The 57671-nt window shown below is 55.9% G+C and carries 51 protein-coding genes and 2 tRNA genes (2 of these 53 cut by a window edge); 23 read left to right on the top strand and 30 right to left on the bottom strand.

Features of this window, described 5'->3' with window-relative positions:
* From BN3659_RS00910 to BN3659_RS00890, 5 genes are all read left to right on the top strand, one after another.
* On the top strand, positions 1-1299 hold the final stretch of the coding sequence (locus BN3659_RS00910; RefSeq protein WP_141682441.1) for a hypothetical protein. It extends 1629 nt beyond the left edge of the window; the window shows 1299 of its 2928 coding nt (coding positions 1630-2928); the start codon falls outside the window, past its left edge; it ends in the stop codon at positions 1297-1299.
* Between the two features lie 25 nt (positions 1300-1324).
* Positions 1325-2764: a DUF5723 family protein gene (locus tag BN3659_RS00905; RefSeq protein WP_091533810.1), complete on the top strand. Its 1440-nt coding sequence runs from the start codon at positions 1325-1327 to the stop codon at positions 2762-2764.
* A 749-nt stretch (positions 2765-3513) separates the two neighbouring features.
* Positions 3514-3597 (top strand) — tRNA-Leu (locus tag BN3659_RS00900).
* Between the two features lie 331 nt (positions 3598-3928).
* Positions 3929-6733 carry a UvrD-helicase domain-containing protein gene (locus BN3659_RS00895; protein WP_171847668.1) on the top strand — a complete coding sequence of 935 codons (2805 nt, stop codon included), beginning with the start codon at positions 3929-3931 and terminating at the stop codon, positions 6731-6733.
* Positions 6734-6740: 7 nt separating this feature from the next.
* Entirely contained in the window at positions 6741-7169 is a 429-nt protein-coding gene (locus BN3659_RS00890; RefSeq protein ID WP_141682440.1) for an HRDC domain-containing protein, read from the top strand.
* Between the two features lie 56 nt (positions 7170-7225).
* On the opposite strand, the gene BN3659_RS00885 is transcribed toward BN3659_RS00890, so the two are convergent.
* From BN3659_RS00885 to BN3659_RS00845, 9 genes are all read right to left on the bottom strand, one after another.
* A complete protein-coding gene (locus tag BN3659_RS00885; protein ID WP_253181047.1) occupies positions 7226-7852 on the bottom strand; it encodes a hypothetical protein in 627 nt (208 codons plus the stop codon).
* Positions 7833-8327, bottom strand: coding sequence for a hypothetical protein (locus BN3659_RS00880; RefSeq protein WP_091533803.1), 495 nt, complete (start codon positions 8325-8327; stop codon positions 7833-7835). Before BN3659_RS00880 ends, BN3659_RS00885 begins: the two co-directional genes overlap by 20 nt.
* Before the next feature lie 324 nt (positions 8328-8651).
* Entirely contained in the window at positions 8652-10079 is a 1428-nt protein-coding gene (mobV, locus tag BN3659_RS00875; protein ID WP_091533802.1) for a MobV family relaxase, read from the bottom strand.
* A gap of 226 nt (positions 10080-10305) precedes the next feature.
* Positions 10306-11268 carry a toprim domain-containing protein gene (locus BN3659_RS00870; protein ID WP_091533801.1) on the bottom strand — a complete coding sequence of 321 codons (963 nt, stop codon included), beginning with the start codon at positions 11266-11268 and terminating at the stop codon, positions 10306-10308.
* Between the two features lie 191 nt (positions 11269-11459).
* Positions 11460-12683, bottom strand: coding sequence for a primase-helicase family protein (locus tag BN3659_RS00865; protein WP_091533799.1), 1224 nt, complete (start codon positions 12681-12683; stop codon positions 11460-11462).
* Positions 12673-13002: a helix-turn-helix transcriptional regulator gene (locus BN3659_RS00860; protein ID WP_224757887.1), complete on the bottom strand. Its 330-nt coding sequence runs from the start codon at positions 13000-13002 to the stop codon at positions 12673-12675. Before BN3659_RS00860 ends, BN3659_RS00865 begins: the two co-directional genes overlap by 11 nt.
* Before the next feature lie 117 nt (positions 13003-13119).
* Positions 13120-13842: a hypothetical protein gene (locus tag BN3659_RS00855; protein ID WP_091533798.1), complete on the bottom strand. Its 723-nt coding sequence runs from the start codon at positions 13840-13842 to the stop codon at positions 13120-13122.
* A 4-nt stretch (positions 13843-13846) separates the two neighbouring features.
* Complete coding sequence (locus tag BN3659_RS00850; protein ID WP_091533796.1) at positions 13847-14653, bottom strand: KilA-N domain-containing protein; 807 nt, start codon at positions 14651-14653, stop codon at positions 13847-13849.
* 72 nt (positions 14654-14725) lie between these two features.
* Positions 14726-16012 (bottom strand): site-specific integrase, encoded by a 1287-nt coding sequence (locus tag BN3659_RS00845; protein WP_224757888.1) that lies wholly within the window; start codon positions 16010-16012, stop codon positions 14726-14728.
* Between the two features lie 1491 nt (positions 16013-17503).
* On the opposite strand from BN3659_RS00845, the gene BN3659_RS00840 reads away from it, so the two are divergent.
* Positions 17504-17698, top strand: a complete 195-nt coding sequence (locus BN3659_RS00840; RefSeq protein WP_091533795.1) for a hypothetical protein — start codon at positions 17504-17506, stop codon at positions 17696-17698.
* A 1290-nt stretch (positions 17699-18988) separates the two neighbouring features.
* On the opposite strand, the gene BN3659_RS00830 is transcribed toward BN3659_RS00840, so the two are convergent.
* The 3 genes from BN3659_RS00830 to BN3659_RS00820 all read right to left on the bottom strand — a co-directional run bounded on the left by BN3659_RS00830 (position 18989) and on the right by BN3659_RS00820 (position 20876).
* Positions 18989-19309, bottom strand: a complete 321-nt coding sequence (locus tag BN3659_RS00830; protein WP_091533792.1) for an RNA recognition motif domain-containing protein — start codon at positions 19307-19309, stop codon at positions 18989-18991.
* Positions 19310-19343: 34 nt separating this feature from the next.
* The gene (locus tag BN3659_RS00825) at positions 19344-19781 is read right to left on the bottom strand and encodes a cold-shock protein (protein ID WP_091533790.1); all 438 of its coding nucleotides are present in this window, start codon (positions 19779-19781) and stop codon (positions 19344-19346) included.
* A 618-nt stretch (positions 19782-20399) separates the two neighbouring features.
* Complete coding sequence (locus BN3659_RS00820; protein ID WP_091533789.1) at positions 20400-20876, bottom strand: D-Ala-D-Ala carboxypeptidase family metallohydrolase; 477 nt, start codon at positions 20874-20876, stop codon at positions 20400-20402.
* A 685-nt stretch (positions 20877-21561) separates the two neighbouring features.
* Here BN3659_RS00820 and BN3659_RS00815 point away from each other — a divergent pair.
* The 7 genes from BN3659_RS00815 to BN3659_RS00785 all read left to right on the top strand — a co-directional run bounded on the left by BN3659_RS00815 (position 21562) and on the right by BN3659_RS00785 (position 26991).
* Positions 21562-22113 (top strand): PspC domain-containing protein, encoded by a 552-nt coding sequence (locus BN3659_RS00815; RefSeq protein ID WP_091533788.1) that lies wholly within the window; start codon positions 21562-21564, stop codon positions 22111-22113.
* A complete protein-coding gene (locus tag BN3659_RS00810) occupies positions 22097-22309 on the top strand; it encodes a PspC domain-containing protein (RefSeq protein WP_091533786.1) in 213 nt (70 codons plus the stop codon). The genes BN3659_RS00815 and BN3659_RS00810 overlap by 17 nt, the downstream gene beginning before the upstream one ends.
* A gap of 5 nt (positions 22310-22314) precedes the next feature.
* Positions 22315-22656 (top strand): PadR family transcriptional regulator, encoded by a 342-nt coding sequence (locus tag BN3659_RS00805; protein WP_091533785.1) that lies wholly within the window; start codon positions 22315-22317, stop codon positions 22654-22656.
* 12 nt (positions 22657-22668) lie between these two features.
* Positions 22669-23526, top strand: coding sequence for a head GIN domain-containing protein (locus tag BN3659_RS00800; protein WP_091533784.1), 858 nt, complete (start codon positions 22669-22671; stop codon positions 23524-23526).
* Positions 23527-23539: 13 nt separating this feature from the next.
* Complete coding sequence (locus tag BN3659_RS00795; protein WP_091533782.1) at positions 23540-24766, top strand: PspC domain-containing protein; 1227 nt, start codon at positions 23540-23542, stop codon at positions 24764-24766.
* 203 nt (positions 24767-24969) lie between these two features.
* Complete coding sequence (gene pfkA / locus BN3659_RS00790; RefSeq protein ID WP_091533781.1) at positions 24970-25950, top strand: 6-phosphofructokinase; 981 nt, start codon at positions 24970-24972, stop codon at positions 25948-25950.
* Positions 25951-25989: 39 nt separating this feature from the next.
* On the top strand, positions 25990-26991 hold the full coding sequence (locus BN3659_RS00785; RefSeq protein WP_091533779.1) for an adenosine kinase: 1002 nt from the start codon (positions 25990-25992) through the stop codon (positions 26989-26991).
* A 463-nt stretch (positions 26992-27454) separates the two neighbouring features.
* Here BN3659_RS00785 and BN3659_RS00780 read toward each other — a convergent pair whose 3' ends face one another.
* Entirely contained in the window at positions 27455-28345 is an 891-nt protein-coding gene (locus BN3659_RS00780; RefSeq protein WP_091533778.1) for a glycosyltransferase family 2 protein, read from the bottom strand.
* Positions 28346-28472: 127 nt separating this feature from the next.
* Here BN3659_RS00780 and BN3659_RS00775 point away from each other — a divergent pair, with 127 nt between their 5' ends.
* On the top strand, positions 28473-30527 hold the full coding sequence (locus BN3659_RS00775; protein ID WP_091533777.1) for a protein-disulfide reductase DsbD family protein: 2055 nt from the start codon (positions 28473-28475) through the stop codon (positions 30525-30527).
* A 471-nt stretch (positions 30528-30998) separates the two neighbouring features.
* Here the strand turns inward: BN3659_RS00775 and BN3659_RS13020 are convergent, their stop codons facing one another.
* Positions 30999-31169 (bottom strand): hypothetical protein, encoded by a 171-nt coding sequence (locus BN3659_RS13020; RefSeq protein WP_171847667.1) that lies wholly within the window; start codon positions 31167-31169, stop codon positions 30999-31001.
* Between the two features lie 304 nt (positions 31170-31473).
* Positions 31474-32790 (bottom strand): fimbrillin family protein, encoded by a 1317-nt coding sequence (locus BN3659_RS00770; protein WP_091533775.1) that lies wholly within the window; start codon positions 32788-32790, stop codon positions 31474-31476.
* A 63-nt stretch (positions 32791-32853) separates the two neighbouring features.
* Here BN3659_RS00770 and BN3659_RS13015 point away from each other — a divergent pair, with 63 nt between their 5' ends.
* Positions 32854-32991 carry a hypothetical protein gene (locus tag BN3659_RS13015; RefSeq protein ID WP_171847666.1) on the top strand — a complete coding sequence of 46 codons (138 nt, stop codon included), beginning with the start codon at positions 32854-32856 and terminating at the stop codon, positions 32989-32991.
* Positions 32992-33046: 55 nt separating this feature from the next.
* Here BN3659_RS13015 and BN3659_RS00765 read toward each other — a convergent pair whose 3' ends face one another.
* The 12 genes from BN3659_RS00765 to BN3659_RS00705 all read right to left on the bottom strand — a co-directional run bounded on the left by BN3659_RS00765 (position 33047) and on the right by BN3659_RS00705 (position 45600).
* Complete coding sequence (locus BN3659_RS00765) at positions 33047-35599, bottom strand: BACON domain-containing protein (protein WP_141682439.1); 2553 nt, start codon at positions 35597-35599, stop codon at positions 33047-33049.
* A gap of 765 nt (positions 35600-36364) precedes the next feature.
* Positions 36365-36440 (bottom strand) — tRNA-Met (locus BN3659_RS00755).
* A gap of 139 nt (positions 36441-36579) precedes the next feature.
* Entirely contained in the window at positions 36580-38361 is a 1782-nt protein-coding gene (locus BN3659_RS00750; RefSeq protein WP_091533771.1) for a (Fe-S)-binding protein, read from the bottom strand.
* A 2-nt stretch (positions 38362-38363) separates the two neighbouring features.
* Positions 38364-38699 carry a 4Fe-4S dicluster domain-containing protein gene (locus BN3659_RS00745; RefSeq protein ID WP_091533831.1) on the bottom strand — a complete coding sequence of 112 codons (336 nt, stop codon included), beginning with the start codon at positions 38697-38699 and terminating at the stop codon, positions 38364-38366.
* Between the two features lie 5 nt (positions 38700-38704).
* Complete coding sequence (locus tag BN3659_RS00740) at positions 38705-39712, bottom strand: FAD-binding protein (RefSeq protein WP_171847665.1); 1008 nt, start codon at positions 39710-39712, stop codon at positions 38705-38707.
* On the bottom strand, positions 39709-40794 hold the full coding sequence (locus tag BN3659_RS00735) for a heterodisulfide reductase-related iron-sulfur binding cluster (RefSeq protein ID WP_091533770.1): 1086 nt from the start codon (positions 40792-40794) through the stop codon (positions 39709-39711). Before BN3659_RS00735 ends, BN3659_RS00740 begins: the two co-directional genes overlap by 4 nt.
* Before the next feature lie 6 nt (positions 40795-40800).
* Positions 40801-41496 (bottom strand): 4Fe-4S dicluster domain-containing protein, encoded by a 696-nt coding sequence (locus tag BN3659_RS00730; protein WP_091533768.1) that lies wholly within the window; start codon positions 41494-41496, stop codon positions 40801-40803.
* Between the two features lie 92 nt (positions 41497-41588).
* Entirely contained in the window at positions 41589-42071 is a 483-nt protein-coding gene (locus BN3659_RS00725; RefSeq protein WP_091533767.1) for a dihydrofolate reductase, read from the bottom strand.
* Positions 42072-42073: 2 nt separating this feature from the next.
* Complete coding sequence (thyA, locus tag BN3659_RS00720; RefSeq protein WP_091533766.1) at positions 42074-42973, bottom strand: thymidylate synthase; 900 nt, start codon at positions 42971-42973, stop codon at positions 42074-42076.
* A gap of 4 nt (positions 42974-42977) precedes the next feature.
* Positions 42978-43712: a UDP-2,3-diacylglucosamine diphosphatase gene (locus BN3659_RS00715; RefSeq protein ID WP_091533764.1), complete on the bottom strand. Its 735-nt coding sequence runs from the start codon at positions 43710-43712 to the stop codon at positions 42978-42980.
* Entirely contained in the window at positions 43709-44857 is a 1149-nt protein-coding gene (locus tag BN3659_RS00710; RefSeq protein WP_091533763.1) for a TlpA disulfide reductase family protein, read from the bottom strand. The genes BN3659_RS00715 and BN3659_RS00710 overlap by 4 nt, the downstream gene beginning before the upstream one ends.
* Before the next feature lie 56 nt (positions 44858-44913).
* The gene (locus BN3659_RS00705) at positions 44914-45600 is read right to left on the bottom strand and encodes a DUF4290 domain-containing protein (protein WP_091533761.1); all 687 of its coding nucleotides are present in this window, start codon (positions 45598-45600) and stop codon (positions 44914-44916) included.
* Positions 45601-45794: 194 nt separating this feature from the next.
* Here BN3659_RS00705 and BN3659_RS00700 point away from each other — a divergent pair, with 194 nt between their 5' ends.
* On the top strand, positions 45795-46931 hold the full coding sequence (locus BN3659_RS00700; RefSeq protein WP_091533760.1) for a sigma-54-dependent transcriptional regulator: 1137 nt from the start codon (positions 45795-45797) through the stop codon (positions 46929-46931).
* Here the strand turns inward: BN3659_RS00700 and BN3659_RS00695 are convergent.
* A complete protein-coding gene (locus BN3659_RS00695; protein ID WP_091533758.1) occupies positions 46922-47575 on the bottom strand; it encodes an HAD family hydrolase in 654 nt (217 codons plus the stop codon). The genes BN3659_RS00700 and BN3659_RS00695 overlap by 10 nt on opposite strands.
* A gap of 343 nt (positions 47576-47918) precedes the next feature.
* Between BN3659_RS00695 and BN3659_RS00690 the strand changes: the two genes are divergently transcribed.
* From BN3659_RS00690 to cydB, 3 genes are read left to right on the top strand one after another with little or no spacing between them, the layout of a single operon-like run.
* Entirely contained in the window at positions 47919-48143 is a 225-nt protein-coding gene (locus BN3659_RS00690) for a DUF4492 domain-containing protein (protein ID WP_091533757.1), read from the top strand.
* A complete protein-coding gene (locus BN3659_RS00685; RefSeq protein WP_091533755.1) occupies positions 48140-49702 on the top strand; it encodes a cytochrome ubiquinol oxidase subunit I in 1563 nt (520 codons plus the stop codon). Before BN3659_RS00690 ends, BN3659_RS00685 begins: the two co-directional genes overlap by 4 nt.
* A gap of 7 nt (positions 49703-49709) precedes the next feature.
* Positions 49710-50855 carry a cytochrome d ubiquinol oxidase subunit II gene (gene cydB, locus BN3659_RS00680; protein ID WP_091533754.1) on the top strand — a complete coding sequence of 382 codons (1146 nt, stop codon included), beginning with the start codon at positions 49710-49712 and terminating at the stop codon, positions 50853-50855.
* Positions 50856-51151: 296 nt separating this feature from the next.
* Here cydB and BN3659_RS00675 read toward each other — a convergent pair whose 3' ends face one another.
* Positions 51152-52021 (bottom strand): enoyl-ACP reductase FabI, encoded by an 870-nt coding sequence (locus BN3659_RS00675; RefSeq protein ID WP_091533752.1) that lies wholly within the window; start codon positions 52019-52021, stop codon positions 51152-51154.
* A 225-nt stretch (positions 52022-52246) separates the two neighbouring features.
* On the opposite strand from BN3659_RS00675, the gene BN3659_RS00670 reads away from it, so the two are divergent.
* From BN3659_RS00670 to BN3659_RS00655, 4 genes are all read left to right on the top strand, one after another.
* The gene (locus tag BN3659_RS00670) at positions 52247-53701 is read left to right on the top strand and encodes a hypothetical protein (protein WP_091533750.1); all 1455 of its coding nucleotides are present in this window, start codon (positions 52247-52249) and stop codon (positions 53699-53701) included.
* Between the two features lie 419 nt (positions 53702-54120).
* Positions 54121-56004, top strand: a complete 1884-nt coding sequence (locus BN3659_RS00665) for a DEAD/DEAH box helicase (protein WP_091533749.1) — start codon at positions 54121-54123, stop codon at positions 56002-56004.
* A 213-nt stretch (positions 56005-56217) separates the two neighbouring features.
* The gene (locus BN3659_RS00660) at positions 56218-56553 is read left to right on the top strand and encodes a hypothetical protein (protein WP_171847664.1); all 336 of its coding nucleotides are present in this window, start codon (positions 56218-56220) and stop codon (positions 56551-56553) included.
* A complete protein-coding gene (locus BN3659_RS00655; RefSeq protein WP_091533746.1) occupies positions 56550-56804 on the top strand; it encodes a hypothetical protein in 255 nt (84 codons plus the stop codon). Before BN3659_RS00660 ends, BN3659_RS00655 begins: the two co-directional genes overlap by 4 nt.
* Here BN3659_RS00655 and BN3659_RS00650 read toward each other — a convergent pair.
* Positions 56801-57671, bottom strand: the 3' portion of a protein-coding gene (locus BN3659_RS00650) for a helix-turn-helix domain-containing protein (RefSeq protein WP_091533744.1). The gene runs 41 nt beyond the window's last position; the window shows 871 of its 912 coding nt (coding positions 42-912); the start codon falls outside the window, past its right edge; the stop codon is at positions 56801-56803. The two genes, BN3659_RS00655 and BN3659_RS00650, sit on opposite strands and share 4 nt — an antisense overlap.

The following is a 57671-nucleotide window of genomic DNA, read 5'->3' as shown; positions in this document are numbered from 1 at the left end:
AGCCTCGAAATCGAGGATCTGACGGTAGACGAGCTCTACTTCGACGATATAGACATCATGCTGCCTCCGTTCCTCGAAGTCGACCATCCGGATTACGATGCGGAGACCCACACGGTGCATGTCGACCGCGTGAAATACGAAGGCCGCCGGACGACGATCGCCCGCATTCCGGTGGCGGGCGTGAAGGATGTGCCTGTGAGCGGGAATGCCGACGGCAAGACGGCCGCTCTTGCGGGCGAGGTGCGCATCAAAGCTGCGGTCAATGTACCCGACGGCACCGACATGGACGGTGTCGCCTCCGAAACGATCACGCTTCTGCCGGAGGTGTCGCTGCCGACGCTCGAAATCACCCATGTAACCGGTACGGTCGATCTCGATCTGAAGAAATACCTCGAACCGACCGCGATCGATCTGAGCGACATCCGCGAATCGCTCGGCGAACAGAATATCGAGATCAATCTGGTGGCGCCTCAGATCGCTCTTGCGGTGAGCAACCCCGTGGGGATCGTCATGGTAGGCGACATCGTGATGCAACCCTATGATTTCTCAGACCGGAAGCTCGACCCGATCGTCGTGCGGGATGTACGTGTCGAAGCTGCCGAGGGAGACGATCCGCGGATCACGCGCCTCTATATCACCGATGCCGAGGCGGCTCCCGAGGGCTACACGTTGTGTCGTGTCGAGGATCTGTCGAATCTGGTGAAGATCATTCCTTCGAAGATCGACGTCGAATTCGATCTTCATGTGGACGATGCCGAGGAACAGAGTTTCGCCGTAACGGGCGAAGATTATCCGTTCGACGTCGACTATTCGATCCGGATTCCGCTGGAATTCAGAGATGGAGCTTCCGTCGACTATACCGATACGGAGGATGTGGACGATACGTTCGAGGACATCGGCGATTACGACATCACAGCCGAAGACATCCTCATCGAACTCAACGCGCGCTCGACGCTGCCGCTCACGCTTCGCCTCTCCGCGGAGTTCCTCGATGCGGACGGCGGACGGCTCGACGACATCGAGGCTGCGGTGGACGGTGAGGTCGAGGGATACGATCCCGCCTCGGAGCTCGAATACCGCGAATCGCAGATCCATATCCGCATGAATATCGAGAAGGGCGAGATCCAGCGTCTGCAAAAGGTGGCGAAGATCCGTTATCGTTTCACCGGCGAGGCCGTGGGGGCCGGAGCGGCTCTGAAGCCCGACCAGTATCTCTCGGCCGACATGAAACTGATTCTCAAGAAAGGCATTACGTTCGACCTCGACGAACTGATGTCGAACTCGGATGACGACGAATAACCAAGCAATCCCAACGGACAATCACATGAAACGTTTTCTGATATATACGATCATCGCTGCGGCGGCCGTCTGTGCGGCTTCTACGCGCGTACAGGCCCAGATGAAAAGTTCCTATTTCATGGAAGGTTCCATTCCGAGGCTCGACATGAATGCCGCCTTCGTGCCCCAGAGGGGGTATGTCAATATTCCCGTGGTCGGCAATCTGGGGTTCGGACTGAACTCGAATTACCTTTCGGTGAAGAATTTCCTCTATCCCAACCCGGAAGGTTCGGGGCTCGTAACCTTCATGCACGGATCGGTCGATGCGTCGGACTTCCTGTCCCGCATGCGCAACCGCAACCATCTGAACTTTTCGGTGCGGGACAACATCTTCGGGTTCGGCGCTTTCGCAAAGCGTTATTTTTGGTCGTTCGGCCTCAATCTGCGGTCAGAGACTTCGATGACGATCCCCAAGGAGTTTTTCGAAATGGCCAAGCGGTTCAATGAGGGGACCTACGATCTCGGCGGGTTCAATCTCGAAAGCGACAATTACCTCGAATTTGCCGTAGGCTTCGCCTTCCCGGTCCGCATCCTCGAAAAACGGGTCGATGTCGGATTCCGCGCCAAGGGGCTGCTGGGAGCGGCACATGCCTCGATGAACATAGAGAGCATGCGTGCGAGCATCGACGGCACGGAGTGGAGAGCCGATATGCAGGGTACCTTTACGGGCAATATCACGGCGATGGATTTTTCGCGCCTGCACGGGCAGATGAATCTCGCGGAAGTTTTCGATCCGGAAAACCGGGAGTTTTCGATGAAGCGTATCGGGAGCTGGGGCCTTGCGTTCGATCTGGGTGCCGAGACCCGTTTTCTGGACGACCGGCTGAAAGTGTCGCTGGGCGTCAACGACATCGGATTCGTCTCGTGGAGCAAGAAAAGCGCCGTTACGGGTACTTTCGACAATCTGTCCGTATCCTACCGCGGTTATAATTTCGATGCCAAGAAAGGCGAGGACGATATTTACTTCGACAGCCCGGACAGCGTGATGGTTACGATCGGCACTCCGAAGGCCTCCACCCGCATGCTGACGGCGACGCTCAACGTGGGCGCCGAGTACAACATCCTGCACGAAGCCATCGGTTTCGGTCTTCTCTCCCAGACCCGCTTCTACAGCGACTACACCTCCACCGAGCTGACCGTATCGGCCAATTTCCGGCCTTCTCGCTGGTTTACGGGTACGCTCAGCCACACGCTCGTGCAGAACCGGCTGGGCGTTTTCGGCGTCGCGTTGAACGTGCATCCTTCGTGGATCAACCTCTTCTTGGGGATGGACTACGTGGGATTGCGTTATGCGAAGAGCCGCGATTCGTCGCTGATGCTGCCGCTCGGCATGAAATCCCTGAATTTCTACTTCGGTCTTGCCGTCCCGCTGTCGAAACCCAAGGCGTGCGGTAGATTCCCCGATCGGACCAAACGCTGCCGGTAGCCGTCGGCCGGGCCGCAGGACCGCGATCGCCGGGAGGATGCACCCTCGAAAAAACGATCCGGCAGCCTCCGGTACGGGGACGACCGGATGAAGTATGGGAAAATCGGGTATCCCGACCGATTTCTGCTTGAGATTCGGGGCTGTCCGACAAATCTTGGACAGCCCTTTTTTATTCGTACTGTCATACGGGAGTTTTCCCGAACGGGCGATTTTCGAAGGGTTTATAAAACTTGTTAGACAGCCCCACTTCCGATGATTTCGAGGAGCCACGGAAACTCGTGCAGCGGGGGATAGAACGTGCGGACGGTCTTTGTCGCAGAACCCGGGGCGGCGGTCCGTGCCTGTGCGGATCGGCGCTATACGCGGAGCGGCCGGGCGATGCGTTCGATTTCGTGCCGGGAGGATGCCGCGGTTCTCCGTGCCGTGCGGGTGCCGGCCTGTGCGTTCGTGCGCCGGCGAGAGCTTCGTGCGATCCGACATGCGGCGGTCGGCGGCGGTTCGTCGCGAGCGATTCGGGCGACAGAAGGTGTCGTCTGCCTGTTTCCATCGGGGGGGGGAGAAACACTGTCCGCGGTTGTCCGTTTCCGCATTTCTTTTCGTGCGCGGGTCTCCGGACCGAACTCGGAACACGCTCCTCGCAATTTCGAAAAATTCACCGGGAACTGGAAAATTCGGAAGCGAAGAATTGCATATTGCAGAATTTTCGTTACATTTGCACTCCCGATTCCCGTATTTTCGACATACGGTATGCCCGGATGGCGGAATCGGTAGACGCGTTGGTCTCAAACACCAATGACAGCAATGTCGTGCCGGTTCGACCCCGGCTCCGGGTACTTTTGAAAAATCCCAAATGATTTATAAACAATCATTTGGGATTTTTATTTTACTCGTTATGTCCGCATTTTGTCCGCATTTTCTGTGAAGTCGAATAAATAAATGAATTTTATCAAATTATTTTTCAATACATAGCTTTTAATAGGGTCAGAAGTCACACTTCTTTGTTGAATGCAGGGATTTATGCCTCACGAATAGAATTGAATGCTCAATTTTAATCAATTTACCTGTTTATCTGTATCTTTGTAAAGCAAACAGTCAATAAGGCAAATGGGAATAGCGAACTTTATAAAAAATATAGGCCGGTATAAAACAACGGTCTCTACTGCTATGCCAAATATAGATTCTGCGGATTATCCTGCGGAGTATGCCAGAACTATAGCATTTAACAAGGCATTCAAGGACTTGCTATCCCAAGACAAATTTATAGCCCGAAGCGATTACAAGCATCTTGTTGAACAATACCGAGATTTATCACAATCTTACGCAACACTCGTACAATCGAATATACTGAACGAGTATGTCGCCAAGCACAATCTCGATATCGAAACTATAAACTACTTCCGAACGATATTCGACGAAATTGCAGACCTCGCAGCAGAATCGCCGATGATTCGCAAACACAACGATGCGTATGTTGAGCATCATATCGAATCGGAGAAAACCTATCTCAATAATATCCTCAAAGCGTGCGATCCGGCCATATCGCTCGATAGAGAGCAACGCGAAGTGGTGCTTTCAGAAGAGGATCATACGCTGGTAATCGCAGGAGCAGGAGCTGGTAAAACGACCACGGTCGCGGCCAAAGTGCGATATCTCGTAGAAAAACGAGGTATCGATCCGGCTCAGATTTTGGTTATCTCCTTTACCAATAAGGCTGTTGAAGAACTTCGCGGACGTATCAACGGCAATCTGGGCATACCGTGCCCAATCAGTACATTCCACTCCGTCGGCTATACGATTTTGCAACAAGGTGAGGAAGAGCGTAAAAAGATCGTCGAGGGCGGGTATATGTACACGGTTATCAACAACTATCTGAAATCGTCCGTGTTACGCAATCCTGAGGTAGTGGACAAATTGATTCTCTTCTTCGGCTCCTATTTCACCGCCCCTTACGAAGGAGAAAAGCTCAATGAATATTTCCAGTTCGTCGCCAAAACGGACTGCTCGACCCTGAAAGGCAATCTACACGAATACATTCAACGTATCGTCGATCGCAAGACTTTGAAAACGCAGACGTTGAATAACGAGGTTTTACGGTCAATGGAAGAGGTGCGGATCGCCAACTTCCTATATATGTATCAGATAGAATACGAGTATGAACCGATATACCAATATCCTATTCTCGATGCGAACAAGCCCTATACACCCGACTTCCGCATAAGGCAAGGCAATAAGATTTCATATATCGAACATTTCGGGATAACCGAAGACCACAAAAGCGACCGCTATACACAAGAGGAGTTGGAGAAGTATATCTCCCGGATCAACGACAAAAAGGAGTTGCATCGGAAGCATAAAACCGATTTGATATATACCTACTCGCAATACGCCGATGGACGGGACTATCTGCTTCATTTGCGAGAGCTGCTCGTTGCGCATGGGTACGAGCTGAGCAAACGTCCGACGGAAGAGGTCTACAAAAAATTGGTCGAGACAGAAGAGAGCAAATACATCACGCGCTTGACTTTTCTGCTCTGTACCTTTATCAACAACTTCAAGACACAAGGCTACGGATTCGAGAAGTTCGCAGAGTTCAAGGCTGCGAATAAAAACGTCCGAACCAAATTATTTCTCGACATCTGCAAAGTTTGCTACTATGAATACCAAAAAGTATTGGCGGAGCAGCATTGCATCGATTTTCAGGACATGATTAACGAGTCGGCCGAGTTGATTCGCCAAAAGCGTATCGACAAGGAGCAGCTCGATTACAAATATATCATCGTAGACGAGTATCAGGATATTTCGCGGCAACGTTATAATCTTATCAAAGAATTGTCGCAGTTGTGCAACGCCAAAATCATGGCTGTAGGCGACGACTGGCAGTCCATCTATGCGTTCAGCGGTTCCATCCTCCCGTTGTTTACCCGATTCTGCGAAGCCGTCGGTTATGGGCAGGAGTTGAAAATCACCCGCACCTACCGCAATGCGCAGGAGATAATCGACATTGCCGGAACATTCGTGCAGAAAAATTCGGCGCAAATCAAAAAGGAGCTCATCTCTCCGAAGCGAATCACCAATCCGGTTATCATCTATCCGTATTCCGAAACTTTCGACAAGGGGAAAGAACGGCCGGAAGGTGGCAAGTACCACTATTTGGGAATCGCCGTAAACAAAGCCATCGAAGAGATATTGGAGTATAATGCAGCCGAAAGAAAACCCCGTGTCGCATCTATTCTCCTGATAGGTCGCTACGGATTCGATGCCCGGAATCTCTGCTATTCCAAACAATTCAACTACGACGAAAAAACAGGGAGAGTTTACTCTGTAAAATACGGGAACAAAATCAAATTCCAATTTTTGACTGCCCACAGCTCGAAAGGATTGAGTGCCGATAACGTAATTATCATTAACGCAAAGGATGAAATCTACGGCTTTCCGTCGAAAGTAGACGACGATCCGGTGCTGAACTTGGTCGTATCGAACGATACCTCGTATAACTACGCCGAAGAGCGACGGTTGTTTTATGTGGCACTTACCCGAACCAAAAACCGGGTGTTCATTGTTACTCCCGAAAAACGCCCCTCGGAATTTATCAAGGAGTTGTTGAGCGATCCGAAAAGTTATCCCAATGTTACGCTGCAAGGAGAGTTGAAAACCGATCTATCCATCTCGAACATCGTAAAAGATCGCTGTCCTATCTGTGGCTATCCGATGCAACTGCGGTGGAACAAGAATTATGGACTGCGACTGTGGATTTGCACCAACGATCAGGAAATCTGTGGCTTTATGACTAACGACAAGCGCGGCGGTGAACTCTCCATTCAAAAATGCGATTGGTGCAAAGACGGGTATTTGGTCGTAAAGAAAGGGCGAACGGAATATATTTTAGGGTGTACGAATTATAAACCGGATAAAGTCAGGATGCGGTCGGCTGCTCAGTCAGGAACATTATCGTGCATGGAGAAAGGATGACTTCGGCGTGGAAGATCTGTCGAAAGATAAACCTGCTTATTTCCGTATACCTGAATCTTCCACTGCGAATCCGCAAGCCCCCGAAATGATTCCAGTGAAAACGAACACCACGAGAAAAAGTGCTGCGGTACACACGATCGGTCATTCGGAACGGATGATCGAGAAAGACGGGTTCAAAGTGATTGTAGATACGAATGGCAGTTTGCTTACCGATATGGATTTGCTTGTTAGGTTGAAAGCTTTAAGACAAACTCTTGCGCAAGAAGAGAATCTTCCGGCATATTGTGTTCTTACGAATGATGTTTTATCGCGATTAGCAACCGATAAACCGACAACGCGCGAAGAATTCGTTGAAATAAAAGGCATTGGGGAACAGCGTTATAAACGATTCGGCGAACGATTCATTGCTGAAATCAAGAAACATATCGAATCGTAAATAAAGAAACAGCGTTGCAACGACTCGCAACGCTGTTTCTTCCACAAGATCATATCTTACAAATCGTCCATTGCCGCCGAACGGACTGTATCCGTATTTATCTTATCGTAGTATTTGAGTAAAACGAAACACTGTCCGAAATCACCTTTCTGCAAAGATAATTGGATGTCCCCTTTCGAGGTTTCAAATGTTGTGTACCACGTACACCGGTCCATCATCAATTCATGCAGTTTCTCATTATTCGTTTTTGGGGTAATTCTTCCTTGAAATTGTTCTACAACATCTGCCGGTTCGCCGTATTTTTGAGTTAGCATGGATTTAAGGTGGTCGTAATCGCTTTCGAGAGAACTCCAATCGTCGTGAGAGGGAAATATCACACCGATTGTACTAACTACATTTACAGCTTTCAGCGTGGACACGCCGACCGTACAACTTTTGAAACCAGCGAAATCGCCTTGCAGGATAGCTGTGCCATCTTGCGTTCCAAGATATGAAAATCCAGCGGTTTTCATTTTCGACACATATTCGTTGAGTGTTCCATTGATAGGTACTCCTTTGAAGGATAGATGCTCCGATTTGTCTTGCGCCGATGAAATAAGAATTGTGTTTGCAAAAAGCAATAAAGAGATTAAACGTTTCATGATAAGATTGGTTGTGTCGTTTTTATTTTGTAAATAAACCATCTAATGCGCGCTTTATCGCTTGACGAATATCATCCGCTTCGGTCGAACCCTGTCCCTCTGCGGTGCAGGAGCAGAATATTTCGTGCGTATACGCCGATATGAATTGAATCGTTACCTCTATCGTGTATCCCAGTCCTCGATTTCGTCTGCCGCTTTCGCCATAGTTTACAATCAACGTTTCCTTTGCTAATTCGGGATTCAGTTCGGGTAATATTACATATCCCTTTTGAATTAGCATTCCCGCAATGACATCGCTGGGATTGACGCTTCTTGTGGTTGATGAACTGGATATATAATATTGTCCGCCAAAGGTGCTGCTCGTGCTGGAAATCAATTCTTCTGTCGGTGAAACATAGACATACTTGAATGTTTCTATCGGAGCATTTTTTACGATTACCGGAGTTCTGAGCGGAGCACAAGCATTCATCAATAAAACGAGGCAAATAGCTGAAGCTAATTTTTTAAGGGTATTCATATGTAGCCTGTTGCGGTTCTCCAGCTCCACAAGAACCTTTTATAAAACACGAAGCGTGGAACTGCGATGCCACGTTCTAAGTCGGAGGTCGTAGGAATAACCTTTATTCAGAGATGTGGTAACAGCAGCCCACGCTATACGCGTGAGAACCATTACGCCTTTCTCTCTGAATAGTCTTGAATTTCCTACGTTCCCGACTTCGAGATAAGCATAACGCTTCTTTTCAATATGTTTGGAAAGAGTTTCCTCTATCCCCAACAAAAATAATGAAAAACTTCGGGAATCAGATATTTCCACTCAAGTTTTTAATCAATTCTATAAACTCTACAGTTTCAATTCCTTTCCGCTATGCTCCGATTGAATGTAATGTTGTAGTTTTATTGTTTGCTCTCTGAACCACCTGATGATAGGCATCCCGTCTATTCTGAGCGTGAATTTGCGGCTGTTTGTTTCGTCGGGTACAATCCGTGCGATTACATTCTCGGTTTTGAATCGCCTTCGGTGTGTTTTGGAATAGAGCACACCGCTGTATTTGAGAGGTTTACCCTTGATAAGCGTTTCTGTCTGCTCGTCGTTGAATCCGACCCTGCGGCAAAGTTCGTCCATGCGCAGCATTTCGCGGAAACGAGGGAACCATGCCAGTGCCTTGCGAACGACCGATTGAAGAAAAGATAAATCCTTTTCATACTGTTTCTTTATGTTCGCAGCCTCGGTTAAGTGTCGTGCCTGCATGGACATCAGTTCTCTGCTATGGTCGTTCTGCATGGTTGAAATTTTTGTTTGTAAAGTTTCGATCGCTTCGTCGCGTGCGGCGACCTCTTGCCGCAATGCTCCGATTTCCTGCTCCTGCCGCTTGACTTTCGAAGTTCCGATCATCGACACGATACCGTCGAGAATGGTCGTGCCGACCTCGGCCGCAGAGTTTTTTAACCGCTCGGTTTTCAGCTCCCCTTTTACTGCGTTCAGTTCGGCTGTGGTTCGATGTAGTTCTGCGCGTGCCGTCTGTTCCTGCTTCGTAGCATATTCGACAGCTTTGCGCTTCTCCTCCTCGATGTGGAGCAGTTCGCCGATATTGTCCTGCAAATTCTGCTGTCGGGCTATGGCATTGCGATAGAACTCCTGTGTCGTGACGTGTCGGGCTTTCGAGCCGTCAATACCTCTTTGCAAGCCGTATTTGGCCATTGCTATGGCATAGGTATCTTGGTACTCTTTCAGCTTGACACGCGACATTACGTCATCGGCACACAACCGAGGCCGTGCAGCAGATTTCGTGCGGTATCTCCGCTTGTTAGGTTCGTCGGTCTTCTTCTCGCGGATTTTGCGACGTTCGCCCGTAACGATAGGGACGACCGCCGCGTGGATATGCGACGTCGCTTCGTCCATGTGCAATACAGCCGAAACGACGTTTTCGGCTCCGAACGTTCGCCGCAGCCACTCGAGGTTATCGGCACACCATGCTTTCAAGCGTCCCTCTTGGACGATGTGTTGCATATCCTCCTGCGTGCCGGTCAGCATGACGCGGATTACCCGCACTTGATTCGTCCCGATTTTACGGGTAGGTCCGGCATGTTCGAGCCGATGGTTGATCGCCTCCGTTCGGTCGGCGACGCCCTCCGGAAATCCGACGAGTTCCTCGTTCAGATAGGTCAGCTCCGGCACGGCGTTCGGCGGCATCTTGGTACGTGCGATATGGGCGGTCATCGGTACTTCGTTGTCCGGCGACTTATCCAAATGCAATACGACATATCCCATGATTCAGTAATAATTTTGCGGTTGATGATTTCGGTTGTCGGGTTTTCGACCGCATGAGCGGTCGGCGGACGGAACGGTCGCACGGGGTTTCCAAAGGGTCGCCCTTTGGCCTATTGGGGCTTTTTCAGCGTCGGCGTGCCGATGCGTTGAGAAAAAGCCCTAATAGGCTATGGCTTTTCTGTGAAGGAAAAGCCGCGGACGCGGAGCGGCCGAATGGTGGGCGACGTTAAAACTTACAGCTGCGCGACCGCCGGTACTCTTTCACGGAACGACGGCTTCGCAGGTAGTCATTCAAGTCGTTGTGCGGCCGATAGTGAACGGACTGGTCGGAGAGGTTGCGGCATGCCTCTTTCAATTCGGCGGTCGCCTTTCGCCCCGCCTCGTCGTGGTCGAGGTAGGTATAGACCTGTTCGTGCGACGCGATGAACGGAACGGCTTTGACAAGATTCGTTACCGAGTTCAGCACGGCGATATTGTACGGTGGGGTCGGGCTGCGTTTAAGCGTTAGAAATGAAAGGTAGTCCATAAATCCCTCGAAAACGAGGCAAGAGGGATAATCCCCACGTCGGGTCGTCGGGTCTTTCGACGTGCAACCTTTGAAATAGCGGCTGCGCAGTTCCCAACCTCCGACATCGTTGCGGAATCCGACGGCGAAATAGGATTTGTCCGCCACAAGATAATCAACCTCCGAACAATGTACCCGCGCTGTATCAAGGTCGATACCTCGTTCCGCAAGGTAGTCAAGCAATGCGGAATTTTCCAGCAGCCGCACTTTCTCAACGATAATTGAGGGTGGACGCTGCGGGGCAGGATTCTTTCCGATGAACCGACGCTGCGGAGCGAGAGCAAAGCAATTTTGAATTGCTCTGACGAGCCGCGAGGAGGAAAAGCCCGAAGGGCTTAAAGAAGAAACGGACATCCCGTCGATGTGTCGTTCCAGCCGCTGTATGGCCTCCCCTGCATCGCACAGCTCCATGCGCATCACGAGGTCGATAATCGAACCGCCCTCGCCCAGTCCGAAGTCATACCATAAGTTCTGCTCGTAGTCCACTTTGAAGCTCGGCGTATGTTCTTCACGCAACGGTGAAAGATAAAGGCCGTATCGCGGATTATCTTTGGTCGGGTACAAACCCCGTTCGGCGAGGTAATAACGAATCGAAATCTGTTTTATATGTCGTATGTCAGCCATCTTTTCTGTAAGTTTGTTGAAAAATTGTTACAATGCTCAGTGAAATAAAAAGTTATACGTCTTACATCTTTCTTACACTCGATTTCAGCCGTTAGAGTGTAAGTATTTGTTGGACGTTGTAAGAGTTTTTGTAGGATACGTAAGTCTTTAAGAATAAAAAGCCTATATTTCTATCCTTACATTCTTACATACTACATGATCGAATCGCACCGTAGCAGTTCATAGAGCAGTTCACGTGCGACCGTATAGACCCTTGCCGTCTTGCTTTCCTGCTTCGTTATTTCACCGTTGTAAGTAATCGTGTAACGCTGGTAATAGGTTGGCCGTGCAGGCACAAGTCGCCAATTCTCCGAGAGAATCCGTCGCACGGTCGGATGATCCGAACGGATACCGCGTACCTCCAGCATATTCACCATGTCGCTCACGTCGAAACGATACTCCGCAAGAGCCTCGGCCTCCATAATATCGCGGATAATCGACAACATCTCCGCCTCGGTTTTACTGCGGTTGTAGTGGATGATCCGGCGCAACGCATCGGTCGCCAGCAAGCGCGGAGAGAACCACATGCGGCTCTCTTCGCGGGTAGACAGTTTACGATGAAGCAGAAAGAACAGAAAACCCGGCAATTCATGCCGCATATCGGAGAGCAGATTTTGGTTGTCATGCGTTAAAGGCGGCACACGTCGCACCCAATAACGAGTTTCTCCAGCTTCGATCAAAACGGGATTGCGCTCATTGTTGGAGCACAATACGAACTTGCCGAAAAACTCCACCTCCCGACGGTCGCGCCCTTTTGCCTCGGCCTTATAGCTTCGTGCGGTAGATAGGTTCTTAATCCGCTCGGAATCCTCGCGGCGGTTCAGCAACACTTCGTCCACACAGACCAGCAGCTTACCCGTCCAGTCGTCGTTGAACTGCGAACGGAAATCCTCGTTGGTGTTGAATGTTACGTTACCCTCGAAGAGCAGTTTCAGGAAATTGAGAAAGGTGGTCTTTCCCGTGTTACGTTCGCTCGACACCAGCAGTACGATCGGCAGACGTTGCAACGGACGCAGGTAGAGCAGTTGCAAATAATCCAAGCCCAATTCGATCTGTTCACCGAAGATATGCCCGAGAAAATCCCGGTTATGCGGAAACTCGCCCTCGGCGGGCACGGTCGAAATCGGTTCGTAACGATTCAGAAAACCGTGAATCTCCCGATGATAATCCGTATGGCTTGGAATGGTGCAGAATCCGTCGTACTTCGGCACTTGTGCAAGATAGTCCTTGCCGTAATCCTGCCGCAGCGTCTCAACATTCCACGGAATCAGTGTTTCGACGCTCCGGCCGTTACTCAACGGCATCAGTACACGTTTGAGGATCGTCGTACCTACACGCAAGTAGGGAACCCACTCCGTTTCATCTCTACCTTTCATCGCGGCCTCCTTTCTTTCCAGTGCGTATTGCCTCGACATCCGCGCGTCTGTAACGCTTCCGTCCGCCGAACGGATAGGATTTGACATACCCGGTCTTCTCCCAGCACCAAAGTGTCGAAGAGTCGATCTTTAGAAGTGCCAATACCTCCTTGCGCGAGAGGAACTCTTCTGTCGTCTGTTCTTGTGCAACAGGCCTTGCGCCTTTTGCCGCTTCGTTGAAAATCGCTCTCAAATCGTCGAGCGTCACCGTCACGCTGACGTTTGCCCCCGACTCCAATAAATCCCTTAAATTCATAATTGAAATTTTTAGGTTAAACATGGATTTGCGGTTTCCGTCCAATCGGAACCGGGGCAAATAAAAAGGGAGATTCCTCGGAGAACAAAAACACTCGTCATCTCCTCGCAATCTCCCGTAAATATCTTATTCAGGTGATTTTCAACCGTCGTGTTCGGCCATATATTTCGGAATATCCGCTATGTTGGGAATGATAAATTGCCGTGTCTGCGGGGAGTAGAGTTTCCCTTTGATGTAGGAACCCTCCAAATCGGCAAGCGGAGCAAATGCGGATTTCAGCCATGGCACGACCTCCTGTTTCGGTCGTCCGAAATAGTGTGCCATGTTCCATCCGAAATGGAATAGATCGGCATTTTTCAACTTTTGCGGACGGATAGGAGCAAGTTCTGTCGAGCCGGATTCCTGCAACGCATAATACTCGATGTAGCGATCGAGCCGCACAAGTTCATCGGAAGTGATGTAGGGACCTACCTCTCTATGCGCATAACGTCGGAACAGTTCGATCTGTTCTTTCTGCCGTTCGAAAAATCGTTTGTCTACCTCCTGCTTGATTTGCTCAATGTCCATATCCGAAACATGATCGGCAGGTTCTGTAATTTTTGCTTCGACGGCAGGGGCATTCTTTCGGGTAATTTTCGGGAGAATCTTGTCAACAACGAAATCCGCCACGCTGGAAAATGCCGCCATGACGGTCAGATAGAATATCGCGCAGACACCCATTACGATTATGAAAACGAGATTCGCCGTACCCGTATCCGCGCCTTTCGCCAAGATCACGAACCGCGCGATCATAGACACGAGCAATCCGACGACAACGACTATCGCCAGCAGAATTGCATAACTGTTGATCTTGCGGAAATCCATTGCATTATTTCAGTAGTTTCCGCTCCTCGCTGCTTTCCAACACCTGCATTTGCTGAATGGCGATCCGGTTGAGTTTTACGAGCCGTTCGCCCTGAGGCATCTTCTGGTCGATGAATACGGCATTGAGGTTTTCCATATTGGACAGACAGATTAGTTCGTTGATGGTTGCATAATCCCGGATATTGCCTTTCAAGTCGGGATTCTGCTCGCGCCACGTCTTTGCAGTCATGCCGAACATGGCCACGTTCAACACGTCGGCTTCGTTGGCATAGATGATGCTCGCTTGTTTCGCGGTCACTTCGGCCGGAATCAGGTTTTGTTTGATCGCGTCGGTATGGATGCGGTAGTTGATTTTGGACAGCTCGCGTTTGGCACTCCAGCCGAGTTGTTTCTGTTCCTCTTCTTTCAGCCGCTGGAACTCTTTGACGATATACAACTCGAATTCTACGGAAATCCAGCTCGCAAACTTGAACGCAATATCCTTGTGGGCATAGGTTCCTCCGTAACGCCCCGATTTGGAAACGATGCCGATTGCGTTCGTCGTATTGATCCACTTTTGCGAAGACAAGGTAAAGGCATTCAGTCCGGCCTCCTTTCTAAACCCCTCGAATTCGAGGGGTTTGAAATCCGGGTTATACAGGCTTTCCCAGATTCCGAGATATTCGATCGTATTCCGATTGCGCAACCAGTTGCCGATCACCGCATTCGGGTCGTCGCTCTTGTATCGCGCGATGTCCGTCAGACAAATATAATCGTTCGCATTAACCGATATGATCGTAACACTTGTATCCTTTACCGTAATCTTCGCCATATTCGTATTGTTTTCTTAACAGCAAATATACTATAACAATTTGATTGGTAGAAATTACCGAGCGATTTATCGCTATTCGAGGTACCCGATCATTTCACGTTTCATGTCATCGTCGATATTTCGGTAACGGGCGAAAGCGCGGCTTCCCTCCTTATGACCGCTCAATACTCCGACCATGTTCGGGTCTTTGACCTTTTTATAAATATTGCCAATGAACGTGCGACGTGCCATGTGCGACGATGCCACCTCGTATATCGGTTTCTGCACCTCCTGTCGTGTCCGTTGGTCGAGCACGGTAACGGTGCGATCCAGTCCGGCAAGTCGGAAAGCCTCCTTGATTTTACGGTTGTAGTGTTGTTCCGTTGAGAAAGGGAAAAGGCTTTCGCGTCCCTCCTCGCGGTATTTGTCAATCAGGGCAACAGCTGTTTTGCTCAACGGTACGCGGACGGTTACCGGTCGATCCTCCTTTGTTTTTCTTTGGATATACTCGATGGCGTCACCGATGATATTTCGGTAAGTCATTTTGAACAAGTCGCTGACACGGCATCCGATAAAGCAATGAAAGATGAAAATATCCCGTTGCGTTTCTACCTCTTTATTGCCAGACAAATCGGCTTCGAGCAGTTGCGTCCGCTCTTCATTGGTTATGTAAATGGGCGTTCCGTACACGATTTCACCGATGGTGAAATGCTTGAAAGGATTGTTCGTCGTGTGGCCGTTGTCGATCGCCCACAGAACAAACGCTCGAAAACGGGTAAGCAGGTCGGCAACCGTATTCAGCCCTCGCAGTTTAGGCAACCCTTTCGGAACTTCGTTACCTTCCTCGTCCAGTACGGGAGGTCGCTTGCGCTTCGGGGTTTTGACTGCGACCTTTGCCGAATAGGGATATTGTTCGTATATCTGCGGATAGTGCAGGAATGCCGATCGTTCATCGAGTAAGAAATTCTCGATTCGGCGCAGCAATTCCGGTGTAAGCGTCATGAACGAAAGCGAAAATCCGCGGCTTTCCTCTGCTCGCATGTATAGCTCGAACCGATGCAGGCAACGCACCAACACTCGAAAGTTCTTCACCCTATTTTCGGACAGTTTGTGCGAGGTAAGATAAATTTCTATCACGTCGAAAAAGGTGTTTTCATGCTCCTTTTTCGCTTTCGTCGGCTTATGGAACCGCTTGACGACACCTTGCATGTATTCGCGCGTGATGACGGACTTATCGGTTGCCGTGTTAATCTCCTGCTCCAACAGGTCGGTCAATGCTTTCAGTCGGGAACGCTTTGCCAAAAGCAGTTCGCGTTCTTCGCCTTGAATCAGCGGAATATTGATGTCATTCTTCTTGCCCCAGCGTTTGCGGTCAATCATATCCCGGAGCCGATACGCAAACGGACATCGCGCGAAACATAAAGCCGCAGATTGATTTCCGATTCTCCTGCGCTGTTGGTCGTCCTGCCGATGTAGTAGTTCGTCTGTGCCATACCTCGAATTTCTTTGTTTCAAAGGTATGTAAATTCATGGATATGCACAACTTTCTGTGTCCGCAATTTGTCCGCATTTTCATAAAACCGTAAAAAATACATTCACATCAATTCAAACAAATTCAATCGTTATATATTGATATATAAATTATTATCGTTTATTTGTGATTTGGCGGATTTGTGCGGTTTTTGACTTTTCAATACCGGCTCCGGGTACTAATAAAAAAACCTCAAATGATTTACATACAATTATTTGAGGTTTTTGTTTTGCCTGTCGTATCCGCAATTTTTCCGCATTTTTGGCAAAGTCGAAAAAAATGCTTATATTCTTAGATTCTCAACAGTTTGACACACGATACTTCAGATATATTTACGTACCCCATGGAAAAGCGACAAACCGAACAGCTTCGGCACGCTCTAACACGGCAACGCGCTTACACTTCATTTCACTCGACGCCCCATCTATTATAGCTTTCACCTTGTCGGCGGCGGTACCAGCGATCGCGGCCTCCTTCTCCACATTCACGGGCAGCGTTACGCCCACTTCGTTGCGGGCTCGTTCTCACCGGCCTTATAGAGTCAGGGAAAGGATTTGCCAGTAACGAAACAGACTTTTTTCGCTTAGCCGTGCACTATGAATTCAAATTTTACGCGGTTGCGTCGGATTCTCACCGCCTCGGAAGCGGAATGTTCGGTATTGCCGTCCGTACCGTAACTCGTTACACACGGGAACATCCGGACGAACTCGACGACAACGAGCAGCCGTTGCAGTTCCCACGACTATTACCGATCCACGGAGAGAAGAACATGTCCTCACCCGTAACGAAACGTATGATTCGCCATCGCAATTTATCATGCCGACGGAACCTCCCGCCGCCACGACAGCAACGGTACGAGCAGGAAAACGAAAAAGATTGTTGATTATTTATTCATAGGATTGAATGTTACCCACAGGGCAATACCTTCCCCGCACGAACGTATGGATGATTCGGCAAGATCAACTACTCCGACAGAGAGCTTCAGAACATGTTTTTCGAGGGGGGGGGGGAATCTGCGGACCTTCGTTCGACGCCGATTGTACGGAGTCAGACGGCACAGAACCTTCGAACAAGAGAATAACGACACTTCATACCCTCGCACGAGGGGAGGATGGAAAACCGAAATCGCATCCCAATAGCATCTGCAAGATTATTTCTCTCGCAACGTTAATATGAGAGAACAGGATTCAAAAATTACAAGTCTATTTTTCGATGCAAAAAAAATGTAATATTTTTCTTACTGCCTTAATGACAACTGAAAATGCTGAAAGTTCCAAAACCGGCACAAACCAACCCCTATTTTTCTGTTTGCGGGCGGTTTGTGCGACTTTCATCGACGGATGGGGAAAAGACTGGTCGAACACCAAAGGCTCACGGTTTACATCTATTCGACACTCATCGTAGCGGTCGGCATCCCGCTCGACTTCCCGGGATGGACCGGTCCGAAAAACGAATTTCACGCTACCCCCAACACTGCTCAACTGATCGGGACTGTATCAATATTCACCGAATACCGCCTGTACAGAATTCTCTGACATGAGCTTCGAGGGCGCTCTTCGTTGCGATCATCCGTAGATCGCAGGCAAGCTGCCGTTCTGTGCTTCCGGTCCGACCTCTTACCACATGCTACTCATCATCGCCGAAACGATCTTCGCAGTCGCAACGATCGTGCTCTCACCGGTCCCTTGCATGGGCTTATCCGCCTTACATTGTCTGCGCACTGATGACGGTGCACCTACATCGCCTGTGCAGGAAGCCCCCGAAGCTCCGCGCTGCGGAATTTCAGTCTTCTATTCATCCCGATTTTTTCGCTAGCCGAGCAGAAGGACGAGCAACTGGTAAAGAATATCCATATTCTGAAACGGGAAAATGAAGTGTCATGACAAGAAAAATACGCGATATCGGAGTTGTCCAAACTCGATAAATAGCAGGTGCCGTCTTTCATCGGATTGTCGAAAAGCGAAGCCGACCGGAGTAAGCCCGCATAGATGTCGTAAAACGGTAATTTCCCGAACTGACACATCCGGACAAGAAATATGCTGCTTGATATTCAAAGGTAGAAAACTCTCCGAAACATGCGACTTGCTCCATAAGGCTCCCGGAAACACAATACCCCCAAGGCCCCATATTCGCAAGAAACCCAAACTCGACAAAAAAGACGCCCAGAAAGCAGTTGGGAAAAATACCGAGTACGCGAAAGCCTCATCGTCTTCGAGCAGGATTCGCTTTTGCGGACTACGAACGAAAAAACGTCGTCCAACTCTGACAGAAATGCCTGCAAGTTGGTAAGATCGGCAATCAAAGCCCGCTCCGGATCTTTTTCGGAATAAGTAGCATCGGATTTTAACTGAGTAGTTCCAATGCCATCGGATCTCTGACGATTCCGGTCGGCGATTCGGGGATGTATCCTTTACGGCTACCTCCAATACGGATTTCTTGTCATTACTCAACAGCACGCATTCCTACAGTTCGGAATCGATTTGCCATTTCAATTCGTGTTTGCTTTTGTCTTTGTCATCTATCTGAACAAAAAGACGATATTGCTATCTATTGAACTCATATCTCGGTATGTATTGTCGAACTGACAGTAAAACACCTGCCGTCCGAAAGAAAAACCGCTTCCGAACTCCGATTCTATTTTCCGGTGAGATGTCGGAACGACTTAGCCCCATATTCAGCACGATCCGCCACCGCCACCCGACGAAACGGGCGGTCGCCGCAAACGACCGCCCGAACCATTCGATCCATATCCGCACCGTCCCGTTTATTTCCGGCGGAACGGCACGGATCATGAAGTCTATTCCTCCGAGGAACCGAGCGTACGGTCAATAGCGGTTCTTATTGTAACCTCCGCGGCCATACCCTCCACCGTTGCCGCCGCGCTTGTAACCGCCGCTGCGGTCCGCTCTCGGACGAGCCGCGTTTACCGTCAGTGTCATACCCTCGAAGTCGGCACCGTTCAACGCGTCGATGGCTTTCTGTCCTTCGGCGTCGTCCGACATCTCGACAAAACCGAACCCGCGCGAGCGGCCGGTTTCACGATCCGTGATAATGGTAGCGGACGATACCGCTCCGTATCCCGCGAATAACATCTGCAAACTTTCGCTTTTCGTAGCGAAGTTCAGGTTCGAAACGTAAATGTTCATTTGATCTTCAATAATTGGTAAATCGTTGCAAATTCTATTTCGTCCGTTCGATACGGACTGCATTCAGCCCCCGCCTCCCGCGTTCCACTTCGAACGCAACTATTTCTCCTTCGGCAATTTCTGCCGGTGCAGAAGTGATATGGAAAAAGTATTTCTCGGTCGAGGCCAGATCCTTGATAAAACCGTATCCTTTGGTGTCATTGAAATATTCCACACGGCCTTCGAACGGTTCGGCTTCCAGCTCTTCCTTTTTAGGGGTCGCTATCGACACATCCTCCAACCGGATCTTATGCCGTGTACGCTCCTCGGGCGGTGTACTGACGATGTTGCCGTTTTCGTCCACATAGGCGATCATGTCTTCCGGCGAACGGGTTCCGCCGGCCTGTCGTTCCTCCCTGCGTTTCTGCTTTTCGAGGCGCTTGGCCTGCTTTTTCTTTTCGTTCTCTCTTTTTCCGAATGATTGTCTTGCCATTGAATCGTTTTTTAATTCGTGCTTCGCAGACACAGGAACATACTCATGCAGCGGTCTGCCTGAACAAAGAAAGTTATACGAATCCGTTTCAACGATGAAAAAACCGGACGAAATCGTGGCCGGAAAAGTGCAAAGGAGATAAAGATCTGAATGAACTTACATTGTTTTCGGGACAAAGATACGAATAATTCAGCCGATTTCCCGCTTTTCCCGAAGATTTATTTCCTCTCGGAATTCGGATGCGATAAAAAACGGGGAAAATAAAAAAGTGGGCGAATCCTCTGTTGCCTGTCAAACGCCAATTTATTTAAATCTCAACAAAGAAAACGCCCACGCTTCGCGCAGGCGTTTGCACATTGTTCGTAGAGATTATAATGAAAATTTGGCGTTTTTCAGACCTCAAACAATAGCAAACGCTACCATCCATATTTTCGGCAAAAGTAATGAATTATTCCAAACCGGCCAACAGTCCGAACCATATAGCTCATATTTAAGTTCTTTCGAATCAATCCGACTCGTCCGGGAGGTAAACGGAGCAGGATTCCCCGGCCTTCCGCCGGCGAACGATTCCCCGTATCGCAAACGTCTCCAGACCGCAAATACATATAAAAACGGCTCTCACATAGGCAGATAGCGACCGTTTCGGAAGATGAGACACTGCCTGCGCTGCGTACCCCTCCGGTTCTTGTAACCGATATGAATCCACACGGGCGTACCGTCGGCACTCTCTTTCTCGGAGATCAGCTGGTCGAAAGGTTTGTCTGCCAACCATGCGCGACAGAAATCGCGGAAATCGGCCATGCGTCCGTTGCGGGCCACGAGGTCCGCGGCAGAGCCGCAGCAATGAGCCGAAGTGGCGGAGCCTTCGACCGCTTCGTTGAGCCGAAATCCCCGGTAGCCGGACGTAACGATCAGCGCCGGATCACCGAAGCCGCGACGGGCACACTCCGCACCCCATGCCTCCCGCAGCGGATCGAGAAGAAGATCCACCAATTGCTTGAGGTTCGCAAGGTGTTCGTCGGAAGGGGTGTTGTCGAGTCCCAATCGGAGAGCCGTCTCGGAACGTATGAGTTCACGAATCGAAAAATATTTCATAGAGTTTATACGAACGTAAAGATTAAGTACATGATAGCCGCTACAAATATACGGTCCGCCGCCCGAAAACGACCGCATCCGAATAAACATTGCAAATTCGCCCCGAGCCGACGTTTCCGTCGCGTCGGGAGCCATCCGAGTTTTTCCGATGACCGAACCGTGAAAACGAAGGGAGAATACCAACGGGCCGATTCATCCGAGAGCTGATCCGAACTCATTCGTACAATATCGAACCGGGAAACGGCCGAAAGGAATTCATCTTACGAAAGGTGCCGCAACCGCAGCGCAGCAAATGCTTCGAATCGCACACCTATTTATATGGGTCTCGGGAAAAACAAAAAAGAAGCAGCAACAGGGGGTCGGTGCGCCTCTTCACCGCCTGACGAAGTCAGGATCTGTTGCTGCGAGTGTGATATACTATGACTTTTCGTCGAATCGTCTGAACGATCTCCGGGGACAAAGATATATAAAGTTTATATATCACCAAAAAAATATGCATTTTTTTTTGGGGAAAAACTTAAAAAGCTCTCGCAAGACCTGTTCGCACCCATTGCGAATCGAAGACGGAAACAGAAAAACAGTATTTTTTTGAAAAAACAAGTACTTTGTATTGCATAGTATTAAAAACTGTATTATATTTGCAGTGTAAAAGTAGTAACCGAAACAACGAAATATCTCTCACGCTATGAAAGAGACTGTAAACGCAAACATCGGATCGCAGAGCTTCACGCTCGACACGGATGCCTACGGCACGCTGAAGAGTTACCTCGACGATGTCCGTTCGCGCCTTCCGGAGGACGACACCGAGACCATGGGCGACATCGAAGCCCGTCTGGCCGAGATCTTTCGCGAGAAAACCGGCGGCGGGGCCATGCGGGTCGTAACGCTCGCAATCGTGCGCGAAGCCATGATGCAGATGGGAGCACCGGCCGATTTCGGGGAGCGCCGCAGCGGTCGACCGTCCGAAAATGCCGCCGCGACCGATCCGACCCGTGCAGCTCTCCGCAAACTTTACCGCTCGCGTACGGACCGCTCGATCGCCGGCATCTGCGGCGGACTGGCCGCCTACTTCGGCATCGACCCCACCCTGCTGCGGCTCATAACGCTGCTGCTGATTCTCTTCGGAGGCATTTCGATCTGGGTATACGTCATCCTTTGGATCGTCGTTCCGGAAGAACCGCTCCGCACATTCGGTATAAACAAAAAAACGAAACAAGATCATGGCAACGAATGCTGAAAAAAGACTGCTCCGCTCGCCGGACGACCGCATGCTCGCAGGCGTCTGCGCAGGCATCGCCGACTTCTTCGGGCTCGACGTTTCGCTGGTTCGGATCGCCACGCTCGTACTGATTCTTTTCGGCGGACTCTCGATCTGGGTCTACGTCCTGCTCTGGATCATCGTTCCCAAAGCCCCGAAACGATTAAATCCCTGAAAACAATGGCAGAAGACAACATCAAAGCGCAAATGCGCAAAGGAATTCTCGAGTACTGCATCCTCGCCATCCTTTCCCGCGAGGACTCCTATGCTCCGAAGATCATCGCCGAACTCAAGGAGGCCGAGATGATCGTCGTCGAGGGTACGCTCTACCCGATCCTCACCCGTCAGAAGAACGCCGGCCTTCTGACCTACCGCTGGGAGGAATCCCCGCAGGGACCTCCGCGCAAGTACTACATGCTCACCGAGAAAGGCCGCGAATACCTCCGGTCGCTCGATGAGGCATGGGACGAACTCGTCGGACAGATCCGCATCATCCGCCACGGCAACACCCAAACCTCATAAAACGTTCAAAACATGAAAAAAACGCTTATCATCGCTGTCGCAGCCGCACTCGCTGTCGCAGCTGCACTCGGTTCCGCGACCGCTGCATACGGATTTTGCAGCAGACCCCTCAAAGGGAGCGGCCGGCTCGTTACCCGCACGGTTCCCTTATCCGCTTTCGACGAAATAACAGCCTCCCGTGCCGTAAAAGTCGTCCTCGCCGAAGGCATTTCGGACCGGCTCACGATCGAAGCCGACGACAACCTGATCGACCACGTGGTCGCCAAGGTTGCGCACGGAGAGCTTCAGCTCGGCATCGACCCGAAGATCAACTCCGTATCGAACATCCACGTAACCATCACGGTGCCGACCGACGGCCGGATCAAATCGCTCGCAGCCCACAGCTCCGCGGAGATTCGCAGCCGCGATCTGACACTCACCGGTCCGAAGACGCAACTCGAAGCGACGAGCGCCGCGCGAATCGCCGTTTCCGCCGCTGCGGATGTCTGCAAAGCCCACGCTTCGAGCGCGGCTACGATCGACGTTGCGGTCCGCAGCACCCGATTCGATGCAAAGGCTTCGAGCGCTGCGAATATCAAGGCCTCTCTAACGGCGGACGAGTGCGGGGCCGAAGCTTCGAGCGCCGCGAAGATCGAACTCGCGGGAGAGGTCCGCACCTGCGAAGCGACGATCAACTCGGCAGCGAATCTCCACGCCGAAAAACTCGCAGCCGCTATCTGGGACATACACGCATCGAGCGGCTCCGACGCCCGCATCCACTGTACCGCAGCTCTCGAAGCCCATGCGTCGAGCGGCGCTTCGATCGTCTATTCGGGCGATTGCACCGCCGACGTACACGCATCGAGCGGCGGCAGCATAAAAAAACGCTAATACGCAGAAAATCATGAAAGAGGTTATAAAGTGCAGCATTTCGGGCGTCGCATTCACGATGGACGCCGATGCATACCAAACCCTCAAAGAGTATCTCGATACCCTCAAAAACAATTATGAGCAGACTCCCGACGGCGCCGAAATCGTCGCCGACATCGAAGCCCGCATCGCCGAACTGATCCTCTCGGCGCAGGACAACACGCGCGTGGTCGAACGGCCTCTCGTTCTGAACATCATCGAACAGATGGGCCGAGCCGAGGACATCGCCGGAGATACCGTCTCCGAGACCCGTGCCGCCTCCGAACCCCGGATTCCGCGACGCCTCTACCGCGACACGGAAAATGCGAAGCTGGGCGGCGTCTGCGCCGGTATCGGCAAATATTTCGACATCGACCCCGTCTGGGTGCGGCTCGGGTTGTTCGTGCCGCTGCTGCTGGCTTTTCTGGGCTGGTTTCCCTTTCTGTTCTGGCTGCGTCCGACGATGAGCAACCTGTTCGGAATCTTCGTTCTGAGCTATCTGGTCATGTGGTTCGCCGTACCCGCAGCCCGCACCGCCCGCCAGAAACTCGAAATGAACGGCGAGAAAATCACCGCCCGGTCGATCAGGGAGGCCACGGAGGCTACCGCCTCGGATCCCGACAGCAAGGCCAAGCCCATCGTTGCGGAAGCGGTTTCCGTCTTCGGCAAGATCGTGCTCGTCTGCCTCAAGATTTTCCTCGGATTCATGGTCTTCGGGCTCATCCTCTGCGCCTGTGCGCTGGTGGTGGGACTGTTCGCGCTGCTGATCGGAGGCAAGGAGATGGCCGTCGTGGGGAGCCTCGACATCACGAGCCTCTGGGTACCCGTTCTCGGCATCTTCATCGCACTCATTCCGACGATCATGCTCATCTATGTGTTCATGTGCCTGATCGCTTCGCGCAAACCGAACGGAAAGACGATCCTCGCCATCTTCCTGCTGTGGATCATCACCGTCATCGCCTGTGCGAGCGTCGCCATCCACGAGAACTTCGGCGAGCGGGTGATGCGCAAACGCACCGCCTTCGAACGCATCCTGCAAACCGACGTGGTGATCGACGGAGATACGACCACGCTGCGCGACATACTCGAAAACGACGACCCGATCGAAGCCGTCGAAAGCGGCAACAGGACACTGCGCATCAGCGTTCCCGACAGGCAGATCGACATCACGGTCGACAAAGACGAGGCTTCGCTCACGGTCGAAGAGACTCCGGAAGACTAATCCAAGCGTTAGTTAAATAAAAAGTTTTTTTCGAAGAGGACGACCGCGGCTGGCGGTCGTCCTCTTCGTTTTGCAGAAGCGAAAAATTATGCGTACCTTTGAATGTTTTTGCGAACTCTCATTTCCTCCGCTGCGAAATGTCCGACATCGTTCGGAAAGGAACGCTGTTTGACGGAAATGCTTTAATATAATACTAACGAATTATGAGCGGAATCAAGTGCATCGGTATTCTCACCTCCGGAGGCGACGCCCCCGGCATGAATGCGGCGATCCGTGCGGTAACCCGCACGGCCATCTACAACGGGTTTACCGTCAAAGGGATCATGCGCGGCTACAAAGGACTTATAACCAATGAAATAGTAGATTTCAAATCCCAGAGCGTCAGCAACATCATCCAGCAGGGCGGCACCATCCTCAAGACGGCCCGCAGCAAGGAGTTCGAAACGCCCGAAGGGCGCCGCGCCGCCTACGACAATATGACGGCGGCCGGCATCGACGCGCTGGTAGTGATCGGCGGCGACGGATCGCTCACGGGCGCCAGCATCTTCGCAGAGGAGTTCAACGTGCCGATCGTCGGTCTGCCCGGTACGATCGACAACGACCTCGGCGGAACCGACGCGACCATCGGCTACGACACGGCGCTGAACACCATCATGGATGCGGTCGACAAACTGCGCGACACGGCCTCGAGCCACGAACGCCTCTTTTTCGTCGAGGTGATGGGCCACACGGCCGGCTATCTCGCCCTCAACGGCGCCATCGCCACAGGTTCGGAAGCGGCCATCATCCCCGAGATGGAGACCGAAGTGGACCAGTTGGGCGAACTGATCAACCACGGGTTCCGCAAAAGCAAGAACTCGGCGATCGTACTGGTGGCCGAAAATCCGAAGACCGGAGGAGCGATGGGGCTCGCCGAGCGCGTGAAAAAGGAGTTTCCGCAGTACGACGCCCGCGTAACGATCCTTGGACACATCCAGCGAGGCGGTTCGCCCACGGCCATGGACCGCATCCTCGCCTCGCGTATGGGCGAAGCGGCGATCGAGGCGATTCTCGAAGGGCAGCGCAACGTGATGATCGGCATCCGCAACGGCCAGATCGACTACGTGCCCTTCTCGAAAGCCATCAAACACGACAAAGGCATCAACCGCGACGACATCGAACTGGTGAGAATCCTCTCGATGTAGCCGCAGCAGAAATCCATACACCACACCCGACTCAATTTGATGAAACGTGTAATAGGCATCGGCAATGCCCTGACGGACATGCTGGTAAACCTCCGATCCGACTCCGTGCTGAGTCGCTACAATCTTCCCAAAGGCTCGATGAGCCTCGTGGATGCTCGACTGCAAACCGAGATTTCGAAGTCGGTGGCCGGACTTCCCTACTCGCTCTCGCTGGGCGGCTCGGCCGGCAATACGATCCGTGCCATGGCCCGTCTGGGCTGCGACGTGGGATTCATCGGCAAGGTCGGCAAGGATACGACGGGCGATTTCTTCGTGCAGGCCCTCGAAAATCTCGGTGTCGAACCTTTCATTTTCCGCGGTTCGGAGCGCTCGGGCAAGTGCGTCTCGCTCATCTCGCCCGACGGCGAACGGACGATGATAACCCACCTCGGTGCGGCGCTCGAACTCTCCGCCGGGGAGATCGTCCCCGAAATTTTCCGGCAGTACGACTGCCTCTATGTCGAAGGCTATCTGGTACAAGACCATGCGCTGATCGAAAAGGCCGCCCGGACGGCCAAGGAGTGCGGCCTGCAGGTCGCCATCGATCTGGCGAGCTTCAACATCGTGGAAGAGAACCTTTCGTTCCTGCGAAGCTTGGCAGCCCGATACGTCGACATCCTCTTCGCCAATGAAGACGAAGCCAAGGCATTCACCGGCGAAGCCGAACCACTCAACGCCCTGCAAGCCATCTCGGAACTCTGCCATTTGTCGGTCGTGAAGATCGGTACGAAAGGCGCACTCATCAAGAACGGCGGCGAAGTGGTGCATGTCGGCATCATGGCAGCGGCGAAACGGGTCGATACCACGGGCGCCGGCGACTTCTACGCCGCAGGGTTCCTCTCGGGACTGTGCGACGGACTTTCGCTGCGCCAGTGCGGTACGATCGGAGCCATCACGGCCGGCAAGGTCATCGAAGTGGTCGGCACCACTTTCGGCGAGGAGGCATGGGAGGATATCTTCCGGCTGGTCAACAAAGTAAAACACGAGAAATACCTCTTTTAAGTTTTAAGCCGGCCGCTCCCGAACGATCGGACGGCATCGGCGCATCGGCGCATCCGGACCGCCGGAGGCATGCAAACGGTCCGACAGACGGGGCGGATAACGGCGGACCGGCCCCTCCGACAGCGGAGCCGAATATCGGAGGGCGCAAGGGCAGGCGAACGACGGAACCGACCTCCCGGGCAAAAGAGAGGACCGCTGACGATCAACAGGTGTCGCAGACCGCCGGACCGAACAGCACGCTCGGTAAACGGACGCGCAGGCCGTCGGCAGCCGGCCCCGAACCGCAGCCCGTCAAGCAACGTACAGGCAGCCGAACATTCCGCCGTCGGACACGGCGCACCGCGCGGCACCGGCCGAAAAGCCGGCTACGGACCCGATCCCATGTCCTCCGGCATTTCGGGACCGGCAGACCGGCGACGAACCCCCGCACGCGACTCGTTTCGGACTTCCCATGCGAAAGGGCTTATCCTCGGACAAGCCCTTTCGTAATTTCGGTCCGCATCCGCACCAGCCGCCGCGAACGGCAGGGGCGCAGCGTCAGCGCCAGCAGCAGCGTAGCGCACCACTTCGCCCCTTCGGCCAGCAGCGCACGCCCGTAGCGGCGATCCTGCACGGCCCGAAGACGCTGGCTGACACCTATATTATAACACAGGCGGGAGAAATACTCCGCCGTCAGTTTTTCGGGGGGTATGATATGCCACATCACTGCACCGGGTACATACCAGCATGTTTCGCCGCCGCGGGCGAGCCGTGCGAACAGATCGCTCTCCTCGCCGCCGATCAGCCGGCCGCCCACGCGCCCGAATGCGGGATCGAACGCCCCGTACTTCTCGACAGCCGCACGGCGCAATGCCATGTTGCCTCCGCCCGGAATACGTCCCGCAGGAAACACGCGCTCGCAGGCTCCGAGGTCGATCGGATTGGCAATGGGCCGCTCCGTGTACCGGGACATCCATGCGGGCCGGCCCGAAGGGTATTCCGGAATGATCCGCCCGCCGGCCGAAGCGGCTTCCGGATGGCGGTCGAAAAAACGGATATAGGCCGAGACGAATCCGGCGTTGATGCGCTCGTCGTCGTCGATGATAGCGATATAAGGACCCGAAGTCTCGGCGATGCCGCGGTTGCGGGCGTGGGAAAGGCCCTGCCGCGTCTCGCGGACCATGCGCAGATGCAGTGCCGGATAACGGGCCGCGAACTCCGCGAAACGCGCTTCGGTGTCGTCCTGAGAATTGTTGTTCACCACCACGCACTCCCACTCCGAGGGGGAAGCATCCTGCCGCACGACCGATTCGAGCGCCGCCAGCAGCGGCACCGAACGGTTGTACGTGGCGATGACGAGCGAAAGTCGAATCATTGCGTAAAAGTAACGAATATTCTCCGAACGGGCAATCCGCAGCACAAATTATCGGCGAAAAACATTTGCGGAGCAGCAAAAATTCTTATCTTTGCACCAATAACGAATCAAACCGAAAAACTTGAAAATGTCTAAAACCTTACGCTTTCTGCTGCTGCCTGCCCTCCTGCTGTGCGCTTTCGCTGCGACGCAGGCACAAAACGTATCGTGGAAAAACAAGGTCGAAGAGCTCGGCGACGGCAAGTACCGCATCGTGCTGACCGCCCAGATTCCCGAACGCTTCCACATGTACGACATGGGGCCCTACGACGCAATGGGGCCCAACGCCACGATCATCGAGGCGACCCCCGTCTCGGGCGCGCAACTGGCCGGCGCTCCGCAGGCCATCACGGCGCCCCATCGCTACTACGACGACATCTACGAACTGGAGATCGGCACCTACGAAGGTACGGCCGAGTTCGCACAGGACATCCTGCTCACCGAGCCGGAAGCCGAAGTGCGCATCTATCTCGAATGGATGATCTGCGACGACACGAGTTGTCTGCCCCTTTCGGATGACGAAATCACGGTCAAGATCACCGGCACCCCCGCCGCCGCAGACGCCGTGGCTGCCGCAGCAGCCACGACCCCGGCCGCAACGGACGCCCAATCCTCGTCCGACGCAGCGAGCGCCTCCGCGCCGGTGCAGAAAGACGCCGCAGGCGGCGGATCGCTCTGGAGCCTGATTATCGAGGCGATCCTCTGGGGCTTCGCCATGCTGCTGACGCCCTGCGTATTCCCGATGGTGCCGATGACCGTGTCGTTCTTCATGAAAGGCTCGGGCAGCCCCGCACGCGGCCGCTTCAACGCCTTCATGTACGGCCTGTTCATCGTCGTCCTCTACACGCTGCCCATCGCGGCTATCATCCTCATCACGCGCTTCGTGGGCGGCGACGCCGTAACGGCCGACATCTTCAACTGGCTGGCTACGCACTGGCTGCCGAACGTGATCTTCTTCCTCGTCTTCATGATCTTCGCCGCATCGTTCTTCGGAGCCTTCGAGATCACGCTCCCGAGCTGGATGGTCAACAAGAGCGACAGCAAAGCCGACAACAAGAGCCTCGGCGGCATCTTCTTCCTCGCGCTGACGCTCGTACTCGTCTCGTTCTCCTGCACGGGTCCCATCGTGGGATCGGTGCTCATCAAGTCGACCTCCGGCGGCGAATTCTGGTCGCCGATCATCACGATGTTCGCCTTCTCCGTAGCGTTCGCACTGCCGTTCACGATCTTCGCGTTCTTCCCCTCGATGCTCAAGAACCTGCCCAAGAGCGGCGGCTGGCTCAACTCGGTGAAGGTCGTCCTCGGCTTCATCGAAGTCGCGCTCGGTCTGAAATTCCTCAGCGTGGCCGACCAGACCTACCACTGGGGCATCCTCGACCGCGAGATCTACCTCGCCATCTGGATCGTCGTCTTCACGCTGATGGGTCTCTACCTGCTGGGCAAGATCAAGTTCGCCCACGACAGCGACATGCCCTATCTCGGCGTCGGCCGCCTGCTGCTGGCGATCATCACCCTCTCGTTCGTGGTCTATCTGATCCCGGGCATGTGGGGCGCTCCCCTCAAGGGACTTTCGGGCTACCTGCCCCCGCTGACCTCGCAGGATTTCGTGATCGGACAGAATAGCGGCACGGCGAGCGGTCCGGCTGCGGAGAAGCTCCTCACGGTGGATGGCAAAACGCCCCGTTACAGCGACTTCCTCCATCTGCCCCACAACCTTCAGGGATTCTTCGATCTGAAAGAGGCCGAGGCATATGCCGCCAAGGCGGGCAAACCGATCTTCATCGACTTCACGGGCCACGGCTGCGTCAACTGCCGCGAGATGGAGGCCCGGGTATGGTCCGATCCGCAGGTGCTCTCGATCCTGAAAAACGACTACGTGGTGCTGGCGCTCTATGCCGACGACAAGACCGTACTGCCCGAAGAGGAGTGGGTAACGACCGAGTCGGGCAAGGTGCTCAAGAGTCTGGGCAAGATCAATTCGCACTACGCGCTGACGACCTACGGCGTGAATGCACAACCCTACTACGTCCTGCAAGGGCGCGACGGCAAGATTCTGGTCGAACCGCGCGGCTACGATCTGAGCATCGAAAATTTCGTGAATTACCTCAACAGCGGATTGGAAGCCTATCGGAATCAGAAATAAACGGTCCGCCTGTAATACCACACGATCGAACAGCCCTGCTTTCCGGCAGGGCTGTTCGCATTCACTCCGACACGCCACATGAAAGCAAGACCGGATGCTTGCCTTTTTTCGGTCGATCTATTTTTGCAAACGCTGCCGAAATCCCCCCCCCTCTCTATTCCGTCCGTACCCTGCAAACCCGACAGAAAAAAGAGGCTTCCATGACGGTTAACGAATCGTTTCGTCAAGCCGGGAGCAGAGCCGAACCCGGCCGGGCGGCCGGAACGGAAAACGGCCGAAACGGAAAACGGCCGAAAGAAACTCAACGACGCAAGAACCCGGCGCCTCCGTCGTCGATCGCTGAGAACGGGGGCGCCGGATATTTCATTCGGCGCATCACGCGCAGAGGTTCCGGTTCGGATTGCGAGCTGCGGACTGCACATTCAGAAACGGGACACCCGCCCCGTCTCGTGCAGCGCACGGCGGCAACGCTCACCGTTTCGGTTCGGTCTTGGATGCAGCGAAAGCATCCTCCACCTCTTTCTCCTTGTTCCTGCGGTCTTTGTCGGTATACCCTTCCACTTCGTTCACGAGCTCGTGTACGTTCTCCTCGAACTTCCGTTCGCAAGGGTCGCACTTGGCATTCTCTTGTTCCTTATTCATGGTTGCAGATGATTATTGGTTCGCAGGACGACCCGCAAAACGAATGCCAATCCGCACCTCCGAACCCGAAGCCCCAATCCGTCCGGAGCAACGATCCGATCGTGTCCGCGGCTTCGGCCGCAGGGGAAGAGAGGCTGTCCCACAAGTTGTTCCACCCCGCCGGGAATTGCCTGTTCGGAAAAACTCCCGCACGGCAGCACCCATAGAAAAGGGGCCGTCCAAGACTTGTCAGACAGCCCCCTTTTCATCATCATCCCAACCGGACGTCCCGACCGCACGAACCGCCGGCCGGTCGCCCTGCGGATCAGGCTTCGGGCCAAATCGAAAGTACGCGGCATTCGCCTCTCATAGCCCCCATCCGGTGCGTACGGAACACCTTCTGCGTGCCGTCCGCATATTCCACCGCGACAGCCACTCCCGATGTAACTACCGCAGGCCCGCCTTCACGTACCAGAATTTCGACGATGCCGCTCTCGGTCATCGGCGTACCTTTGGTCTTGACCAGTTCCAGCAGTTCGCTGTCTTTCGCAGAAGACACATAGTTCTGCAGCTCGCTCCATTCACCGCAATAGACCCAATACTTGACCACCTTATCGTCCGTCAGCGTAACCTGATAACCGAACAGGTCGTCCGCACCCAGAATCGTACCGTACTGATGTCCCTCACCTTCGTACCTGTTTCCGTAGTGGAGGACATCGGTGGTGAACGGCACACTCACCAGTTTCTCGGTGCGCGTGTCGGCTTTCGCCAGATCGATCGAGAACGACTTCACCGAATTGGCCGTGAAAGCCGCCGTTGCGTCGTCGTCCGCCGCGAACGTATAGTCCGCAAGATCGGTCGCCACCCGTACGTTCATCCCTTCCATCTTGAGTGCGGGCAACACCATGTAGACACGTGTCGCCGCGGCTTTCGAAGCACCGACCGGCGTCTCATCGCCCAACTCGGTCGACATCGTTCCGCCGTCGAGCGTCTCCGTACGGAGCGTCTTCGTCGGGTCCTTGTAGGAAACCGAATAATCGCCCGCGATACCGGTCCACGAATCGAACGTTACGGAGAGCACCTTCTCGACGCGGAGCCCGGCATCCGACGACCAGATCTCGAAGCAGGCCATCGACATCCGGGGCTTGAAGCGCAACACTCCCATGCCTCCTTCGGCCGGAATTTCGATCGGCTGAGCCACCATCGGCATCACCGAGCCGTCGGGCACACCGACGGTCGCCTGCGACTGCACGTCCGGCAGTGTCAGCGTAACGCTACCGTCCGCCCCCAGTTCGGCCTGCTCCGAATAAGGATAATAAGCATACACCTTGTCTCCGGCTGCCGCGGCATTCACCCGTGCCTCGAAACGGACCTTGCCGTCCACCTCGCGGAACACCGCAGGCACGTTCTGCGTCGGGCGCTGCGCGTTCTCCACGAACAGACCGATGCGGTCGCCCTCGCTCCACGTCCACGCGCCGTCTACGATCGCCGTGCGCGACACCGCCGCGTCGTCCGCCGCCACCTCGGCCGCCAACACCAGTCGCACTCCGCCGTCGGTTCCGGCGGGCGCCTCATCGTTCGAACACCCCGTCCACAGCGCCGCTGCGGCCATCAGGGGCCATGCCAATAAACGCTTGTTCATAGTCGCAAATGCTATCAAAAGATGAATATGTCCGAACTGTCCTCCTCAAAAAAAGGATCTTCGATGAAAGAATCGGATCCCCACAATTCCGAAGCGGCGAATCCGCTTTCGACGACCACCTCGGCCGTTTCGACCGAAGGCGCAACATACGCCGGCCGCATATCGTTTGTCATGTGCATATTTGTCAATCTGGAAATTTGATTTGTGAAAAAAGGAGGAAACCGGAACGGTTCCGGTCTCCTCCGCAATGGAACAATCAGTTGCCTGCCTGAACGATCGTCAGCGTACCCAGAGGCATACCGGCCTTCGAGCATACACGCAGGACCGCACTACGCTCCACCCCCGTGGTGTTGGATTGAACGACGATTTGATGGCTATCGGCCTCCAAAGGATCCATCAATCCGGCAAAACTGTCCGAAGTAGTGATCCAATCGACATCGGACTTGAACGTTACGGAGCTGTAAGTCTGTGTCTTGAGCGGAATCTTGATTTCCACCGTCTGACCGGGAACGTTCGGGTCTTCGGCTTCGCCCGTGGTGTAGGACCCGGGCTCCATCTCCAGACTCTCCTTATTGCCGTTCTCCACGCCTGCAGCGTTAAGATTGATTGTCGCGCCGCCGGCATAGGACGTGCTTAATTTCAGCTCCCACGCGGTGTAGAATTCGTAAGAGTAAAGATACTCGCTGTTGTCGTTCCACTTGTCCACCGTGCCGATCGACGTGCCGGTGTGGCTCAACTCTCCGACCTGATTACCTTCGATGTAGATACCGTTGATGGCATTGGCCGAAGGCACCGAGATAACAAACGATGCGGAGATATTGCCCGACATGTCGAGCAAATCCTTAGACAGTGTGAGCGCGTTTTCTATCGGCGACACGCGGAAAACGATCTCGATCGTGTTCTGATCGCTTCCATTCCGGTATTTCACCTCGATGCCGGTGTCCGCACCAGAACCATCCTTCAACATCTGGTACTCGTCCTTGAACTCCGTACCGCGCAGATAGAGCCCCTCCTGCTGATTCGGGTTGTTCGCATTGACCTTGATCGTCATCGTATATTCTTTCGAACCCTCCGCAACCGGCTCGGTGAACACGGCCGTTACCGAATTATGCATCCAGCCGCCGCTCTCTACCGCAGGATCGAGCGAGACGGCCAGTCCTTCGGAACCGCTCACGCTTTCGTAAGCGAATCCGTATTGATCGGTACGACCCACCTGCTTGAAGTCGATGTAGCCCAGCACCGTCTCGCCGTCGAGCGACACGAGCGTCAAGCGGCCGGAACGGGCTTTGTCGCCTTTCCAGTTGGGGTCGGACAACATCAGATCGTCGAAGTGCGCCAGCTCCTCGTCGTAGTAATGCGAAGGCTTGAGCCACAGGGCATACTGGCCGTCAGCGATCTGTCCGCCGCTCTGGAGCAGGATCGTGGAGTTGGTCTGCGACTCCTCGCTTTCGAGGATCTGGAAATTCGTCCAGCCGTAGTTGTTCACGGTGGTGCTGCCCAGCAACTCGGTGTCCTTCCACTTCACGCCTGCGACCGCATCGGTTACGGTTACGTTGACATCCACATTCTCCAAGTCGATGCTGTTGTAGGTGATCGTCCACAGAGGTTTCCCCTCCACCGTCTCATCGCTCTTCTCGATTCGGGCATACGGATAAGTGCACGAGATTTCGATCTCCTTGATGGCGTTCTCGCCGGCTTCCTGAGACTGGAACTTCAGCGGCGGCATACGCAGAATATCGCCCGGAGTGAGTGCTGCGCACGGCGTATAGAAGAATTCCGTCTTCTGCTCCTCCGACATGATGTTCTTGGGCGACATGGTCATTTTCCGCCCCTGCGTGTCCGACATCACCACGTTGAAGCCGTCGTTGTAGGCGGCGCAGTTCACCACCAGAAAAACCTTCGTGGGATTCTGCACGTCGGTCGACAACACGATCGGCCCCTTCAGCGTAATGAAGTTTTCTTTGGCCTGCGAAGTATTGAGCACGGGCTGGAACGTAAAGTCCTCGTCCCGCAGCAGGAAATCCGCCGATGCATCGTCGTACTTGTCCCACAACTCCTGCTTGCCGCCCCACCAGACTTTGCCGGCCACGCCCGTTTTGTTCTGGAAATAGCTCTGGCTGGTGCCTATATCGATCGGCGAAGCGTTGAAAACGATCTCGGAAAGGGTGGTCTCCGTGTCGGCGTAGAGCTGGAGGCATACGACCGAAGCCATCGGACGGAAGATGATGTTCTCGGTCGGCTCCCCCTCGGAAGTCTCGTCCTTCCACAATGCGAGCATCGGCATGGCTTGGGGATCGAACGAATCCTCGGTGTAGTGTTGTTCCGCGGGGATCGTGCCGCCGAGATAGACGAATGCGCTCCCAGTATCGTTATCGGACTGATAGAAAGCCGTCGAGGCGGGATAGATGGCCGCATACCAGTCGGAGACGATATTCTCGTTCCAATTGCCCGACCCCAAGAAGGTCTCGCAACCCGAGAAAGTTACGTAGCCCGGCGCCTCGTTGCCCGTAAAGACGCCTTCGCGGCCGCCGCCCGAACTGAGCGTATACTCGGTCGTCAAAGGCTGGGCATCGTACGTAAGACCGGTAATGACTTTGATTTTGTCGCCCTCTTTCCAGAAAGCATAGGTTTTGCCGTCCTCCGCCTCATCCAGATAGGCGCGCGTGGCGGAACCTTCGGCGATGGTGGCCGTCAGGGCATAGCGTCCGGGCTGAACGCCGGAGAGATTGTCGAGCTCCTCGGCGTCTTTTTCGCACGAGGTAAAGGCCGTCATCGCGGCGGCACACAAAAGGTAGAAGAATCTTTTCATAATCGTACGCATGCTTTGCTGAAACAATTATTCCCAAGTTCCTTCTACCCAATCCATGGAGGTCGAAGATCCGTTCGGCATATCCGAAGCGGCGAAACCGGACTCGACGCGCACGTCGAGAAGTTCGAGCGTGGGAGCTATGTAATTCCCCCCCCCTCGTGAACAGATTGTTTTGAAAAATCTTTCATAAAGGTTAATGTTTAAGGTTTTTAATTAGAGGAAAAAATTCCGTCAACACAAATATACGAAATTTTTCTCGAAATAAGCGCTCATTTAAGATAATTTATTCAAAATGAATCAAGATTCGGCTCCCGGAATCAAATAACGACAGGACGAATGCACGATCGCGTCCCTCGCACCCGTCCCTCTATCCGCAGCGACCGTCACGTCCCGCGAGAAAAAGCAGAGATTATTATAATGGCGGCACCCAAGTCGCAGCACGAACTCCGCGGCCGGCACGAAACGCGAAAAAACGGCCGCCCCTCCCGCTGCGCCCGGCGCATCTGCGGCATTGCGGTCTATCCGGATAAGACGCCCGGCGCAACATTCGGCGCAGGAGCCCGCGACAACGGCCGGACGGAGGCCGACGTTTCGTCAATCCGGAGGCAGCGCCGGCCCCCCCCCGCCGAACTCTGCCGCGGCGGAAAACGACAGCCCGAGGGCGCATCTCCGCAGATAGCGAAGCACCCGCACCGTTCCGCACCGACCGGCCGCAGAGATCCGGGCAGACAAAAAAAGCGGACAACTCCGTAGAATTGTCCGCTTTGGTAGCGGGAGGAGGACTCGAACCTCCGACCTCCGGGTTATGAGCCCGACGAGCTGCCAACTGCTCTATCCCGCGCTATATCGCTGTAACGAATACTTCCGTGTTAACGGGTACAAAGATAATGCAAAAATCCGGTTTTGCAAAATTCCCGGGACAAATATTCCGGTACCGAAGCCCGACATCATTGTACGACAATCACTTACCCAGCGAAAATTTATTCGAGACTCCCGGCCACCACCTCCGCAAGGTCGCACACCTCGGTCCGGGTTCCCCGAGCGATCGCCTTTTTGCAGAGCGGACAGGCCGTAACGATCGTACCGGCCCCCGTGGCATCCAGCTCCTCCGCCACCGATCGTGCGATCCGCACCTGCTGGCCGTCGGAAATGGCCGTATTGGCCACCGACGAACCGCAGCAGAGCGCGTTTTCGCGCGTCTCGGCCGGTTCGAGCAGTTCGCCGACCGCTTCGATCACCGCACGCGGCTCGTCGTAGATGCCGCTTCCGCGGCCCAGCTCGCAGGGATCGTGGTAGACGTAGCGCCCCGCGCCGCGCCGCGGATGCAGCCGCCCCGCACGCATCAGCCGCAGGATGTATTCCGAGTGGTGCAGCACTTCGATTCCGTCGAGCCCGTACTCCTCGCGGAAGACGCGCAGGCAGATCGGACAGGAGGTTACGAGCGTCGTGATGCCATGCTTGCGGAAGAGTTCCGTGTTGTACTTCATCATCTTTTGGGCCGAATCGGTCTCGCCCGAGAGCTTCAGCGGGCGGCCGCAGCAGACGCCGCCCTCCCGGTCGGCCCACCAGACCTCCTCGCCCGAGGCCCTGAAGATACGCTCCATCGCCAGCAGGATACGGGGCGTGAGCAGCGTCATGCAGCCGGCGAAGTATCCCACCTTGCCGCTGCCCGACGAGCGGTCGAGTCCGCGGAAATAGTCGTAGCGTTTTTCGTCGGGCACGTTGCGCATCGTATCGCGCGCATTGAGCCGCAGGGTGTTGAGGTCGATGCCTACCGGACACTTCTCGGCACAGCGGCCGCACATCAGGCAGTTGTCGGCCGTCCGGAGCCGGAGCATCCCGTAACGGCGGTCGCGCAGGAAATAGACCGACTGCACGTCGTCGATCCCCAGCACGCTCTGGAGCTGACAAGGGTCGATGCAGATCCCGCAGCGCGAACAGGCTTCGGTCTGGAAACGGTCGTAGGAACTCTCCTTCTCGCCCGAGCGGAGTTTGTAGCGGCGCAGGAAGATGAGCGGGATCTCCGTGAAGATGTGCATGTAGCGCGAGAAGGGCAGCGCGACGAAAAATACGCCGAGACACGAGGAATAGAACCACCACGCGACGCTTTCGAGCCGGATCAGCGTCCCGACATCCGCATGAGCCGCAAGCCAGCCGCCGAGACCGCCCGTGAGGAATCCCCCGCCGCCGTACAGAGCGCACGAGAGGCTTTCGGCCGCGAGGCGCGCCGGGAATACGAACCACAGCACCGAAAGGGCGATTCGGTCGCCGAACACGTGCCGGGTCGTGCGGCGCATTCCCATCGCCCGTGCATAGAAACGTTTGCCCCATGCCAGCACCACGCCCGAGAGGACGAAGAGCAGCAGCAGGTCCATCAGGAAATCGAACACCGGTTTGTGTTCCAACCCCGTGGCGAAATACTTGAAAAAGACGTGGCCCTGCAACGGCACATAGCGGAAGCCGAGGTAGGCGACCGTCTCGGCCCACCCCACGGCGATCAGCAGGAACCAGCCGAATGCGAGGCTCATGTGCATGTAGCCTAACAGAGGATTCACCTTGAAGATGCGGCGGTGGAGCAGCGATTCGCGCACCGCCTCCCATCCGGCGGCGAGGGTCGCCGTCGTGGGCAGTCCGCGCAGGATGCGCATCTTGTCCGCACGCGGCAGCAGGTAGAGCCACCGCCCCCACTTCCAAGCGAGCACGGCGAACATCACCGCGGCGCCGATCATGAACGGCAGACAGAAAGGAGCGTAAAAACCCATGGTCAGAAGTCCCCCAATTTACGTTTGATGAGCATCACCACTCCGCGCGTATTGATTCCGCGCGGGCAGACGAGCCGGCACTTGCCGCAGAGCATGCATTTGTTCATCTCCTCGTAAGCGCCCGCATACTCTCCGCGCCGCACGAGCGTATGGACCTTTCGGAAGTTGAACTGCGTGAGGTTGCCCGCCGTGCAGACCGCCGTGCAGGCGCCGCAGCCGATGCAGGTCTGCAACTCGGGCATCTCGCGCAGAATTTCGTCGCTCTTGCGCAGGTTGTTGTGGTCGATGTCGATCGCCCGAGGCTTGCTGATGGAATATCCGAAGTTAACGGCAGCCATGCGGTTCATACTTTTTTCAGGTAGTTCAGCACCTCGGCCGCCGCTGCCGCGCCTTCGTTGAGCGTCTCGCCGATATTCTTGGGAGCCGTAACGGTTCCGGCATAGAAAATCCCCTCGACACCGCTTCGCACATTGCCCAAAAACAGGTCGTGGGGCGCCATGAAACCGCTCTCGGCACGACGCAATCCCGCGGCTTCATAGGCCGGATTCGTGTCGCCCGCCCGCATGCCGACCAGCAGCACGAGCATGTCGACGCTCATCCTCAGCGGACGCCCCGTCAGCGTATCTTCGGCCTTGATCTGCACGCGGCCGTCGATCGTCGGCGCCGCCTCCGAGATGCGGCCCCGCACGAAGTGAATGTTGTATTTCTGCTGCGCCTCGCGGTACATCTCCTCGTACCCGGGGCCGAACATGCGGATGTCCATGTAGAAGTTGAAGACGTCGGCTTCGGGAAAAAGCTCCTTCATCTCCATCGCCTGCTTCACGCCCGTGATGCAGCAGACGCGCGAGCAGTGCTGCTGGCACACCTTCTCGTCGCGCGAACCGACGCAGTGCAGGAATGCGATCCGGCGCGGACGCGTTCCGTCGGTCCTCGCCACGCGCCCCTCGTCGAGCATCCGCTCGATGTCGACCGAGGTGAAGACGTTGTCGTAAATGCCGTACCCGTACTCCTCCTTGATGCGGGCGTCGAACAGCTCGAACCCCGAGCAGACCGCGACGGCGTCGCACTCCAGCCGGCGACCGTCCGCGAGCGTTACGCTGCGCGGGCTCAGAGCCGCGACCTCCGCGGAGGTCATCACCTCGATTCCGTGCTGCGCCACGCAACTCTTGAGCTCCGAGAGCACCTCCGAAGCGGGCGTAAAGGTCGGGAACAGCCTGTGCCAGCCGCGCAGCTTGCCGCCCAGCTCCGGTTCCTTCTCCACAATCACGGGTTGCACCCCCTCGTCGGCCAGACGGAGGGCGGTCTGCATGCCGGCGGCGCCGCCGCCGACGATAATCACTCGCTTCTTCACTGTTTGATGTCGTAAATCGTATCCGTCGGGCAGCAGTTGACCACTGCCGACGCGGGTTTGCCGATGAATTTTCCGTTGCGGCCGAGGTATTTGGCCGCGGGATCGTAAGCGATGCCCATCTTGTCGAGCAGCGGCTCCACGTCGACCTGATGCATCTGCATCCCCAGCGCCCACGGATCGTAGCCCAGCACCAGACCGGCCATCTCCTCGTAGGTCAGCACGGGTATGCCGTGGCCGTTTTCGCCGTAGGTCGTCCCCTCCATCTCGGCGATGGCATACTGCCATTTGTCGAGGAACATGGCGCAGCCCGGACAGTTGGCCACGATGAAGTCGGGTTTGTAGGGGGCCATGCTCTCCAGCTTCTTGTGCGAATTGGCGATCGAATAGCCGCGGTTGGCCTGCACGAGGTAGTTGCGGAATCCGAAACCGCAGCAATGCCGCCGCTCGGGATAGTCCACGCACTCGCCGCCCCACGCCTCGATCATGCCGGCCAGCACATAGGGGAACTCCGAGCCGCCGATACCCGACTTGGGGAAGATCTTGGCGTAGTGGCAGCCGATATGCTCCACCACGCGGAGCGGTTCGCCCGTCTGGGCATTGACGAGCCTGTATTTCGCTTTCGCGGCGATTTCGTTGCGGAAATGGAACATCACGTCCGACGTATGGGCCAGACTGGCCGGTTTGCGGAACTCGCGGCCCGTGGCCTTGTAAAGGTATTCGCGCGTGCGTTCCTCGGTCTCGGGAAATTCGTGCCACGTAGCCAGAATTTCGGTATAGATGCCGAACGAAGTGATGCACGACGAGATGAAATGCTCGTAGCCCGCCTCGGTCATCAGCGCGAACTGACGCGCCACGACGGTCATGATGGTCTCCAGCGGCACGATGTCCGAATGATAGCCGATGCCCGTGCACGACGAGTGCAGCGGATCGTCCAGCACGTCGCGTCCCAGATCGTCGCGGAGGATGTCGAGAAACGCCTTCTCGCTGCCCGGAAAGAAATTCTGGCGGATGCAGCTCCGCGCATAGTAGTATTTGTCGTCGGCGATCTGCTTCTGGTAGTCGCTCCAACTTCTGCGCTTCATAGGATTCTAATAATGCTCGTTGCTGTTCGTGGTGAAGGTCTCCATCATATAATCGTCTCCGGCCCCTTCGTATCCCATTTCGCGGGCTTTGCGGTCCGAATGACGCTCGATGGTCTCGAACATCTCGCTGCCGCCGCTCACGTCGAAGATGCGGTGCAGCTCCGCGAGGGAATCCTCGTCCAGCCGGCGCAGAGCCCCCGCGCCGTGCCGCATGTAGACCGGCGTGAACCGCCCGTAGATTTCGCGGTCGTGATCGAAGATCCACTGCCAGACGGGTCCCTGCTCGGGATGCAGACCGGGTTTCACGAGCCGCGGCACGATGCAGTAGCCCGTGCGCAGAATGTTTTCGCCGATGATCCGCTTGAGGGCAAGTTGCTGCCGGCCTTTCTCGCTCTCGACGAAGAAGCCCAACTTCTGCGAGAGCGTGCGGAGCGCCTGAATCACATACCCGGGCGTATTGCCCCTCGGGCAGCGCGGACGGCACGACATGCACTCGCCGCAGTACCAGATCACGTCGCTCTTCAACAGCTGTTCGATGGCCTCGTCGTCGCGCGTCTGCACGATGTTCACGATCTGACGGGGGTCGTAGTTGTAGAACTCCGCCGCGGGACAGACGCCCGTGCAGACGCCGCAGTTCATGCACGAGTTCAGTCCCTCGCGCATCCGCACGTCCTCCATCAGCATATCGAAATACTTTTCCATACCTTGTCCGACGGGCAGCGGAAAGTCGATCCGCCCCTTTGCCGTGAGGCAAAGTTACGGATTAACGCGCGGGCGTGCAGGAGTATAAATACCTATTTCCGCCGCTCGTAAAGTTCGAAGGAGAAGGGATAGGGGTAATTCGCACCGCTCGGGAACGACTCGCCGCGCACCAGTCGCCATGCCGCCTCGTCCCACTCGGGGAAACGGGCGTCGCCCTCGTAAACCCGCCCCACGCGCGTGAGATAGAGCCGGTCGGCCTCGGGCAGAGCCTCGGCATAGATCTGCGCGCCGCCGATGACGAAGAGCTCCTCGTCTTCGGGAAAGAGCGCCACGGCTTCGGCGAGCGAGTGCACCGTGCGGGCCCCTTCGAATGCGAGCGACTGCCGCGTTACGACGACGTTCGTCCGGTTGGGGAGCGGCCGTCCGAGCGACTCCCACGTCCTGCGGCCCATGACGACCGGATGACCCGAGGTTACGGACTTGAAATAGCGGAGGTCTTCGGAGATGTGCCAAATAAGGGCGTTCTTGTCGCCGATCACGCCGTTTTCGGCGACGGCTGCGATAATCGAAATCATAATCAGAAAGACATGGGAGCTTTGATCGCAGGCCACGGATCGTAGCCTGCGAGGGTGAAATCTTCGTACCGGAAGTCGAAGAGCGACTTCACGTCGGGGTTCAGCCGCATGCGGGGCAGCGGACGGGGCGCACGCGAGAGCTGTTCGGCGGCCTGCTCCAGATGGTTCAGATAGAGGTGTGCGTCGCCCAAGGTATGGATGAACTCGCCCGGACGCAAGCCGCAGACCTGCGCCGTCATCATCGTCAGCAGGGCATAGGAGGCGATGTTGAACGGCACGCCGAGGAACGTGTCGGCGCTGCGCTGGTAGAGCTGGCACGAAAGGCGCCCCTCGGCCGCATAGAACTGGAAGAGCACGTGGCACGGCGGCAGCGCCATCCGGTCCACGTCCGCGACGTTCCACGCCGAGACGAGGATGCGCCGCGAATCGGGATTGCGGCGGATCAGCTCCACGGCTTCGGCGATCTGGTCCTTCGCACCGCCGTCCGGCAGCGGCCAGCTCCGCCACTGACAGCCGTAGACGCGGTTCAGATCGCCGAAACGGTATCCCTCGATCGGCGAGGCCTCGTTCGCCTGCGCTGCCTGCAAAAAGGTCGCGCGGTCCACGGGACGCACCCCGTGCCGCACGCACAGTTCGTTATAATAGCGGAAAGCGTCGTTGTCCCAGATATGGACCCCGTTGTCGAGGAGGTATTTGATGCGGGTGTCGCCCGCCAGAAACCACAGCAATTCGTGGATCACTCCCTTCAGGAAGACCTTCTTGGTGGTGAGCAGCGGAAATCCCTCCTCCAGATCGAACCGCATCTGATGGCCGAAGACGCTCTTCGTGCCCGTTCCCGTGCGGTCGCCTTTCACGACCCCTTCGTCCATGATGCGGCGCAACAGATCGAGGTATTGTTTCATGTGCTTACAATTTTTCGAGCGAAATCGTCCCCGCCCCGTCCAGCACGGCATAGGCGGGATTCTTCTCCCAGCAGCCGAGATGCACCACACGCAGCCCGGGCTCGCTGTAATCGCGGGCGAAGTGCATGTGCCCGAATACGAAATAATCCACCTCGTGCCTTCGGGCATAGTCGCGCGCATAGTCGACGAGCGGCTCGGTGAGCGAGGCGCCGTAACCGCCCTCGGCATCGTGCTTCTTTCTCGACGAAGCGCTCCACCAACGGCCGAAGCGCACGGCCCAGTCGGGGTGCACGAGCCACGAGAAAAGCCAGCGCAGCGGACGCGAACGGAACACCGTATTCATGAAGCGCAGCACCGGCAGATGACCGATGTTCATGTTGTCGCCGTGGGCGACGAATACCTTTTTGCCGGCGAGGGTCATGAGCTGCGGCTCCGTGAAGACCTCGATGCCGCATTCGCGCGTGAAGTAATCGCGCACCCACATATCGTGGTTGCCCGTGAAAAACACGATCCGCACCCCCCTGTCCGCCAGATCGGCCAGCCGGCCCAGCACGCGCACGAACCCTTTGGGGACCACTTCGCGGTATTCGAACCAGAAGTCGAACACATCGCCCACCAGAAAGATCGCCTCCGCATCGCGGCCCGCGTCGTCGAGCCACGCCGCGAAACGGCGTTCGACTTCGCGGGCGCACTCTTCGCCGCCGCCTCCCAGATGGATATCGGACGCGAAATAGATCATTTCCGGCCGGTCAGTTCTTCGATCTTGCTTTCGAGGCTCTTGCCGTATATATCCCGCGCCACGATGTTGCCCCCGCGGTCGATCAGGAAATTGGTCGGAAGCTTCGAAATGTTGTAAAGACCCACGGCGGGCGAAGCCTGTCCGCGCAGATCGCTCACCGAGATCCACGGCAACGCCTGCTCCTGCACGGCGGTGATCCACGCCGGTTTCGACGTATCGATCGCTACCTGATAGACCTCGAACCCGCCGTCCGGACGGGCATATTTCCGGTATATCTCCTTCAATTCGGCATTCAGGGCGTTGCTGTTGCCCAGCGCCGCAGACCAAAAATCGAGCAGCACGACCTTGCCGAGCAGCGACGAGAGACGGACCTTCTTGCCGTACATGTCGGTCATCTCCAGATCGGGATAACCGGCCTCGGTGATCTGCGAAGTGAGCGTGATGCGGGCGTCCATACGGGCGATCTCGGCATTGAGCGCCGCCAGATAAGGCGACTGGGGATAACTCTTCTCGATCGCTTCGGCCACGGTGCGGTAGTAGACCACGTCGCTGTCGCCGTTGAAGAGGTACGTATCTCCGGGCAACCGCTGGTAAAGGGCATAGACGGCCGCCAAACGGTCTTTGTGTTCGATGATGAAACGCAGCTGCTCGCGGCGGATGCGGTAGTACTCCGTCGTGTACTCCTTGGCCACTCTCTTGCGCTCCTCGTCCGTAAGGTCGGGTTCAGCGTAGGATGCGACGATCTCGTCCAGCCGCCGGCCGCCGGCCACGTAATTCTGGTAGAACCGGCGGAGCAACTCCGACTCTTCGGAACCTTCGACCGTATAGTTGCGCACCACGCTGCCCACCGATCCGACCGTCAGCCGGTCGCCGCCGGCGATCAGCAGCGGAATACGCTCGCCGTTGAACACTATATTATATAAGGATGGCGTCGGCGGGACATCCTTCACGTCGAAACGGTAGTTGCCGTCCTTGTCCAGCACGACCGAATCGACGAAGGACTGCGTCAGCGTACCGACCTGTTCGAGATATACGGTTCGGGCGTCGTTCCCGACGAAGCGGCCCGCGATCCTCACACGCGACGACTGGCACGCACACAACACGGCGGCCGCCGCCACGGATACGAATAACGTCTGTTTGTTCATCTGTTCCCGCAGTTGGTTGTCATTACAAAGATACGATTTCTTTTCAGAACGCAAAATCACTTCTGCGAATTGTGGCGGGCCGCATTGTTTTTCGTGAAGACGCGCTGCGGGTGGCGATTGTTGTTTTTCTGCTGCCGCTGCTGCTGAGACCGCTGCGAACCTTTCTGGGGACGTGCCGTAAAGTGCTGTTTATAGTCGCTTCGGATATTATTGAGAGCAACTTCGTCGATCTCGATGGCTCCGCCGGACATCCGTTTTATGTCCTTTACGATGACTTCGTTGTTGGGGTGCTCCTGATTGTACTCGTAGCTTTTCGTACGCATGTAGCGGGCCAGATTGTCCACCGTGCGGGCCACGGCACGCGCGTCCTTCTCGCCGCCCAGACTGCGGAGCATCCGCCCCACGTACTTGCCGTAGTGCTTGTAGGCGATCCGCCCCTGCGAATAGCCGAGCTGCCGGGGGGCGACGGTCAGTTCCGAGCGCGTCGGACGCGGATAGGGCGAATCGACATCGAGCTCGAAATCAGACATGATGAAAAGGTGGTCCCAGAGCTTGTGGGTGAAATCGGCCGTATCGCGCAGCAGCGGGTTGAGATTGCCCATGACGGCGATCACGGCCCTCGCCTGCCGGTTGCGCTCCCTGCGGTCCTCGATCTTTTGCAGGGAATCGATCATTTCGTGGATATGCCGTCCGTATTCGGGCAGAAACAACTTGCGTCGCGTGTAATTGTAATTCTTTTCCATATTGCAATTTCGACCCCGTGCGCTGTTCGGAAATGCCCGCCGGATGTTCGGATCGGCCCGCAGCGATGGATCATTTAAAGAGCTTTTTTCAATCGTTTTCCGTCTCGGGACGCAACCTGTGCAGATTAGGTTTTCAACGGAGAAAGTCGTTAACTTTGGTACAAAAGTAGGCAAAAATTCGTAGAAAACAAGCCATGGCAAAAGTTTTAATTCTCGACCATTCAAAAAGTATGCGAAACAACCTGCGCGAACGGCTCGAATTCGAAGGCTTCTCGACCGAAGCCGTCGAAGACGAGACCGCCGCAGCCGATCTGTGCGAAAAAATACCCTTCGATCTGATCCTCTCCGACGACGGCTGCAAGGTGCCGCAAGTCGACATACCGTTCATCGTCCTGTCGTCCGAAGGCTCCATCGACTCGGCGGTCGAGGCGCTCCGCAACGGTGCGCAGGACTATCTGACCAAGCCGCTCAACATGAACCGGCTGATGCAGTCCATCCGCCGGACCATCGAAGAGGGCGACGCCGAGGACGGCCCGGGAGCGGCGAAGACACCGCTGCGCACGCGCCGTGCCAAACCCGCGCACACGGAGCACATCATCGGTCGCTCGCCCCAGATCGAACGGGTCCGCCAGCTCATCGAAAAAGTCGCTCCGTCGGATGCCCGCGTGCTCATCACGGGCGAAAACGGCACCGGCAAGGAGCTCGTCGCCCGGTGGCTGCACGCCAAGAGCCAGCGGGCGGCAGCTCCATTCGTCGAGGTGAATTGCGCGGCGATCCCCTCCGAGCTGATCGAGAGCGAACTCTTCGGCCACGAGCGCGGCGCCTTCACTTCGGCCATCAAGCAGCGGCGCGGCAAATTCGAACAGGCCAACGGAGGCACGCTCTTCATGGACGAGATCGGCGACATGTCCCTCTCGGCGCAGGCCAAGGTGCTGCGGGCATTGCAGGAGAGCAAGATCAGCCGCGTGGGCAGCGACAAGGACGTCGAGGTCGACGTGCGCGTGATCGCCGCCACGAACAAGAATCTGCGCGAGGAGATCGCCAAAGGCAATTTCCGCGAAGACCTCTATCACCGCATCGGAGTCATCATCGTCAAGGTGCCCGCCCTGAGGGACCACACGGAGGACATTCCGCTGCTGGTCGAATATTTCATCCGGAAAATCTGCGGCGAATACCGCATGTCCGCAAAGGAGATCGCTCCGGAGGCCGTCGAAGCCTTGCAGGCGATGCCGTGGACGGGCAACATCCGCGAACTGCGCAACGTAGTCGAACGGCTCATCATCCTCAGCGGCGACCGCATCACGGCCGAGGACGTGAAGTTCTACTGCTGAATCAGCCCCGCTATCCCGGCGGGAGCCTCCACGATGCGCCACGCCCCGGCCTCGTCGAGTTCCGCACGTGCGCGGAACCCCCATGCGACGCCCGCGGAACGGATGCCGGCCGCGGCGGCCGTCTGCATGTCCACGCCCGAATCGCCGACGAACAACGCCTTCGCGCGCGCGACGCCCGTCGTCCGAAGAATCTCTTCGACCACCGCGGGATCCGGCTTCAGCGGCACCCCTTCGCGCTGTCCGAGCACGGCCGCGAACGGCACGTCCGCAAAAAACCGCCGGACCAGCTTCTCCGTACCGGCCTGAAATTTATTCGAGGCCACGGCCAGCTTCACGCCCCGTGCCGCGAGTTCGCCGAGCAATTCGGGGATTCCCGCATAAGGCCGGGTATGGATGTCGATGTGCTCCGTATAATAGCGCACGAAGTCGCGCCGCACGTCGGCCACCGTCTGCGGCGTCCGCAACGGTTCGGGCAGTGCCCGCTCCACGAGCCGCATGATGCCGTTGCCGACGAAACCGCAGTAATCCTCGTAGGTGTGCTGCGGCAGATTTCTCGCCGCGAGCACGGCATTGCAGCTGACGGCCAGATCGCCGATCGTATCGAGCAGCGTGCCGTCGAGATCGAATATCACGAGTTCAGTCATTTTCCTTATCGTTCGTTATCGCTCTGAAAGGTCCGTCCCGCGTCCGGGACCGTACGCGGCAAAAATAGTGAAAAATCGGCGAAAAAGCCATCGCACCTCAGGCGTGCCGCCGAATCCGCGCCACCTCCGTTTCGCTGCGCGGCGTTGGGGCCTTCCGGCTGCGGCGGGACGCTCTGCGCACCAACCGCCGGACGCACGCGCCCTCGGAACGTGAAATCGCACGGCCGCACGCCGCTCGGTAAACGATCCGGTTCGGAAGATGACGCTTGCGGCCTGTTTTTTCGGACCGTCGTTCTTTTTCCGACGATTATTGCTTATATTTGACAGGCAAACAGAGAAGAATATGGCAGCGACACTGCGCAGAATCGTGCGTTTCTACCTCGAAGGCTTCCGCGAAATGACCGTGGGGCGCACGCTGTGGTGCATCATTCTCATCAAACTCTTCATCATGTTCGCCGTCCTGAAACTCTTCTTTTTCCGCGATCCGCTGGCCGGATGCACCGATGCCGAGCGCCGCGACTGCCTCATGGAACGATTAACCGATACGCATAAACCCGGAACACAATGACGACAGACATCCTGCAAACCGTAGACTGGTCGCGGGCGCAATTCGCCATGACGGCCATCTACCACTGGCTCTTCGTCCCCCTGACGCTGGGCCTGAGTTTCCTCATCGCCATCATGGAGACCGTCTGGTACCGCACGGGCGACGAATTCTGGCGCCGGACCACCAAGTTCTGGATGCGCCTGTTCGGCATCAACTTCGCCATCGGAGTAGCCACGGGCCTCATCCTCGAATTCGAGTTCGGCACAAACTGGTCCAACTACTCCCACTTCGTGGGCGACATCTTCGGGGCCCCGCTGGCCATCGAGGGCATCATGGCCTTCTTCCTCGAAAGCACCTTCATCGCCGTGATGTTCTTCGGCTGGAACAAGGTCAGCCGCGGCTTCCACCTCACGGCCACATGGCTCACGGCCGTCGGCGCCAACCTCTCGGCCCTGTGGATTCTGGTGGCGAACGCATGGATGCAGGATCCCGTAGGTTGCACCTTCAACCTTCAGACCGTGCGCAACGAAATGACTTCGTTCTGGGACGTGCTCCTCTCCCCCACGGCGATCAACAAATTCTTCCACACCGTAACTTCGTCGTTCGTGCTGGCGGCGCTCTTCGTAGTCGGCGTGAGCGCATGGTATCTGTTGCGGGACCGCGAACGCCGCATGGCCTCCAAGAGCATCGCCATCGCCTCGGTCTTCGGGTTCGTCTTCGCCGTCGTCGCCGCATTGACGGGCGACAAGTCGGGTGCGGTCATCGCCCGCGTGCAGCCGATGAAGCTGGCTGCGATGGAGGCGCTCTACGACGGCGCGGAAGGCGCCCCGCTCACCGTCGTCGGCATACTGCGCCCCGAATCGCAGCGCGCGGAGGGCAAAGACCCCTTCTATTTCAAAATAGACATTCCGAAACTGCTCTCGATCATGAGCTATCGCGACGCCGAAGCCTACGTGGCGGGCATCAACGACCTCATCGACGGCAACCCCGAGCGAGGCATCCTCTCGACACAGGAGAAGATCGAACGGGGCCGCGCGGCCATCGCACAACTCGAACGCTACCGCGAAGCCGTTAAGAACGACGACCGCGCGACGACGGAGGAGATCGAAGGTCTGTTCGATCCCGCGACGCCCGAAGGCAAAGCCTTCCTCGCCGACCGGTTCGCCTACCTCGGCTACGGCTACCTCTCCTCGCCCGAGCAGGCCGTACCCAACGTGCCGCTGGTCTTCTATGCGTTCCGCGTGATGGTCGGCGCCGGTGTGTTCTTCATCCTGCTGTTGGCCGTCGTCTGGTGGCTCAACCGCCGCGACCGTCTGGCCGACAAGCGCTGGCTGCTGCGACTCGCAATCGCCTGCATCCCGCTCGCCTACCTTTCGTCGCAGGCCGGCTGGATCGTCGCGGAGGTCGGACGCCAGCCGTGGGCGATTCAAAACCTCATGCCGGTGAACATCGCCGCATCGGACGTGCCGAGCGGCGCCGTCTCCACGACCTTCTTTCTCTTCCTCGCGCTCTTCACGGCCCTCCTCGCCGCCGAGCTGAGCATCATGTTCCGCCAAATCAAAATAGGCCCTAAAGAGTAACCCGGATATGGAAACAATGACCTTTCTGCAGCATTACTGGTGGCTCGTGATCTCCCTGCTGGGAGCCTTGCTGGTCTTCCTGCTCTTCGTACAGGGCGGGCAGTCGCTGATCTACGGCATCGGCAAAACGGACGAAGAACGGACGATGCTCGTCAACGCCCTCGGCCGCAAATGGGAGACGACCTTCACCACGCTCGTTACCTTCGGCGGAGCGTTCTTCGCTTCGTTCCCGCTCTTCTATTCGACGAGTTTCGGCGGAGCGTTCTACGTCTGGATGCTGATCCTCTTCGTCTTCGTGATTCAGGCCGTGGCTTACGAGTTCCGCAGCAAGCCGCACAACGTGTTCGGCCGCAAGACTTACGACCTCTTCCTGATGCTCAACGGCATCGCCGGTCCTCTGCTCTTGGGCGTCGCGGTGGCGACCCTTTTCACGGGCGCCCACTTCACCGTCGACCGCCTCAACATCGCCGATCTGGGCGGCAACACCTCCATTTCGCAGTGGACTACGCCGTGGCACGGGCTGGAAGCCGTCGCCGATCCGCGCAACCTCGCACTGGGTCTCGCCGTGGTCTTCCTTTCGGGAACGCTCGGCTGCCAGTACTTCCTGAATGCCGTCGAAGACGCAACTCTCGCCCTGCGAGCCCGCAGAACGATGCGCACTTACGCCGTGCTCTTCCTCGTCTTCTTCCTCGCCTTTTTCGTATCGCTGCTCTTCGCCGACGGATACGCGGCCGACCCCGCGACGGGAACGATCTCCGTCGAACCCCGCAAATACCTGCACAATCTGCTCGAAATGCCCTACGTAACGGCCGTGCTCCTCGCTGGAGTGCTGTCGGTGCTGTGGAGCATCGTCGAGGGTTGGCGCGGCAACCGCAAGGCGATCTGGTTCGGCGGTTTCGGCACGGTGCTGGCCGTACTCGGCCTGCTGCTCTGCGCAGGCTGGAACCGCACGGCCTACTATCCGTCGCTGGCGGACATGCAGTCGTCGCTGACGATCGCCAACTCCTCGTCGAGCGAGTTCACGCTCAAGGTGATGAGTTTCGTTTCGCTGGCAATCCCCGTCGTACTGGCCTATATCTGGTATGCGTGGCGCTCGCTGAGCCGCCCGCCCATCACGCGCGAAGAGATGCAGGGCGACGACCACAAATATTGATTCGTCCCGAACGGAACCCGTAGAGCCGTCCATCCGAGCGTCCGACACGATCGCCGACACCGGCCCTCACGATTCCGCAATGAAAACGGGGGAAGTATCGCACGATTCGATACTTCCCCCGTCGCGGTCCGACGGAACGGACAGATTCGGGGCGGACAGTTCCGAGTCCGAGTCCGGGCTCCATGGCAAAGAAGATGCGTATCGGAACATACGCTCCGCCCGCGGCACCGATCCGGATGCGGCAGTCTGCCCCCGGAACCCGCGGTCTTCGCCCGCATTAGGCCGAGGGCGCCCCGCTATTCCCCGCCCTTTCCGAACGGATATTGATTCTGATGCACGTCCTCGAAACGCAGCCCTTTCTCGTAGGTGTGCATCGCACGACGGCTCATGCCCATCGACGAGAAGCCGCCGTCGTGGTAGAGATTCTGCATCGTAACCTTGCGCGTAAAATCCGAAAAGAGCGTCAGCACGTAGTTCGCGCAATCTTCGGCCGAAGCGTTGCCCAGCGGCGACATGTTCTCGGCGAACTCCATCAGGTCGCCCATGCCCAGCACGCCCTTGCCGGCTGTGGTCGGCGTCGGCGATTGCGACACGGTGTTGATGCGCACGTGTTTCTCGCGTCCGTAGATGTAGCCGAAGCTGCGGGCGATGGATTCGAGCAGCGCCTTGGCATCGGCCATGTCGTTGTAACCGTAGAGCGTACGCTGCGCGGCGATGTAGGAGAGGGCCACGATCGACCCCCAATCGTTGAGCGCGTCCTTCTTGCGTACGACCTGAATCGCCTTGTGGAACGAGATGGCCGAAATGTCGAGCGTCTTGGCCAGATAGTCGTAGTCCAGATCGTCGTACGTGCGCCCTTTGCGGACGTTGGGCGACATGCCGATCGAATGGAGCATGAAATCGAACCTGCCGCCGAAGTGCTCCATCGTGCGGTCCACGAGGTTCTCGAGATCCGCCACGCTGGTCGCGTCGGCCGGAACCACGATCGTGTCGCATTTTTCGGCCAGTTCGCCGATCGTACCCATGCGGATCGACACGGCGGTATTGGTAAGCACGATCCGGGCGCCCTCTTCGACGGCGCGCTCCGCCACTTTCCATGCGATCGACTGCTCGTTCAGAGCGCCGAAGATAAGACCCTTCTTACCTTTGAGAAGATTGGATGCCATGATTGTTCTCGGTTAAAAATTCCATAATAAATGCGAGGCGTTCGGGATAAAAATTCGGACAAAAGTAACAAAAATTTTCATCCCGCATACCATCGCTTCGCTCCGACCGTTGTAAATATGCCGAAATAACGTAAAAAATACGCTTCGGAGTTGCAAATTCGAATTTTAGTCCTTACATTTATCGTTCGAAATAGCTATTAATAACTTTTGTTAAACTTTAGATTCATGATTCTGAAACACTTTCTGAAATTCACGGCAGTCGCGGCTGCCCTCTTCAGCATGGGATTCGCAGCGTCCTGCTCGGACGACGATCCCGTCAAGGAGCCCTCTGGCGATTGGGACAAAGAGGTAAAGGCCAAAAAAGGCGTTTATACCTATGACGGAACGACGGACGACGGACTGGGAAATTTCATTTTCTGCTTCACCACGGCCAATGTTACGGACAACGCCCTGAGCGGCCCGGGCGACGTATACTTCTTCGACCTCTATTCGGGGGCATCCGACGCCGCAACTCCGCTGCCCAAGGCAGGAACATACACGTTCGACGCCACCAACTCCTATAAAGAGTGGACCTTCGCTCAGGACGACAGCTACTTCGGCACGGTGGCCTCCGGCTCGGACGAAGTCAGCGGCGAAACCAAATTCACGGACGGTACGCTCACCATCACCGTTTCCGGTTCGCAGGTAATCGCCGAAGCGCTCGTAACGCTCAACGGAGAGAAGATCAAGCTGTCGCTGACCTCGTTCTCCTACATAGCCGAGCAGGTGGAAGCCGTAGACCTCGAAAGAGATTTGAACCTCACCTGCGTGCGGACTGCGGGCGGCATATTAGGTGAAAACGGCGACATCTATCAGAACAACACGACTGCTTTCGTTCTGTTCAGCTATGCCGACAAAACGAACACAGACCTTCTGTGCCTCACTCTGATCGGCCCGGCGACTCCGGCCGGCACTGCATCGGTTCTGCCGGCAGGCACCTACACGATCGGAACGGAACCCAACGAACTCACCTGCATCGCCGGCGATGCCGATAATATTTACAGTACTCATTATGAAAATCCGAAAACAGGCGAATACGGCTGGCTGACCAGCGGCACGGTGAAAGTCTCCGTCGCCGACGGCATGGTTTACACCATCGAAGTCGATGCCAAGACCGACCTCGGATATAGCGTAAAATCCACCTACGTAGGCGGATTCGAATTCAACGGAGGCGCCGCCCCCACTACGACTCTTACGGAGGATCACAACATCGACTTTTCGAGTGTAACCAGCGGAAATCTGATTTTCTACGGCAACTGGGAAAACTGCGGCATGAATTTGATCGTCATCGACCTCGATCCCGCAAAGGCTAAGAAAGACGGATTGGTCATGTATCTTTTCCAGTCCAGCCTGAACAATCAGCTCGAAGAGCATACCTACGTGGCTTCCAACAATTTCGCGACCACGCCCTACTGTTTCATCCCCGGCTCCTTGAACGATGATAATACATTCAATCCGACGACCTTCTATATTTACGATGCACAGGGCCGAGGTACGGATGTACAGGCGCCGATCCACGCCGGCACGATCGAAATCACGCAGGACGGTGCCAACTGGAACTTCGAAATCGACGTTTACGACGATGCGAACAACCACATCACCGGAAGTTGGACGGGTCCGCTGAAGGTTCAGCAAAACTGATCTGGGGAAACGACCTCCAGTCGCAACTGCAAATAGAAAAGAGGCTGTCTAAAATCAATTAGACAGCCTCTTTTCTATTGGTACCGCTATCCGAGGCTTTTTTCCGAAGAGGCAATTCCCCATGGAGAGGGGAGGGAGCTTTTCGGACAGCCATCGGGTTCATCCCGAATCCCGGAAAAACGATAAGGGAATAAAAAGGATGAAAAACAAACGCACGATTGGCAACCGGCCCGTCTTACGCGCCTGCATCGCCGAGGAACATGCCCCTCACCGCGGCATCGGCTGCCGTTCCGGAACCGGCCGTCGCCGACGCGCTCAGCAGCATACGAAACACCGCATCCTCCAACTTACGATAAATTCCGCGCTCCGGCCCGATATTCGGTTTATTTATCGTACCTTTGGTCCGTAAACATACTCTTATGACCGAAACACAAGATTTCGGCGCGTTGGGTCTTTCGGACGAAATGCTCGAAGCCGTACGTGCCAAAGGGTTCGAAACCCCTACCGCCATTCAGACACTCACCATTCCCAGACTTCTCGGACAAAGCAACGATATCATCGCCCAGTCGCAGACCGGAACCGGAAAAACCGCCGCCTACGGGCTCCCGATCCTCCAGACGCTCAGCCCCTCGAAGGAGGGCGTGCAAGCCATCGTCCTCGTGCCTACGCGCGAATTGGCCTTGCAGGCGGCCGAGGAGCTCCTCTCCTACAACCGCGAACGCCGTCTCTCGATCACGGCCATCTACGGCGGGGCCGCCATGGGCGAGCAGCTCCGCCGCCTGTCGCGCGGCGCGGACATCGTCGTCGGCACCCCGGGCCGTGTGCTCGACCACATCCGGCGCGGTACGCTCCGACTGGATCGGGTGCGCTACCTCGTACTGGACGAGGCCGACGAGATGCTCAACATGGGTTTCGTCGAGGACGTCGAGGAGATCATGAGCCACACGGCCCGCGAGCGGCGCGTGCTGCTCTTCTCGGCCACGATGCCCGAGCGGATCGTGCAGTTGTCGAAAAGCTACATGCACGACACGGAGATCGTGCGCGTCGAGCACAAGCAGCTCACGGCCGACCTCACCGACCAGATCTGTTTCGAAGTACGCGAGACCGACAAATTCGACGCCCTCACGCGCATCATCGACATCGAACCGGAGTTCTACGGCATCGTATTCATGCGCACGAAGGTAGCCGCAGACGAGATCGTGCAGAAGCTCACCGAACGAGGCTATGCGGCCGAAGCGCTTCACGGCGACGTGTCGCAGGCCCAGCGCGAAAAGATCCTCCGCAAATTCAAATCCAAGGCAGCCAACATTCTCGTGGCCACCGACGTAGCCGCCCGCGGCATCGACATCGGCAACCTCACCCACGTAATCAACTACTCGCTGCCGCAGGATTCGGAGAGTTACGTGCACCGCATCGGACGCACGGGCCGCGCCGGCAATCAGGGGACGGCCATCACCTTCATCTCGCCGTCGGAATTCCGGAGATTCGGACACATGGTGCACGACATCAAGGCCGACGTGCGCAAGGAGACCCTTCCCACGGGGCAGGACATCGTGGCGATGAAGCGTGCACGCATCTGCGACGAACTGCGCCAGATCGTCGAAAACGGGACCTATGCCGACTACACCGACATGGCCCGCGAACTGTTGGCCGGCTACGAACCCGACGTAGCGCTCGGCGCCCTGCTGCGTCTGGCGTTCCGCAGCGAACTGGATCAGAGCAGCTATCCCGAAATCCGCTCTTTCTCGGTCGACCGCAAGGGTACGGCGCGCCTCCTGCTCGGGTTGGGACGGCGCAACGGCTACACGGCCCGTAAGATCGTCGACATGCTCAAATTCAGATGCGGACTGCGCGACAAACACATCGACGACGTGAAACTCTTCGACGATTATTCGCTCGTTACCGTGCCCTTCTGCGAAGCCGAGAAGGTCGTCCGCAGCCTCAATGCGCGGGGCAAACGCCCCATCGCCGAGATTGCCGAAACCGAAACGGCCGGGACGACGGCGCCTGCGGTGCGGCCGTCGCGGAAAACGCGCGGTCGGTCCCTTCCGACGAACGGAACGGCCCGCCCCGAACGGAAGGCGGAACCCGTCTTCCGAGCCGCCGCACCGGATTCGCCGGCAGCCCCGACGGCACCGGCGGACAGCAACGCAGGATTCGACTGGTCGGCCTTCATGCGATTCGACGACGGCTCGAAATGGGATCGCAGCGAAAAGGGTTCCAAAACCCTCAGCGTCCGCAAAACCCCGAAAAAGTCCGTTTCGGCTGCCGAACGCATCGCCTCCAAAAGAAAGAAACGTTAAGAACCGCAACAGGATCGAAAGGGAGGTATTTATTTCTTCCCTTTCGCACATTGGCTCCATGATAGCACATTCAGATTATTATTACATAATATTAGGTCATATAAATATTCTATATGGATTTATATAGTTAGTTATTCACCATATTCTTTTATTCTTACGGGGTTAGGTGTAAATTCAAAGCGTAAAAACCCGTAAAGTATAAAGTTTACAGATATGATGAACGAGACTAACAGACTACGCCGTCGTGAATTTATCTGTGACATTACCCGCCTCTTATTCGATCCGGGGTGCCACAGCAGAAGCAAAATGTGGATTTGGGAAAATTTCATCCGTCCCGCACTCGGCATCGGTTATCAGACCTATCTCAGAGAGTCCAAAATGGAGGTCTCTTTCGACACCGACCGGATCGTACGGCTCGTTGCCAAACTGGACATCCTCGCCGAGCGGGGACGTCTCATGCTGGAACGCCACAACTGTCTTCAAAAACTGCCCGAAACATCGCAGATCGACGAAACGCTGCGCCGCCTTAAAGAAGAGACCGGAGCATGACCGCGCTGGATCGCTGCACGTTGGAGATCGGCGATCTCTACGTGTTCACCGACGAGACGAATGCTCGCCGCGTGTGGGGTATTTTCGAAGGTCTGGACGAGGCAGGCCGCATTCTTCTGGGTTCCGAAACCGAAGATTTCAGCAACTATCGGCTGCACACCACGCTGCCCGAAGAGTTCTCGCATGCCGAGAGCGCAACGCGGAGCGATCTGCTGGACTACGCCTACAATCTGGGCTTCAACCGCCTTTAACGGGTCTTGTACTCGGTGGGCGACATCCCCGTCTGATGCTTGAAGTACTTGCCGAAGAATGACTGCGTCGAGAAGTTGAGCCGGTAGGCGATCTCCTGTATGCTCAGATCGGAGTATTTGAGCAGCGTCTTGGCTTCGAGTACCACGAAATCGTCGACCCACTCGGCCGCCGACCGGCCGCTGACCTCCTTGATGACCGCCGACAGATACTTGGGCGTGATGTAGAGCTTGTCCGCATAGAATTTCAGCGACCTTTCGGAGCAGTGGTACTGGTCGAGCAGCGCCATGAACTGCTCGAAAAACATTTTCCGGCGGCTTTTGACCGGTCTGTGAACGGCCGAAGGTACGGCCGCATTCGTCGAGAGCACGTCGCAGAACGTATGGATCATGGCTGCAATCAATCCGTTGGTGATTTCGGCCGTATGCGGGCTGTGCCGGCTCACCGTATCGCGCAACAGGGCGTAGTATCGTTCCAGCAGCACGATATCTTCCTCCCGCATCCGGATGCACGACTCGTTCTGAATCTGCATGTAGAGCGGCACGACGTTCCTCATGTCCACATGGAGGTTTTTCAGAAAACGGGTCGAAAGAATAAACCCGCACGACGTGAAATCCGTCCGGCAACGGTCTTCCGCTCCATACTCGACCTGCACGATGTTCATCGGCATGCTCACGACCACCATCCCCTCCGTTATCTCATACTCCTTGAGATTGATCCGGCAGCGGATGCGTCCGCCCTTGCAGAGGATCGCCGCCAACGCATCGACCCGGCACGGATTTTCGAACAGTTTCACGTCCCGGATCTCGTCGAACATCATGAAATCGTCGCCGATGCAGTGCCCGGCGTCGATTTCCGCCATCTCGCGT

Source organism: Alistipes sp. CHKCI003, from assembly GCF_900021155.1.
Lineage (GTDB): Bacteria > Bacteroidota > Bacteroidia > Bacteroidales > Rikenellaceae > Alistipes > Alistipes excrementavium.
This window is presented reverse-complemented; position numbering and strand designations above follow the sequence as displayed.

Coding starts and splice junctions, on each gene's coding strand:
- BN3659_RS00730 (WP_091533768.1), bottom strand. CDS start 41,496: ATGGAAAAGTATTTCGATATGCTGATGGAGGACGTGCGGATGCGCGAG.
- BN3659_RS00690 (WP_091533757.1), top strand. CDS start 47,919: ATGGCAGCGACACTGCGCAGAATCGTGCGTTTCTACCTCGAAGGCTTC.
- cydB (WP_091533754.1), top strand. CDS start 49,710: ATGGAAACAATGACCTTTCTGCAGCATTACTGGTGGCTCGTGATCTCC.
- BN3659_RS00770 (WP_091533775.1), bottom strand. CDS start 32,790: ATGAACAAGCGTTTATTGGCATGGCCCCTGATGGCCGCAGCGGCGCTG.
- BN3659_RS00695 (WP_091533758.1), bottom strand. CDS start 47,575: ATGACTGAACTCGTGATATTCGATCTCGACGGCACGCTGCTCGATACG.
- BN3659_RS00825 (WP_091533790.1), bottom strand. CDS start 19,781: ATGGCAAGACAATCATTCGGAAAAAGAGAGAACGAAAAGAAAAAGCAG.
- pfkA (WP_091533781.1), top strand. CDS start 24,970: ATGAGCGGAATCAAGTGCATCGGTATTCTCACCTCCGGAGGCGACGCC.
- BN3659_RS00855 (WP_091533798.1), bottom strand. CDS start 13,842: ATGGATTTCCGCAAGATCAACAGTTATGCAATTCTGCTGGCGATAGTC.
- BN3659_RS00850 (WP_091533796.1), bottom strand. CDS start 14,653: ATGGCGAAGATTACGGTAAAGGATACAAGTGTTACGATCATATCGGTT.
- BN3659_RS00750 (WP_091533771.1), bottom strand. CDS start 38,361: ATGGGTTTTTACGCTCCTTTCTGTCTGCCGTTCATGATCGGCGCCGCG.
- BN3659_RS00670 (WP_091533750.1), top strand. CDS start 52,247: ATGATTCTGAAACACTTTCTGAAATTCACGGCAGTCGCGGCTGCCCTC.
- BN3659_RS00870 (WP_091533801.1), bottom strand. CDS start 11,268: ATGGCTGACATACGACATATAAAACAGATTTCGATTCGTTATTACCTC.
- BN3659_RS00905 (WP_091533810.1), top strand. CDS start 1,325: ATGAAACGTTTTCTGATATATACGATCATCGCTGCGGCGGCCGTCTGT.
- BN3659_RS00765 (WP_141682439.1), bottom strand. CDS start 35,599: ATGAAAAGATTCTTCTACCTTTTGTGTGCCGCCGCGATGACGGCCTTT.
- BN3659_RS00815 (WP_091533788.1), top strand. CDS start 21,562: ATGAAAGAGACTGTAAACGCAAACATCGGATCGCAGAGCTTCACGCTC.
- BN3659_RS00820 (WP_091533789.1), bottom strand. CDS start 20,876: ATGAAATATTTTTCGATTCGTGAACTCATACGTTCCGAGACGGCTCTC.
- BN3659_RS00830 (WP_091533792.1), bottom strand. CDS start 19,309: ATGAACATTTACGTTTCGAACCTGAACTTCGCTACGAAAAGCGAAAGT.
- BN3659_RS00735 (WP_091533770.1), bottom strand. CDS start 40,794: ATGAAGCGCAGAAGTTGGAGCGACTACCAGAAGCAGATCGCCGACGAC.
- BN3659_RS13020 (WP_171847667.1), bottom strand. CDS start 31,169: ATGAATAAGGAACAAGAGAATGCCAAGTGCGACCCTTGCGAACGGAAG.
- BN3659_RS00880 (WP_091533803.1), bottom strand. CDS start 8,327: ATGAATACCCTTAAAAAATTAGCTTCAGCTATTTGCCTCGTTTTATTG.
- thyA (WP_091533766.1), bottom strand. CDS start 42,973: ATGAAACAATACCTCGATCTGTTGCGCCGCATCATGGACGAAGGGGTC.
- BN3659_RS00805 (WP_091533785.1), top strand. CDS start 22,315: ATGGCAGAAGACAACATCAAAGCGCAAATGCGCAAAGGAATTCTCGAG.
- BN3659_RS00685 (WP_091533755.1), top strand. CDS start 48,140: ATGACGACAGACATCCTGCAAACCGTAGACTGGTCGCGGGCGCAATTC.
- BN3659_RS00840 (WP_091533795.1), top strand. CDS start 17,504: ATGGGGAAAAGACTGGTCGAACACCAAAGGCTCACGGTTTACATCTAT.
- BN3659_RS00885 (WP_253181047.1), bottom strand. CDS start 7,852: ATGGTTTATTTACAAAATAAAAACGACACAACCAATCTTATCATGAAA.
- BN3659_RS00785 (WP_091533779.1), top strand. CDS start 25,990: ATGAAACGTGTAATAGGCATCGGCAATGCCCTGACGGACATGCTGGTA.
- BN3659_RS00705 (WP_091533761.1), bottom strand. CDS start 45,600: ATGGAAAAGAATTACAATTACACGCGACGCAAGTTGTTTCTGCCCGAA.
- BN3659_RS00665 (WP_091533749.1), top strand. CDS start 54,121: ATGACCGAAACACAAGATTTCGGCGCGTTGGGTCTTTCGGACGAAATG.
- BN3659_RS00895 (WP_171847668.1), top strand. CDS start 3,929: ATGCCAAATATAGATTCTGCGGATTATCCTGCGGAGTATGCCAGAACT.
- BN3659_RS00725 (WP_091533767.1), bottom strand. CDS start 42,071: ATGATTTCGATTATCGCAGCCGTCGCCGAAAACGGCGTGATCGGCGAC.
- BN3659_RS00845 (WP_224757888.1), bottom strand. CDS start 16,012: ATGATTGACCGCAAACGCTGGGGCAAGAAGAATGACATCAATATTCCG.
- mobV (WP_091533802.1), bottom strand. CDS start 10,079: ATGGGATATGTCGTATTGCATTTGGATAAGTCGCCGGACAACGAAGTA.
- BN3659_RS00745 (WP_091533831.1), bottom strand. CDS start 38,699: ATGGCTGCCGTTAACTTCGGATATTCCATCAGCAAGCCTCGGGCGATC.
- BN3659_RS00660 (WP_171847664.1), top strand. CDS start 56,218: ATGATGAACGAGACTAACAGACTACGCCGTCGTGAATTTATCTGTGAC.
- BN3659_RS00795 (WP_091533782.1), top strand. CDS start 23,540: ATGAAAGAGGTTATAAAGTGCAGCATTTCGGGCGTCGCATTCACGATG.
- BN3659_RS00655 (WP_091533746.1), top strand. CDS start 56,550: ATGACCGCGCTGGATCGCTGCACGTTGGAGATCGGCGATCTCTACGTG.
- BN3659_RS00675 (WP_091533752.1), bottom strand. CDS start 52,021: ATGGCATCCAATCTTCTCAAAGGTAAGAAGGGTCTTATCTTCGGCGCT.
- BN3659_RS00810 (WP_091533786.1), top strand. CDS start 22,097: ATGGCAACGAATGCTGAAAAAAGACTGCTCCGCTCGCCGGACGACCGC.
- BN3659_RS00860 (WP_224757887.1), bottom strand. CDS start 13,002: ATGTTTAACCTAAAAATTTCAATTATGAATTTAAGGGATTTATTGGAG.
- BN3659_RS00715 (WP_091533764.1), bottom strand. CDS start 43,712: ATGATCTATTTCGCGTCCGATATCCATCTGGGAGGCGGCGGCGAAGAG.
- BN3659_RS00710 (WP_091533763.1), bottom strand. CDS start 44,857: ATGAACAAACAGACGTTATTCGTATCCGTGGCGGCGGCCGCCGTGTTG.
- BN3659_RS00775 (WP_091533777.1), top strand. CDS start 28,473: ATGTCTAAAACCTTACGCTTTCTGCTGCTGCCTGCCCTCCTGCTGTGC.
- BN3659_RS13015 (WP_171847666.1), top strand. CDS start 32,854: ATGAAAGAATCGGATCCCCACAATTCCGAAGCGGCGAATCCGCTTTCG.
- BN3659_RS00800 (WP_091533784.1), top strand. CDS start 22,669: ATGAAAAAAACGCTTATCATCGCTGTCGCAGCCGCACTCGCTGTCGCA.
- BN3659_RS00700 (WP_091533760.1), top strand. CDS start 45,795: ATGGCAAAAGTTTTAATTCTCGACCATTCAAAAAGTATGCGAAACAAC.
- BN3659_RS00865 (WP_091533799.1), bottom strand. CDS start 12,683: ATGAAAGGTAGAGATGAAACGGAGTGGGTTCCCTACTTGCGTGTAGGT.
- BN3659_RS00780 (WP_091533778.1), bottom strand. CDS start 28,345: ATGATTCGACTTTCGCTCGTCATCGCCACGTACAACCGTTCGGTGCCG.